The following is a 57,671-nucleotide window of genomic DNA, read 5'->3' on the forward strand; positions in this document are numbered from 1 at the left end:
TAACTTTTAATTTCTCATTTAAGGAGACCTAAATGGCCAATGTTGGTTTATATCGCTCTAAGCGCCAGAACATGATTGCCGGTGTAATGGGCGGTATTGCTGAACGTTTTGGTTGGAATGCGACTTTATTACGCATTATTTTCGTCCTTGTGTCTGTCATGAGCGCAGCATTCCCGGGGATTTTAGTTTATTTAATTTTATGGCTGGTGATCCCGAAACAGCAAAATAGTATGTTTGGTCAGGCACCGGCCTATAACCACCCAATTCGTACGGTAAATACGGATCAAAATCGCTAATATCTGATTAAATTTGATGAGTGCGTTTTATGCTACGACTTCTACCCCAATCAGTCGTAGCTTTTTTTACCTGTATTTTTGTCTTATGCAGCTGCATTTAACTGCTGATTTAAGGCCGCAATCATATCGGCACGGCTAATAATGCCCACCATTTTCTGTTTTTCCACCACGGGAATATAGTTAAATGAGCGCTCAACAAAATACGGCACCAGGTCCTGAATCGGTTGCTCCGGTTTTACCGTCACCACCTGTCGAACCATAATATCTTTCACCTGGCGCTGCCATGTGGTTCTTAAATCGGTTGCACGCTTAAACCATTCCACCACTTCGTATAAAGCCAGTGTACCGACCAGTTGCTGCTGGGCATTAATCACTGGCAGACTCATCAAATTCACATGTTTGAATTTATCCAAAGCCGAATGAATATCGTCATCTTCATTTAGGCTTAGAACATCTTTAGTCATGATGTCCTGACATTTAAACTGACTCACAGCCCGGGCATTGGCTTTCTCTTGAGCCGCTAGAATAATTTTTTGCAGGTCATATTCACTAATATCCAAAAGCTCGGTCTGCTGATCCAGCGTTGCCTGAATATCCTGCGGTTGAATGGTGACTTTTTGGGTTGGTGTCGGGTCTTTAGAACGCTGATTGATCTGGGCAACCTGCGGATATTGCTTTCCTAACAAGCGGTTAAACACGACCGCAATCACCAGTAGCAACATTGAATTTAATAAAACCGGATAAAAGATAAAGTGATATCCCAGTTCATGTACTGCCTCTCCCCCCAAAACCGCGGTAATGGCCACGGCTCCACTCGGTGGATGCAAGGAATCTGTGGTCATCATCAAGACAATAGACAGGCCAACCGCAACACTAAAAGCTTCAGTCAGATTGGGAATATACATGGCGCAGGTCACCCCAATAATTCCGGCGATGCTATTTCCCACCACCATATTCCACGGCTGGGCCAAGGGGCTGGCAGGCACGGCAAACAACAATACGGAAGATGCGCCCATCGGGGCGATATACCAGGCATTGATATCACCCAGCACCCACCAGCTAATTAAAGATGAAAGTGCCAGTCCAAGTAATGCACCCAGACCGCACAATAGACGGTCTTTAAGGGGAAGAACCTTGAAATTGGGTTTTAGGGTATTGAGCCAGTCGAGATGGGAGTGAAACACAGTGCGCCTGATCTTCTTGTTTGCAAATTTTGTGCATTATAGAACCAAGCCAGATGAAAGGCATCTGGGTTTTACATCTTTTCACCATTCGCGAATCTATGCTTTTTAAAACAATATTTCACTCAAGTTAAAAACATTCATTCTGTTTTTTATAGAATAATCGCTTCATCACCGGTAGCCATTTGCTTGGAAAAATCCTTTTACCCTTCTGCTCAAATAGTTGTTCAATTTTTTTAAGACAGCCTAATTGCTCATTCAGGTTGAATCAGTGGCTGGATTTTTAACAGCTCGACCTGACCATAATAGGTTGAAAATGCGACATCACTGGCATCGACGCCTGTACCGATCCGAATGAGATTTTCGACCGGAGCCAAACGGGTCGGATCAAACTGCACCCATCCACCGTCTAGATAGGCTTCAAAAATGGCATGAAAATCAGGTGAAAACTTTTCAATTTCTACATAGCCAACCACCATACGGGCCGGAATTCCCAAGGCACGGCACAATGCAATGCCCAAATGGGCGAAATCACGGCATACGCCTGCACGATGTATCAGGACATCTGTAGCGGTAGTAGACTGGTCAGAACTGCCAGAAGCATAAAAAATGTTGTTATAGATCCACTGCTCAATTGCCTTGACCCGCGTATAGCCCGGTGTCATCCAGCCAAAGGAGCGTTTCGCCATTTCCAGTAATAAATCCGAATTGCAATAACGGCTGGCCAGCAAATAAGGCAGTACTTCATCGGGTAGCTCAGGAATGGCCACTTCTTTCAGACCTTGCTGAAGCTCCAGAGAGATCCCCGGTTTCCGGGCTACTGTCGCAATATAATTCACTTCAAAAACCTCACAGGGTTCGACCTGTAGCCGAACATGACGGTTTTGATGTTGAGCATCCTGAAATTCATGCCATACCACTGGCAGACTAAAGCTGAGTTGTTCTTCGAGAATCTGCTGGTCGGGATGATGCGCCGCCTGAAGCATAAAAATAAATTCTGTCGGTTGCACGACCTTGTATTTTAAACGGCATTGAATTTGATAAGTGGTCATGAAGTTCCTTATTTTTAAGCATTATTATATTGCGTGAATATTAAATTAATTTTCGGGTCACAATCGTATGAGATCCGTTGAACTTTATGATTCTCCGGTTAACAGCAGGTCATCCATCTGATTTATGCCTGATTTTCAGATCAGCCTGTATCGACCAGCAAAGCCAAAATCGCAGTAAGCCTCTAAATGCTGCGTATGGTTTAAGCCTGTTTTATTTTTTTCAAAAAAGTATCCGTACATTAACCCTTTGCCACTCCCCTGCAAAGTCCTTATAATTGAGCACAATTTTTCTCTAATTTTAAGTGGATGACCATGAGTCGCGCCATATCGCATATTGATACCTTCCAAGGCTTAATTCTTGCCTTACAAACTTACTGGGCGGAGCAAGGCTGCGTCATTTTGCAACCTTATGATATGGAAATGGGTGCAGGGACATTCCACACTGCGACTTTCCTACGCGCACTAGGGCCTGAAGCCTGGAATGCCGCTTACGTTCAACCTTCACGCCGTCCTAAAGATGGCCGTTATGGTGAAAACCCGAACCGTTTGCAACATTACTACCAGTTCCAGGTGGTGCTGAAACCAAACCCGGACAATATCCAGCAGCTTTATCTCGATTCTTTAAAAGCCATTGGTATTGATACCCTGACTCACGACATCCGTTTCGTAGAAGACAACTGGGAATCGCCAACACTGGGCGCTTGGGGCTTGGGCTGGGAAGTTTGGCTCAATGGTATGGAAGTGACCCAGTTCACTTACTTCCAGCAAGTCGGTGGTGTTGAATGCTACCCGGTAACCGGTGAAATCACTTACGGTCTTGAACGTCTGGCAATGTACCTGCAAGGTGTGGATTCGGTTTACGACTTAGTGTGGACCAAAGGCCAGTTTGGTACCGTGACTTATGGCGATGTATTCCATCAAAATGAAGTGGAACAATCGACCTATAACTTTGAATATGCACCAGTAGACAAGATGTTCGAACTGTTCGACTTCTACGAAGCTGAAGCAACACGTTTAATTGAAGCTGAACTGCCACTGCCTGCATATGAACAGGTCATTAAAGCATCACACAGCTTTAACTTGCTGGATGCACGCGGCGCGATTTCGGTGACTGAACGTCAGCGTTATATTTTACGTGTCCGTACTTTGGCACGTTCAATCGCAACAAGTTATGTGGCAGCACGTGCGAAGCTTGGCTTCCCGATGGCTGAACCACACCTACGTGATGAAGTGCTTGCACAGTTAAAAGCACAAGTTGAAGCAGAAGCACAGCAAGGTTAACAATTTGATAAAACAATAATGAAAAGGAAGTGAAGCTATGCCAAGTGTGACCATTGAAGTAAGACGTGAATATACAGTCGAGCAAGAAATTGCCATTATTGAAGCGGTTCAATCTGCTTTAGTGACACACTTTAAGATTCCTGAAAAGGATAAGCACATTCGCTTCTTTTCTCATTTACCGCATCGTTTTGCCTGTCCGCCGCATCAAGAGCAACCTGAGTTTTACACTCAAATTATCATTGATGCCTTTGCGGGACGCTCTGTTGAAGCAAAACGCGCGCTTTATCAAGGTATTGTAGATAATCTTAAGCCGCTTGGTATTCCACCGACCTATGTCACCATTATTGTGCGTGACATTCCCCTGGAAAATTGGGGAATCCGTGGAGGACAGGCAGCCTGTGATGTTCCTTTAGGATTTAAAGTTGATGTTTAAATCAACTGAATTTGATACATCGACATTTAAAGAAGACATTTGAAAATGACACATACAGTTTTATTTGAACTTGGTTGTGAAGAACTTCCGCCAAAAAGCTTAAAAAAATTACGCGATGCACTTCATGCAGAAACTGAAAAAGGCTTAAAAGATGCCGGTCTTGCTTTTGACGCAATCGAAGCCTATGCAGCACCACGTCGTCTTGCACTGAAAATTGTTAATGTAGAAGGCGCACAAGCCGATACACAAAAACGTTTTGACGGCCCTGCTGTACAAGCGGCTTATGATGCTGAAGGCAAACCGACTAAAGCTCTAGAAGGCTTTATGCGTGGTCAAGGCATTACCGTTGATCAGGTTTCTACTTTCCAGGCCGGTAAAGTTGAAAAAGTGTGCTACTTAAAAGATGTTAAGGGTCAAAGCCTTGACGTTCTTTTACCACAAATTTTACAAGCTGCTTTAGACAACCTGCCGATTGCTAAACGTATGCGTTCAGCAGCGAGCCGTACCGAATTCGTTCGTCCAGTTAAATGGGTGGTGTTGTTAAAAGATAACGATGTGATTGATGCAACCATTCAAGATCACAAAGCAGGTAACGTGACTTACGGTCACCGTTTCCATGCACCTGAAGCCATCGTTCTTGCCAATGCTGATGAATATCTTGCGAAATTAAAAGCAGCCTACGTGGTTGCAAACTTTGAAGAGCGTCAAGCAATCATTGATGGTCAAGTGAAAGCCTTGGCTGATGAAGTGAATGCAATTGCCATTGTCCCTGCGGATCTTCGTGACGAAGTAACAGCCCTTGTTGAATGGCCTGTTGCACTTCGTGCTAGCTTTGAAGAACGCTTCCTGGCGGTTCCTCAAGAAGCATTGATCACGACGATGCAGGATAACCAGAAGTATTTCTGTTTGGTCAATAGCGATAACAAACTGCAACCATACTTCATTACTGTGTCGAATATTGAGTCGAAAGACCCGACACAAATTATTGAAGGTAACGAAAAAGTAGTTCGTCCACGTTTGTCGGATGCTGAATTCTTCTTCTTGCAAGATCAAAAACAACCGCTTGCATCGCGTAAAGAGAAACTTGCCAATATGGTATTTCAGGCAGAACTCGGTACGCTTTGGAACAAGTCTGAACGTATTGCGAAATTGGCTGTAGCGCTTGCGCCAATCACTGGTGCAAACCCTGCTGATGCTGAAAAAGCTGCCCTTCTTGCCAAATGCGACTTAACCTCTGAACTTGTGGGTGAATTCCCTGAACTTCAAGGTATTGCAGGTACTTACTACGCATGCATTGAAGGCGAAAATGACGAAGTAGCTGAATCTCTAGGTGAACAATACTTACCGAAGTTCGCAGGCGATGTTTTACCGAAAACCAAAACAGGTACAACGATTGCCCTTGCAGACCGTTTAGATACATTGACGGGTATTTTTGGTATTGGTCAAGCGCCTACAGGTTCTAAAGACCCGTTTGCACTACGTCGTTCTGCAATTGGTATTTTACGTTTAGTGACTGAAAACGAGCTTGATGTGTCAATTGAAGACCTGATCAAACTTGCTTTAGCGGCATATGGCGATGTACTGAAAGATCACGACAAGACTTTGGCAGATGCCGTTGCATTCCTTGAAGGTCGTTATCGTGCGAAATACGAAGACCAAGGTGTTGCTGTTGATGTGATTCAAGCTGTTCAAGCCTTGTCACCAAAATCTCCACTTGATTTTGACAAGCGTGTAAATGCGGTAAATCACTTCCGTGCATTGCCTGAAGCTGCTGCTCTTGCTGCTGCAAACAAGCGTGTTGCCAACATTCTTGCAAAAGAAGCTACACCTGAAGGAAGCGTCGTTGAAGCAAACCTGGTTGAAGATGCTGAAAAAGCTTTATTTGCTGAACTTGCGAAAATCACGCCTGTGGTTGAGCCATTATTTGCTGCCAAAGACTACACGGCTGCGTTGTCTGCACTTGCTGCCCTTCGTGCACCAGTGGATGCATTTTTTGATGGCGTGATGGTGATGGCAGACGATGCTGACCTAAAAGCTAACCGTTTACGTATGCTTGCACAGCTTCGCGACTTGTTTACCAAAGTAGCTGATATTTCGGTGCTCCAACATTAAGCTATAATTGCTTGAATTTTAAACAAAACCCCGTTATAAATTAGCGGGGTTTTGTTTATAAAAGAATAGTGATGATTATTGGAATCTTTTTACGTAATATAAAGACTTATAGAAAAATTACTTATATTCCGTTGAGTGATGGAGAAAAATTTTGCGCCTTATTAGGTGATAATGGTGCAGGAAAAAGCTCAATTTTAGAGGCTTTAGACTCGTTCTTTAATGGTAAAGCTATTAATCCCAATTTATCTTATAAACAAACACCTGATCCTGCCAACTTACCTAGTATCACACCTATTTTTCTATTAGATAAATCCTTATTTGATAAAAGTGAAGAGTTAGAACATATCGAAAAAATGCACAATTTTTTGCTACATGCTGATGAGAAAACTGATGTACCACCTGTGACGAAACAACAACTTAAAAAATTTTTAGAGCACAGAGATAACTTAATTAAATATACAGATATAACGAACAAATATTTATTTTGTCTTGGTATTGATTTTAAAGAAAACATTCATTTATCAATTTTTCACCATACCGAAATATTACTATCGAAAGAAGATGTTAATAGTGAGAATAAATTAGACATTTATAACAATCTATTAAAAAATACATTAGACACAGTCAAAAGTTATTATGAATACATTTATATCCCAAGAGAAATTGATACTGAGTCATTCACTAAGCTTGAAACTAATGAAATTCAAAAATTAATGGGAGAAAATCTTTATCAAGAACTAGAAGCATTAATAACTAAAAGTGATATTAGTGAAATTAATAGAAAGTTAAATGGCTACATTACAAATTTAAGTGAAGATTTAGTAGAATATACATATAGAACTTCCGGCTTAAAACAACAGCACTTAAAACCTAAACAAGTTTATGACCTTGTTATACAAGCTTTTTTTAATATTAGAAAATTATTTAAAAAAGAGTCTAAAGATTGGCTTGAAATTAATAGCTTAAGTTCAGGAGAAAAGCAGAAGGCTTTAATAGACATTGCACAAAAGTTACTCGAAAAAAGAAACAGAAAGAATCAGAATGTACTCTTGGCAATAGATGAACCTGAAGCATCTCTACACATGTCCTCATGTTATGATATTTTTGATCAACTTTATTTAATGAGCAATCATTGCCATCAATTGCTTATAACAACACATTGGTATGGCTTTCTTCCCATCATTGAAAATGGAAATACGACAGTTATCACAAGGTCAACAAACGATACACATACTGCTGATCTTGTTAACTTATACCACTATAAAGAACAAATAAAGCAATTAACAACTCTATCAAAAGGTAATTTTCCCTCTAATATTCGATTAAAGAGTACAAATGATTTAATTCAATCTATTATAACAAGCGCTACAAATAACCCACCTTATAACTGGCTTATTTGCGAAGGCTCCTCTGAAAAAATATATTTAAGCTATTATTTACAAGAATTAATTCGGGAAAAAAAATTAAGAATTGTTCCTGTTGGTGGCGCTAAGGCTATAAAACAACTTTACAACCATCTCTCAACAGCATATGAAGATTTCGAAGCTGAAATTAAAGGAAAAATATTTTTATTGTCCGACACAGATGCTTCACTTGTAAGATATACGGTTAAGAATGATGAACAGCATAATAATCTACGTTCAAAGCGCTTAGCTAATTGTAATAGTTCTTACATTACTAAATTGGTCAAAATTGATGATAATCAAATGACAGTACCAACCGAAATAGAAGATGTACTTGATGGATCAAACTTTTACACAACTCTTTTAACATTTAAAGATGAATACAAATTAGATTTTCTTGATACAGCCGTATTCGATCCTGACTATTGTTCTGCGTGGTGCTTAACTTTATCACCTAAAGATTCTCAACAATTAAGAGCTTTCTTTGATAAAGACGGTGTCAAATTTAAATTTGCACAAAAATATGTTGAATGGTCACCAAGTGCACCCGATACAAAACCTGGCTGGATTTCCGAAATTGAGGCTTGGTTTCAAGCTAAATAGTTTCAATATTTAATTGGTATATGAAATCTATAATTTTAGCTATACTCAAACCAACAACACTCAACAAGAAAGAATCACATGAAACTTAAAATGCTTATTATGACTGGTCTTGCGGGTATTGCTCTTACAGCGTGTACAACTGCGCCTAAAATCCCGCAACTGGAAACAGGTGTCTTACAAGAGGTTCGAAATCTGGAAGTCTATCCAGAAACCGCCAACAACAAAGCCACACTGACTAAATTTATTGATAAATGTGTAATTGAATTTACCGGCAACCTAGAAGCAGGCAAGTCGGTAGAACAATGGTCATTTAAAGGTCTAACCCTTATTTCAGGTGGTTCAGCAACCTTTGCCAAAGATGGTACAAGTACAGCAAATAAATTTGACCTGAATGCTCCAGAAGTACAAAAAAACTTCCTGGCACTACGTCATCATTTTCATAAAGATGCTTTAGCACAATGTGACTAATACCTGGCTCATATATCCAGAATCACTGATTCAATATAGATTCGGTGATTCTTTGCCTCCTTCAATAAAAGCCCTTCAGTCGTTTTATTTTCATTCAAATACCGCTCATCTGTATTTATTCTAAAATGTTACATATCAATACTTTGTATCTAGGCTCATTTCTATTTTTTGAAAAAAAATTTAAAATTCAAAAACTAAAAAAGAATAGCCAAAAATCATTTTCACATTTCCCACCAGATTGTTAATTCGCTGTTGCTAAAACGTGTGAATTTAATCAAAAATTCAAAATTGCTCAATTTAAGCCATTAAAATAATGATCTTATAACTCGGTTAACAACACGCGAGTTTTATCATACAAGGATAAATCGAGCTATGAAAACAATCAGAACAATGTTGATTAGCACTGCACTTTTAGCTTGTACTTCCCTTTTCGCCAACCCAAACATTAATGCCCCTTCAGAAGTAAAAGCAAAAAACAGTGACCGAAATACTGCAGAAAAAGTGGATAATGTTAAAAAAGGTATGAATAAAACTCGAACTGCGAGTGAAAACTCTCGAGAAAATACCGAAAATTTTGCTCCTAATAATGAACAATCAGTCAAGGATGGCCACGGTTCACATCCAAGCAATATGGATATTAACGGTAAAACTCATGCAGAGCTGGGCACTTATTCAGGACGAATAACTTCAGGATTGACTGTCGAAATACTCAATAAGGATGACGAGTAAATTCGTATCTCACATATCGTGAAAAAGCTCATCTCGATGGGCTTTTTTCTCGCCTAATGATTTACGGATTCATCTCAAGTGTTATGAATCTGTATGAATTTAGCCACATTTCACGTTTTCTTCTTAATTCGCTCTTAGAATAAAATCAAACAGATCATATTGAAATAAATTGAAGCCCGCGCTAAAACAAAACAGGAATAAAACTCACAATGAAAATGATGAAAACGGTATTAATAACCAGTGCAATCTTGATGTCTACTCCGCTTTGGGCTCAAACCAGCACAGCCATTCCTTCCAGTACTGCCAGCTTAAATCAATCGACAACTTACGGCGATAATCCAAATATCTTTACAGTGCTCGGTCATAAAGCCCAGCAAAAGGTTCAGAACACGGTAGAAAAGGTGGATACCGCTGCGCAAAAAGGCATTGCCAAAGTTAAACCGAAAGTCGAAAATGCCTGGGAAGGAACCAAAGATTTTGCCACTGAAAAATCTGCCATCGCCAAAGAAAAGTCGCAACACGCAGCAGCCACGGTCAATCAGAAATTAAATGAAACCAAAGATAATATTATTGGCAGTCCAAATGATCAACCCGCACCGATTATTTCTTATCCCTTAAGTGAGTCTTCAACCAATAATTAATTGGCAGTTACCTAGCCCTGTTACTTAAATACATGCGGCGCAGGCTACAACAGAACCCAAGTGATTAACCAATATAAGACCCGCTTAGAAAGCAGGCTAGTCCTAAACATGAAGCCTCTTGCAGAGAGGCTTCTTTACGTGAAGAAAGACTAATTGACTTGTCGAATCGGTTGTCCCGCTTGAAAGGCCAGCACATTCTGCTGCATTTGCTGCAAAATCCGTTGCCGTGCATCTACACTGCCCCATGCGCTATGCGGGGTAATAAGCAGGTTGGGAATATCCTCTGCCAGCAGTACATTGCCCGCTTTAGGTGGTTCAACACTCAGTACATCGGTTGCAGCGCCTGCAATTTTGCCCTGGCGTAAAGCATCAGCCAACGCTGCTTCATTGACGATTCCACCTCGTGCACAGTTAATTAAAAATGCGCTCGGCTTCATGGCATCGAAGGCTTGGGCATCAATTAAATCACGGGTATCTTCAATTAAGGGACAATGCAAAGTTAAAAAATCGACTTGCGGCAGTAGTTCGGCAAAAGCTATGCGACTTGCATCAGCAGGACGGTTCGGCAAGGATGCAACCAGAACCTCCATGCCAAAAGCTTCGGCCAGTTTTGCCACAGCCTGACCCAATTCACCATAACCGACTATACCCAGCGTTTTGCCTGACAGCTCAATAATGGGAAAATCCAGCAAACAGAATTGCGAAGCCTTATTCCACTCGCCTTGCTTCACAGCACGGTCGTATTTGAGTAAGGAGGTTGCTAAAGCCAGCATTAAACTTAAGGTATGCTGCGCTACCGCCGCAGTGCCATAACCCTGACAGTTACAGACTACAATGCCTTGTTTACGTGCCTGAACAAGGTCAATATTATTTGTACCGGTTGCGGAAATTAAAATCAGTTTTAAATGTGGACATTGCTGAAGCGTTTCAGCATCGACCAGCACCTTATTGCTGATAATGACCTCTGCCTCTCGTACACGCTCCAGTAGCTGCGCCTGGCTAGTCGCTGGGAAAAGTAACAGCTCATCAAACACGTCTTGCAGTGCACCAAAATCCAGATCATGTTGATCTAGCGATTCATAATCTAAAAATACCGCTTTCATGCTGCTTTCCCTGACTGTGTAATGATGAATTGAAAAATGATACCCAGCCATTAAAAGCCAGTTTTATATTCTTTTTCAATCAAATTTAGCCACTAAAAATGTAAAAACCCACTATTTAGTGGGTTTGTTGATATGCAGTTGAATAGACCTGCGAATTTCATAAAACACATAGATTGCCAGGACAAAAACCAGAAGCAATCCCCCGCCCATAATCATGTAAGTCGAATCCGGACTCTGGGCAAATGTTAAAGTAGATACTGTGCTAGACAGCAGGGTTAAAAGTACAGCCGGTAGAAAATCCAGTTTCATCCTTAGCACCTGTTATTTGTTTATTATGTGATTTTGGGCAAATTGAACTTGCCTTATATTTCTATCTTAGACCGATTTAAGGATAAAGCAAGTGAGCAAAATGAAAACACATCCCTGTGCATGCTCAACCCTGAGCAAGTCTGCTAAAGTACAGATACCTGTTCAGGTTGGGTCATAAACTGCGCCGTTTCCGGAGTATCTTCCACAAACTGATGGCTGCCATATTCGTTATTGCTCAAGTTTAAATGCTTATAACTGAGCAGATAAAAATTACTGTATTTTTTAATCACCAGTGGATGCATACCGACTGTTAAAGCGTCCTGTTCCTTGAACAGCTTCATCACTTGCCGGTCATTCATGGCCACCACAAAACGCTCATCATTCATTGAAATCTGTACCAATCCACTGCCTTTGGCAAAAATTGGAATCAGAAATTTATGATTCAGGGCAATGGCACTGGCCGCATAACTTTCAATCTTCTGGCTAATCACATTAAATACCAGTCCATGACCAAAACAGTCCAGTAACTGGCTACGGTTTTCCTGCGGTAAATTGACCTGTATGCCCAGTTTCAGTAAATCTTGATGACTGACCTGTTTGTTACGCAGCAATTCCCTGAGTAAATTGTGCTTTAACTTGGCATCAAAAAACTGGCTGTCCAGCTGCAAATCATTATTCACCAGAATCGAACCCAAGGCATTGCGATGTCGGGGCAGCAGGTTTTCAATGACTTTGCGATAATAAAACTTGCTGTTCTTTTTTACCTGACGGATTTTGCGATAAAAATAGCTGGCATCGAACTTATGCAGCAAGAAGTCATGCAGCAATTCTGAACTGGCCAGTACCGCAATGGCATCGTGCCCGGTAAAAGGCAGATTCAGGGTCTGAATTTCTGGCAGTACCTGTTCAAGTTTTAAATAATGCGCACGGTCTTCCGCACAATAAGGGTCATAGACCACAATATACTCGCGTTCAGCCGCAACATCCTGTGGCAGAATGCGCATATTGGCATTATGTTCAGGATGGAAGAACATGTTATAACGCAGGTCTTCGACATCTTCAGGATCGATGGAATACTGAGGCACTAATGCGACCACACGCTGTAAATCCAGCAGGTTGGAATATTTGATGACCGCATATCCGCCCATTGAACCGCCATAACCAATCCGGGTCTTGAACGGCGCAATCAGTTCCTGAATCTGGGCAAACATCTCGCGCATCGAACTTTCAGGGAACCAGGATTTCTGCTTGGGCATGATGCCAATCACATTAAAGTTATATTTATGCAGTGATTTTTCCGCATTAATCGACAGCCCTTTGGCCCGGGTAATTAAATCGCCAAAAGAAAAAATCAGTTCATCCGATGAGCCTTTGAGAAAGATTGCACGAATTTGTTCGTCTTCAAAAATAATGTGTTTATCCATTTCCACACCGAAGCAAATCGGCCCTATATCAGAATCAATACTACAAATAGACACCTTGCCTATTTACGAAAAGCGACTATGTTATTTTATAGATGCCAAGAAGATTAAAAAGCGCAAAATATGACACAATCACTTCATCCTGCTGCTCAAAAAGGCTTCAGCTCTGCTGCTGAACTTTATCAACAAGTTCGCCCGAGTTATCCACAAGACATCGTCAGTTGGCTACGTGATCAGCTCCAACTGGGTGAACAGTCGCAGGTGATTGATCTGGGTTCAGGTACTGGCAAATTCTTACCTTACTTAAAACAACTGACTTCACACATCATTGCCATTGAACCCATTCAGGCTATGCTGGCACAGTTACAACAGGCCTATCCTGACATTGAAACGTTACAGGCGTCCAGTGAATATCTTCCTTTACCCGCCCATAGTATAGATGCTGTGCTGTGTGCACAATCCTTTCACTGGTTTGCCAATCTTGAAACGCTCAAGCAAATTCATCAAGTCTTGAAACCCTCAGGGCATCTGGCCTTAATCTGGAATCAGCGTGATGTTCAGGTGGACTGGATCAAAGCGCTGGCTGACCGTATTCAGCCTTTGGAAGGCAATACCCCGCGTTATCATAGCGGTGAATGGAAAAAGGTCTTTGAACAGCAAGCGCTGTTTCAATTAGAACAGACCCAAACCTTTCAGCAGCAGCATGTTGGCACTGTGGAGCAGGTCGTCTCTAAACGCTTGCTCTCCACCAGTTTTATCGCTGCAATGTCAGAACAGGAACAGCAGCAGTTAAAAGCTGAATTTGAACAGATCGTTTTAAAGTACACAGGCAAGCATCCTCAAGATGAAATCGCATTTCCCTATGTAACCTATGCCTATGACTTTAAAAAAATTGATCAGAAATAGAGGAACCATCATGATACAACTTCAATTCAAACATTTTGGTTTACCCGTTTTACTGTGCTCAAGTGTACTGATGAGTGCCTGCGATCGTAAGCAAGATACGGTATCGCAAAGCGACAAGATTGAACTTGATGACAAGGTCATGCAAGAGCTGATTACCGAACCGGTAAAAAACTTCCCCCAAACCCCGGATGATCAGCATGATATTGCCTTACTGACCGACTTCGACAAGCGTTTCAACGAAATGAGTGACGAAATGGAAGATGAACTGGTCAAAATGGAGGATCAAGGTTCACTCACTGATGAATTTGCACATAACCGTAAACGCGACAACATTTACTCGGCCTTAACCATGCTCAAAGAACTGGATTTAAAAACCGAACAGGGACGCTATATTCAGGGTTTGATGGCAGAATACTGGCAGAATCAGGCCAAATTTTATGATGAAAATAAAGATGAAAAAGTAGAACCCATTAAAAATTCGGCGGACCAGGTTAAAGGTCTGGGCGAGTTTCTGCATGCCCAGGAACAGCTGGAACACTGGCAATCTCAATATCCGGACGGGAACAAAGCCGAAACAAAAAAAGCTGAAGCAGCTAAATCCGAAAGCACTCTATCTGGCTACTAAAATTTGGTAGATAAAAGGGATCATTTGATCACTACTGTCCCGTAGTTGAAATCTAGGTGTTAGATTCGCGAGTGTGGCATGGATGCCACACATTCCCCATCACGACAGGATGTTGTGTATGGGGAATAAAGACTTTTGCCTACTTTTGGTCTGTCAAAAGTAGGGTTCAGCCTACACAAAGTGACTTAAACACTTAAAGGAAAGACAAGGCTGTGAAAATATATCAAATACTTAAAAATAAAAGGTCATCCTGTTGATTAAGTACTGAAATAAAATTCAAATTATGAGACAGCACTGATCCTTTTATCTTTTAACCACAGGTTTCACCATGACTAAGGCCGCTCGTCATGCTGTGGCAGGCTATCACAAATGCTATCCCACTCTGCCTTGGAAGCTACAAAAATATGTTGAGTCGGCCTTTGCTGCAATGGTGTATCCAGCGTCCCGATTCTCAAGCGATACAGATCAGGGGTTTCGGTTTTAATACTGATGATGGGCGAGCCACACTCACTACAGAAACAACGCTGGGTGGTTTCGGTGGACTGGAACTTTTTCAGTAAATGTTCCCCTTGCACAATGTGAAAATCGGCTTTTCGAATTGGGGCGTTGGTGGCAAAAGCACTGCCATTGGCTTTACGGCAGCGCTGGCAATGGCACTGCACGATATCGCCAATTTCGCCCCGAATTTCATAGCGTAAACCGCCACACAAACAACTTCCTGTATATCGCTTTTGTTCAGACATAACTGCTGCATTTTTTATAAGGATTGAATCTGCAACTTAGCAGGTTTTAAATCGCAGTTCAAAACCTGCCTTATGACTCGCTATTATTTTTGCGCAGCCAGATAGGCATGCACCCCCTCGCCCGCAGCACGACCTGTAGCAAAACATGCCGTTAACAAATAGCCACCCGTTGGCGCATCCCAGTCCAGCATTTCTCCACAACAGAACACATGCGGGTTGGACTTTAATTGTAATTGTTCCGATAAAACGTCACGTTTTACGCCACCGGCACAGCTAATCGCTTCTTCTATAGGACGGAATCCGGTTAAAGTAACAGGCAGATGTTTGATCTGCTCGGCTAAAGCCAGTGCATCGTTCCATAAGTCTTTCGCAACCAGTTCACGTACCAGATTAGCTTTGGCTGCATCCAGCCCCGCCTTACGCCAGACATTACTTAGCGACTGCTTTTTACTGGGCTGTAATTTTTTCGCCAATTGCTCCATGCTTTGCTCAGGAAGCAAATCCAGATACAACTGCATGACCTGACCATTTTTTTGCTGCTGACGTAGTGCCCGTCCTTGCTTATAAACCAGACCACTTTCCAGACCGTAATGGGTAATCACAATATCACCCATGGTTTTGGCTTGGTCATCCACCCAGGCTTCCACACGTTTTAGAGGCTGGCCAAATACCGGTTGCATAAACCTGGACCAGGCACGTTCTACCCCGGCATTACTGGCTTGAAAGGCTTCAATGTCATGCGCAGGCAACCATTGCTGCCATGCACCATCGCTGCCCAGTTGCGACCAGGATACCGCGCCACAGGCCATAATAATCGCATCAAAAACCTGTTGCTGGTCTTGCTGTGTGGTTAAATCTCGAATACACAGTTGCTGACCTTTTAAATTCAATACCTGATGGCGATAATGAAAGATCACCCCATGTTCAGCCAAACGTTTCAGCCAGGCACGCAGTAAAGGTGCAGCTTTCATTTCGACCGGAAACACCCGTCCTGATGAACCAATATAGGACTCAATGCCCAAATCCTGCATCCATTGCTGAATCCAGTTGGCATCCCATTTTTTCACCCAAGGCGCCAGCCATTCTGCTTGATCGTAACGCTGAATAAACTGCTCGATTGGCTCGGCATGGGAAATATTCAGCCCGGTTTTACCCGCCATCAAAAACTTACGCGCAGCAGACGGTTTTTGTTCATAGACATGAATTTGGTAATCATATTGGCTTAATAGCTCCGCAGCCATTAACCCGGCAGGACCGGCGCCAATAATCGCAACACGCTTTTTCATAACCGGCTCATTCAGCGTTTTTCACATCAGCTTCTGATGCTACAGTCTGAACCGGATTTTGCCCTTGCAAAGGCATAAAGTCATCAAAACGTGTCGTATAGCCTTCAGGTTTAGAAATGATCAATTGCTGACACAATTCACCACGCTCCAGATACTTAATTTCAAAATGGGTCCGTGCCGATGCAGTTGGAATCACTTCTTTAATAAAAGGTAATTTCCAGACATTAATTAATTGTTGCTGGGCTTCTTCGATATATTCAGGAATATTGCTGGCCAACGTGACTGTACCACCGACCTGTAAACGTGACAGTAAAAATTCAAAAAATGGCATGTTTAACCAGCGCTGCGCCGGGTTATGCGGTTCAGGATTCGGATAGAGTATAAAAAATTGCTCGACTTGAGCAGGCAATAACGCATGCACAATCCAGGGCATGGCATCGGCATGAATCGCCTGTAAATTGCTTTGTCCTTCCAGGTCATGCTGTTTTTGCATGGCCAGATATTTTTCACGTGTGCGCTCAATAGCGATCAATTTTTTTTCAGGATTTTGAGCTGAAAATAGCAAGGCATGTTTACCTTTGCCGGCACCAATTTCCACACAAACTGGATCTGGGCTAATCATTTGAAAATCACGAGGCGCATGCATACGCTGTGCTTGAAATTGACGAATTGGCATAATCAGATCAAACTAATAAAAATCCGCTCAAGTCTAGCAAGAGCGACTGTATTTGCCTAATTGAATCCATATTTTTATTCGGAGAATAAGATGTCCCGTACTTTTCCGTGTCCACGCTGTGGCAAACCGACCACTTGGGAAGGCAATGAATTTCGTCCTTTTTGTTCAGAACGTTGCAAAATGATTGATCTGGGCGCTTGGGCCAATGATGAATATAAACTGCCGACTCAAGATTCACCACAGGCAGAAAATAGTGGCGAACAAGATGATTTTTAATCTTTTGCTTGATCAGCCGTAAAAACTCATCCAAAGGTGGAGAAAATGCTTTAATCCACCTTAACCAAAAGGATTGGAAAGCATGTTTTTATACTCCAAGCCCAAAAGAACAATACAGAAAAACAAAAGAATACCAATCGATTCAATTAAAACATCGTGGCCATAAAAACCTATACCTAAACATGCCAGCATGAAAAAAGTGAATATAAACAGCACTATTTTTATTAATATGAGCTTCACCAGCTACCCCAAAAAGAATAAATTATAAATCACGTGACTTACATCAACTTTTTTATAATGGAAAAGTTAATTTGTCTATAACTCTGTATTAAATTTGTTTTTATTTTTTTCAATACGTAATAAAAATTTATCTAAAAAAACGATTAAAAAATATCTCTTCTAAATGTTAAATTTTTCTCCTTTATACATAAAAAGCATAACCGGCGCTCACTATTTAAACTATAATGAGTCTATAAAAATACCAATAAAATTTGTTTTACTTACTCAACAGTTTAAAAGTGATGCATCTCAGCCCTAAAGTGTAATAAAGATAAAAATTAACAACTATAAATCTTAAAAATTATAAAAAAAGGAGAGCTCCATGGGTCTCTGGTGTTTAAGAGTTTTATTTTTTCTGTTTCTCAGCCTCAGTATTATTGGCTTGATTTTCGGCATTTATACTTATGATGTCATTATTATCGCGATTGGCATTTTATTTATTTTTGCCGCCATTATCATTGCTCTGGAATTAAAACAGCTGCGCAGTGGGCCCTTTCGTGAAGATTGATGAAATGAACTCATCAATCTTTTACAGAAAGACTTCAACCCGCTTTACCTGCAACGAAAGGATTATGCTGTTTTTCAAAACCAATGGTACTTAAGGGACCATGACCGGAAATAAATTGCGTTTCATCCGGCAAACTAAAACATTCACGTTGAATGGAATCCAGCAACTGTTGATGATTGCCACGTGGAAAATCAGTGCGTCCAATCGATCTTTTGAACAACACATCTCCTGTCCATAACAGACCATAGTTTTTATTATAAAACATCACATGACCCGGCGTATGGCCCGGAGCAAAACGCACCTCAAATTCTTCCTCTCCCAGCTTCAAGATTTCGCCCCCTTCCAACCACTGGCTGACGGAAACTTTTTCTGGAATAGGAAAGCCATAACGTTGCGACACCTCTTGAATCATGTCGAGCCAAAAAGCATCTTCCTTATGCGGACCAATCACCGGCACATCCCACACTTTACTTAAAGCACCCACCGCTCCGGCATGATCCAGATGCCCATGGGTTAACCATAAAGCTTTCACATTTAGCCCTAAAGCTTCCACTTGGGCTTTTAATTTTTCAGGCTCACCACCCGCATCAATCAAAATGGCTTCTTTACTATCGGCATCCCACACAATCGAACAGTTTTGCTGAAATGCCGTAACAGGCACAATTTTGACTTGTAACATGGGGAGAACCTCGCTGAAATTAGTGGGCTAATGTATGGGTTAATGCATCAAGATTAGCGTGAAGCAAAGTTGTGAGCAATGCGATATGATCATCACGGGCATTTAATGCCGGAATATAACTATATTGCTCCCCACCTGCCGACTTAAATAATTCAGCATTTTGAATCGCAAGCTCTTCCAGGGTTTCCAGACAGTCTGCTGAAAAGGCAGGACTCATCACCTGAACCGATTTTACCCCTTGCTTGCCCCACTCTTCCAGCAAAACATCGGTATAAGGTTTAATCCATTCCTGTTTTCCAAAACGGGACTGGAAACTGATCGCCCATTGATCATCAGATAAACCTAACGCATCTGCCAATAATTGTGCCGTAATACGACAGCGCTCTGCATAAGGATCGCCTTTATCGGCATACGGCTGTGGAATTCCATGAAATGACATCAACAGTTTTTCGGGTTGGCCATGTGTGGCCTGATAGTCACGTACGCTTTGCGCTAAGGCCTGAATGAATGCGGGATGCTGATAATAATCACGAATAATTGACAAACCCGGCAAGTTGCGCTGTGTCAAAATCCATTTTGCAACGGCATCATACAAAGGTGCGGTGGAGGTAGCTGAATACTGAGGGAATAAAGGCAATAAAATAATCTGGTCTTGCGGATCTTGTGACAAGCTATTCAATGCAGCCTGAATGCCCGGGTTGCCATACGTCATGGCTGGAATCACGTTTAATTCAAATTCAGGATACTGCTTAGTCAGGGCAGTTTTGACCGCAGCCACTTGCTGCAACAATATTTCACGCATGGGTGAATCTTGCTGCCAGACCATTTCATAGGCATGCGCCACACGCTTGGGACGAAAAGGTAAAATAAAAAGTCTTAAAATGATTTGCCAGATTGGTTTCGGGATTTCAATGACACGCTGATCGGACAGAAACTGCTTCAGAAACCGCCGAACTGCAGCAACCGTTGGTTGGTCCGGCGTACCCAAATTGGCCAAAATAATAGTGACTTTCGTTTTAGGTGCAGAAGACATCAAACCCTTCCAAAATAAATAAACTGCTTTACTTTAACAGCTTTCTGCACTTTCTCTATATGGATTAAAACGCAGATTTAAATTGAAAAACGCGATCATTATCCAGCAAATTACTTTCAAGTAGCTTCTGTCCTTTAGGGGTCAATTGCCAGAGCATCCGTTGACGGTCATCTCGGCCTGACTGGACAATCCAGTCATTTTGACGCATTTGCATTTTAATACTGTGTAAGGCACGAATATTAATTTGTGCACGGGCAACGGCATGTGCACGTGGCATTTCCGCCCGAGCATCGTCCAGACCTGTATCATTTAAATAATCGTTGATACATTTGGAAAAATATTCTTCTGGAGTTGGATTTTTAAACATGGTGCCCAAAATAGACAACAGCTGAGCCCAAGTGAGTTTTTTCTGAATTTTCAATTCTTTAAAATTACCGTCTTGGTAGGCATGCATACGATATTCAAAAGAAAACAGTTCATGCATGGACACTTTCGGCAAAGACAGGAACGGGTCTACTTCCCGTTTCCCCACTTCGGTTTCAAGCTGTTCAATTTTGGCTTTCAGTTGATCAATCTCATCGTGTAAAGCCTGAGTATTTTGCGGCCGAACCCATCCCGTTACCGGATAGCGTTCCAGCATTTGTGGCATGTTAAAGCGTACTGCCATTTCCAAATCACGGATGCTGCGGTAAGTAAAAATCTGATCAACTTCTTGCTGTAATAATTTACGGAATTCTAGAAATTTTTCACGTAATTCAGGTTTTTGATCATGTAAAGACTCATCGCGTGATGCGGGGTCGTCATGCATAAACACAATAATGGGTTTTTGTTTAGTAACGGCATAAATATATTCCAGATGCATATAACCTACACCTGAGACAGATTGTTCACCATACTGACTGCCCACCAGCAATACCACGTAGTCACAATCATCAATCTGACGACGGGCAAATGCGGTACTTAATGGCGTTCGTTGTTCTAATCCCCAAGAAAAGAAACCCATGCCCACTAAAGTTTGAGCTAAAACGATACGTTCTGGCTGCATTTCACTGCCAGAAGTAGAAATAAAAACCTGATAACGCTTATCGAGCATTGGTTATCCTCTTCCAATTGCTTATTACATCCCGACTGATACATTTCTGAGCAATCACAATATAACTCAGCAACCCCGAATAAATATTTTTTTAATATATTTCAAAAGACTAGCTGCATTTCTTTATTTATTCAACACCAATATTGCGAATATCCCAAGTCAAATCATCTTGAATCAGGTATTGCAGCACAGTTTTTAACTTTTCTGCATTATTGCCACTGACATGGCACTCGATACGTAAGCCATTATTTTGATCTTGCTCAAATAATAATTGATTTTTGATCAAAATACGGGCTGTTTGTCTCGCAACTGCCAGTCCAGAGTCAATTAATGTCAGTTTCTGACCAAATATAGACTGAATTGCAGGTTTTAGGAAGGGATAATGTGTGCAACCCAAAACTAAATAATCGGCACCCTGATTTACCGCAGGCTGTAAAACTTCCTGTAAAGTCGTTAAACACGCCTTACTCATCTGTGCGCCACTTTCTACAAAAGGCACCAAATCCAGACAGGTCACCGGAATGACTTTTACATTGGCAGGTAATGCAAAACGCTGGATCACGTCTTTAATCAGCTGACCACGAAAGGTTGCAGGCGTGGCAAGCACCGCCACAGTTTTGGATTTACTTTGCAATACCGCCGGTTTCAGTGCAGGCACCAGACCAATAATAGGAAAATTTTCTCCATAATAATCTCGTAAATAATCCAGACTAAATGCAGAAGCGGTATTGCATGCAACGACTGCGACTTTACAGCCCTGACGATACAGCCATTCGATGGCTTGCGCGGTAAGTTCACGAATCTCCTGATCCTTACGCGGCCCATAAGGCACATGCGCAGTATCGGCGTAGTAAACAATACGTTCTTTGGGTAAATGTCGGGCAATTTCTTGCGCGATAGACAAACCACCTATTCCAGAATCAAAAATCCCGATGGGCGCATCAGCTTGTGCCTGAGGCATAGGGTCGATTAAAGGATAAATAGGATGAATGGCTGTCATAGTTTCACTTTCAGCAGTTCAAGGAATTGGAACATCAAAGCTTAAACCTCAGGTGCCTAATTGCAAGTAAAAATCGCCACTTTGTAAGCTTAAAATGGTTTCATTTTTATCATTTTCAAGCAGCTGTCCCATTTCAATTAAGTGAAAAAAAGCAGACCGTTGAATTAAGGCATTAATACCAAAACGCACATGTACATAAGGACGCAATTCACTTGCATATTCACGCATAAAAACAGGATGTTCCTGGTCCACAATTACAATGTCTTGGGTGGTTGTAGTGAGCTGGATATAGCGTTTACCTTCAATCTCGACCTGATCTACCTGATTGACAAATAAAGGTTCATCTTCAACTTCAATTTCAATCTGCTCAACAGGAGTCTTTAAATAGAACTTACCTTCCTCTTTCCAGAGTACACTAGAGAACAGGTCAATCATGGCCTGACGCTTGATCAATTGACCTTCGTGCCACCATTCTCCATTGGCTTTTACCTTTAAATCCATTGCCCCACATAGCTTTGGATGCCATTGCTCTAAAGGGGGAATTGACCTTTTGTGACCCGGCTGTGCATCTTTTAAGTATTGTGCAATGTCTATTAAATTTTTATCATCGGAAGTAGATACTTTTTTCGTCGAGTTTGGTGAATTGTTTTGGTTAATCATAACTAAAGACCCTGTTGACGGAAAAATAATATGATTCAGCCAATTGGCTAGATCGAGGTTTAAAACTATACTAGCCCACAATATAAAAGACACGATATTAAAATTGTGTCGGGGTATACAGAACGCTCATGGCAGCACCGGATTAAACAATCGCGGTTGCCACCGTCTAATAATATGAGGAGTCCTACATGGAACACATCGAACGTGAATCGATGGAGTTTGACGTCGTAATCGTAGGCGCAGGCCCGGCGGGTCTGTCTGCGGCGATTAAAATCCGTCAGCTTGCAATTGAAAACAACCTGAATGATCTGTCCGTTTGTGTGGTGGAAAAAGGCTCTGAAGTCGGTGCGCATATCCTCTCTGGTGCGGTGCTTGAACCGCGTGCCATGAATGAATTGTTCCCGGACTGGAAAGAACAAGGCGCACCTTTAAATGTCCCAGTAACTGAAGACAAAACCTATTTCTTGCTGTCGGATGAAAAATCACAGGAAGCTCCGCACTGGATGGTGCCAAAAACCATGCATAACGATGGCAACTATGTCATTTCCTTAGGCAACGTAGTGCGCTGGTTGGGCCAAAAAGCCGAAGAGCTGGAAGTGTCGATCTTCCCGGGCTTTGCGGCTTCTGAAATTCTGTACCATGCTGATGGTTCAGTCAAAGGCATTCAAACCGGTGACATGGGTATCGGTAAGGATGGCGAACCGACGCATAACTTTACCCCGGGTTATGAACTGCATGCCAAATACACGATTTTTGCTGAAGGCTGTCGTGGTCATTTAGGCAAGCGCCTGATTGCCAAATACAACCTGGACAAAGATGCCGATCCGCAGCATTACGGGATCGGGATTAAAGAGCTGTGGGAAATCGATCCGGCTAAACATAAACCAGGTCTGGTGATGCATGGGGCTGGCTGGCCTTTATCTGAAACAGGTTCTTCAGGTGGCTGGTGGCTCTACCATGCAGAAAATAACCAGGTCACTTTGGGCATGATCGTCGATCTGTCCTACACCAACCCGCATATGTATCCATTCATGGAAATGCAGCGCTGGAAAACCCATCCTTTAATCAAGCAGTATCTAGAAGGCGGCAAGCGGATTTCTTATGGCGCGCGTGCCGTGACCAAAGGTGGTTTTAACTCGCTACCAAAATTCACCTTCCCGGGTGGCTCACTGATTGGGGATGATGCCGGCTTCCTGAACTTTGCCAAAATCAAAGGCTCACATACCGCGATGAAATCCGGCATGCTCTGCGGTGAAGCGGTATTTGAGGCGATTGCTGCCGGTGTCGCAAAAGGTGGTGACTTGGCGGTTGCGCGTGTGGTAGAAGGCGAAGACTTCTTTGCCAAAGAATTGACCGCTTACACTGACAAATTCAACAACAGCTGGCTAAAAGAAGAGCTGTATAACTCACGTAATTTTGGTCCGGCCATGCACAAATTCGGTCAATGGATCGGCGGTGCGTTTAACTTCATCGACCAGAACGTGTTTAAAGTGCCATTCACTTTACATGACCTGGTGACGGATTTTGGTGCCTTGAAAACCGTGGATGCGGTGAACTTCAAGCCGAACTATCCAAAACCGGATGGCAAGCTGACCTTTGACCGTCTGTCTTCGGTGTTTGTATCGAATACCGTGCATGAAGAAAACCAGCCGGCACATTTGAAACTGACCGATGCTTCGATTCCAGTGAATGTGAACCTGCCGAAATGGGATGAGCCTGCACAGCGTTACTGCCCGGCCGGAGTGTATGAAATCATGGAAAATAATGACGGTTCTAAGCGTTTCCAGATCAATGCAGCCAACTGTGTGCACTGCAAGACCTGTGACATCAAGGATCCGTCTCAAAACATCACCTGGGTAACGCCGGAAGGCGGTGGTGGTCCAAACTATCCGAACATGTAATTAGCATCCGAATATGCAATAAAAAATCCCCTCACTAGAGGGGATTTTTTATTGGGTTTTAGAAAGAAAGTTAGTTTAAATCTTGCTAGCCCTTTTTCACCAAATAATGAAATTCTTTATTACCATTTTCATCCAGTCGTTCTTCCTGCAACAACAACTCATGCCCCAAATGCATACAAAATTTTGGAATATCCCAAGAGGTTGAATTATCTGTGGCAAAGACTTCAACGACATCTCCAGACTTAGATTTACGAATCGCCTGATGTAACATCATTACCGGTTCAGGGCAACGTAATCCACGGGTATTTAATTGAATGCTGGGAGTGACAGAGGGTTCAGACATCAGAAAACTCAGGTTTAAAATCTGCAATTATTTTAGCATAAACATAAAGACCCGGTGATATGTAACAAAATTAAGGAGATAGCCTTTTTTTTTGACTCAATTACCCATAATTTAGACCAATATTAGCGATAGACAACTGTATTTTCTACGGTATGATGAAAATTATGTTTTTTAGATATTAAGAGTCTTTAGGAAAGATCATGCACGAGGAATCAGGCCCGTCGTGGGGCATGCGCGGCTTACGCAAATGGTTGGGTACAGCACCCGAAACTCGCGACGAACTGCTAAAATTAGTACAAGATTCACGTCGTTTTTTAGAACCCGATACCGTGGCCATGCTTGAAGGTGTACTTGACCTGCCTGCCACTAAAATTCGTGAGGTCATGACCCCGCGAACGGCCATGATCAGCTTGCAAGAAGACGATCAGCTACTCGATATTCTGCATGTACTGGTTGAATCGGCACATTCACGCTTCCCTGTGTTTTCATCTGACCAGCCGGATAATGTGGTCGGGATTTTATTGGCCAAAGACCTCTTACCATTCCTGACTGAGCCGACAACCAAAGTGGACATTCGTGCCTTAATGCGCCAACCACTGTTTGTGCCAGAAAGTGCACGTTCTGACCAAGTGATGCGGATGCTGAAAAATACTCAAACCCACATTGCAGTGGTGATTGATGAATACGGCACCACTTCGGGTCTAGTGACACTGGAAGACATTCTAGAAGAGATTGTCGGTGAAATTGAAGATGAGCATGACAAGGTCGATGAAGAAGCCCAGTATATTATTCCGGACAATGATCCGCATACGCCGAATACCTGGCTAGTTCAAGCACTTACACCAATTGAACATTTTAACAATGTTTTAGATGCTGAATTTTCTGATGATGAAGTAGAAACTGTCGGCGGTTTATTGCTTCAAGAAATTGGTTTAGTCAGCGATTTACAAGGTCAAGTCATTGAACTTGAGAATTGGGAATTCACCATTTTAGAAGCAGATGCCCGTACTATTCATCTGATTCGAGCTGTCCGTAAATGAGAACTTACTTTGATAAGCTGTTAAATTCATCTCAACAACACAAGCAGCTCCCTTTTATTTATCCCTTTTTAATTTCGCTTTTTTCAGGTGCTGTGTTCAGTTTTGCACTGGCGCCTTATTATTACTGGTGGCTGGCCCTGCTGTCTCCAGCCTTACTCTACGCGTCATTGCGTAAACGCTCTGCGCCACAAGCCTTTTTCATTGGCTGGGCTTATGGTTTTGGCTTGTGGTTTGTCGGTGCCTTCTGGTTATATACCTCAATCCATGTCTATGGTGATACCAGTGCTTTCTTAAGTGTACTGATGATTGCCTTTATGGCCTTGGTCATGGGTTTATTTACCGCATTGCAAACCTGGATCTACCGTCGCTTTTTCTCGGAAACACCGCTAACTTTTGCCCCATTATGGGTATTTTTTGAATGGGCAAAGACCTGGGTATTTACCGGTTTTCCATGGTTATTTGTCGGTTATGCCTTTACCGAGCGTTTTCTGGATGGCTATGCGCCCTTATTCGGAATTTTCGGTGTTTCGTTTGTGGTCATTATACTGGCCTGCGCACTGGTCGAAATTCTAAATAAACGCCTGTTCTGGGTCATTCCTTCAGCCATTTTACTGCTGGGTGCCTGGGGAGCTTCTTATCTTCAATTTGTTGAAGAAAAAGATGAGAAACCACTTTCCGTTTCCCTGATTCAAGGCAATATTCCGCAAGACCTGAAATGGCTGACTGAATATCAGGTCAAGACCTTGATGATCTATGCCAACTTAAGCCGGACTGAATGGGGACGTGATCTGATCGTTTGGCCGGAATCTTCCATTCCCATGTTCCAGACTGATATAGAACCCTTTTTAGATGCCATGAAAGTTCAGGCCAATAAAACGGGAACTGCCTGGGTCTCCGGTATTCCTTATTGGGATTTGAAAGAATCAAAAACTGAACAACGCCCGATGTACTACAACAGTATTATGGCTTCGGGTGATGAATCTGAAGGCTTGTATAAAAAGCAGCGTTTAGTGCCGTTTGGTGAATACGTTCCTTTATCGGGCTGGCTGAGCTGGGTACTGCCTGCTTTACAGAATGACCCTTCTATGAGCGGTTTTTCTCGTGGAGCACGTGACCAGAAACCACTCGATATTAAAAACCATGCGCTGGGTGCTGCGATCTGTTATGAAGTGGCTTATCCCAACCTGACCCGTCGCAACGCCAGCCAAAGCGATTACCTGGTCACCGTTTCCAATGATGCCTGGTTTACCGGAACGGCAGGACCTTGGCAACATTTACAAATGGTGCAAATGCGCGCTAAAGAAAATGGACGCTGGTTTATTCGTGCTACCAATACTGGTGTAACAGCCTTTATTGATCACAACGGGCATATTGTGAAACAGGCACCGACTGATCAAACAGCGATTCTTCGTGGTGAATTGCCTGCGATGCAGGGCGAAACCTTGTATATGCGTCTGAGTGACTGGCCTATTCTGGGTTTCTCATTGTTATTGTTAATTCTAGGTTGGATTTACCGTCCACGTCAGGTGGATATCTCGTTTAAATCACGGCGTTAGCTTTAAGTGTTCCCTCTCCTCTTAGGAGAGGGCTAGGGAGAGGTAAATTATTTATGATTAATCGCCCTCATCCTCTTGCGGAATATATTCTTTATCCCAGAGAGAGAAAGAATAAAAAGGCACTAAAAACCGAGGTCAATGCCTCGGTTTTTTATCGAACTTAATTTATAGCTGAGTCACCAAATACGACATCATGCCAGTTAAAAATAGCATGGGAATATAACGATAAATTTTTACAACACTGTGCTCTAAGGCTGAAGCATGTTCTTGTTTTAAGTTTAATACAGTGGCTTTTAATGCAGACCAGAAACACAAAACGAATAATGCGCTCAATACACTAATTGCAAAAAAGCCTACCATGATCTGGCTGCTTCCTTCCGTTGCATTCCATAAAGTGAAAATGCCCTGACTGATCGGAAGCAAACTTAAAATTAAAAGAACAGACTTGAGCATTGCCCAGTGAAATTGATTAATTTCATCCGATATGATTAATGCTTTCATTCCATTCTCCCCGGCAAAATTGTTGCCATTTAGAACATTATGCAAGCTTTTGAATAAATAGAAAGTCTAATTCAATCCCCATTTAAGTATTATTGTAACTATCAAATATGGGAATAATTCTTATTATAACTCTCAAACAACGACTATTATACTAAATTATTAAAATTCAATAACTTAAAATATATTTTATAATTAAGATTTATTATCACTTCACTTAGTATTGATCCATTAGATTAAGTGAAGTGATATATTCTATTAACTCAAAATAAATAATGATTTTGAATTAAGGTTGATAATAAATATCGGCATCTGTTCCTTCACCGCCTTCTTTGCCATCAGCACCAAAAGAATATAAATCGAATGCACGGCCTTCCGCACCGGGAATCACATATTGAATATCATTATCCCAACTGTCTTTTGGATAGCCACCTTTGACATAACCACCCGGCATCCAGTTTTTAGCCGAAGCCGGCTGATTCACAAGTGCATCTAAACCGCCATCCTGCATAGAAGGATATTTACCATTATCCAGTTTATATTGGTCTAAAGCACCTGCTACCCCTTTTAAGGTAATGGCAGAAGTATCCACCTTGGCTTTTTCACCACGCCCCATCACATTAGGAACAATCAGCGCCGCCAATACGCCTAAAATTACAATCACCACCATCACTTCAATGAGGGTAAAGCCAGACTGCTTCACTTGATATCGTTTCCCTTGCATCTCACTCTCTCGCACAATCATTATCTTTATAAAATGTAAAATCAGTTAAATCATATTGTTCATATTCACAATCGGCAACATCACCGCGATCACAATCACTAAAACGATACTTGCCATTAACACCAACATTAACGGTTCAAGTAGTGCAAGAAGTGTTGAAATCAGGGTTGTGACTTCCCGATCCTGCATGGTCGAGGCACGCTCCAGCATTCGATCCAGCTCACCTGAGGTTTCACCACTTTTGATCATTTGTACCATCATCGGTGGGAAATAACCACTGCGCTCCAGTTGCGTTGCCAGATTGCCACCTTCGGTGACTTTCTCCGCTGCCAGATTGACCGAATCACGGATCACCCAGTTATTGCTCACTGCAGCGCCAATTTTAAGGGCATCCACCAAAGGCACACCGGATTGGGTCAAAATCGACAAGGTACTGGCAAAACGTGCTGCATTTATACCACGCGATAATTTACCAAATAATGGCAATTTGAGGGTTAAACGGTCAAAAGCATAATGCCCGGCAGATGTTCTTAAAAAACGCGCCAAAGCAATAAAACCAAGCACACTTGCCACCAGCAAAAATGGCCAGGCCACCCGGATAAAATCGCTGGCTTTCATTAGTGCCACCGTAATCCATGGTAAGGCACCCTTACTTTGATCAAACGTCTTTACAATATCGGGAACCACATAGGTCATCAGCCCCATCACAATCGCAAAGGACATCAGCATGAGAATAATCGGATAAATCATCGCACCCTGCACTTTTTTCTGCATGGCAAAGCGGTTTTCAGTGTAATCTGCCAACTGATCCAGAATTAAATCCAGATGTCCCGAACGTTCACCTGCGGCAATGGTGGCAATATATAAGTCAGGTAAACGTCCGGCTTGCTGCAAGGCATTGGCCAGAGAATGTCCTTCCATGACTTTGGAGCGCACCGACATCAGCAAATTCTGTACATGAGCTTTTTCACTTTGCTTGCCTACAGCACGCAGCGCCTCCTCTAAAGGAATGGCAGCTGCCACCAGCACTGAAAGTTGACGAGTAAATAGTGCCAAATCATAGGCGGTGATTTTTTTCTGAAACCAGCCTGCTGAGTGATGTTTATCTTTTTGCTCAACCGGATCAACCGTCACTGGAATCAGCTCTTTGTCTCTGAGCTGTTGACGGATTTGACGTGCAGAATCACCCTCTAGCACGCCTTTTTGCTGCTTCCCTGAAGCATCAATGGCAGTAAATTGGTATGCAGGCATTGTGATGCTCTAATTTTCTAAAATTTCCTTCAGCGCTGTTGCGTCTGACCACCAAAATCATTCATATTCTGAGATATAAATGATTTGTTCACTCTAACATAACTCGATCTTGAGCACGACGAAATTTGATCAGGACCTTTTGACCCTTATTTATGCCAAATACACCATCGACGCCAACTGACATTTATCGTATTCGTGTTGCTGTACCTGTACATATCTATGACTGTTTCGATTACACCGTAACAGCTGAACAATATCAGCAAGCTGAAGTCGGAGCACGTGTTGCCGTGTCATTCGGACGGCAAAATCTGGTCGGGATTATTGTTGAAAAATTACCAGCAGATACTCCGATTGATCCACATTTTAAGCTCAAAGCCATTACCGAGTTGCTGGACGACCAAGCGCTTTTAGATCAAAAAACCTTAAACTTGCTCACCTGGTCAGCACAATATTATCAATTTCCGATTGGAGAAGTTTTTCAAAGTGCCTTGCCCACCTTTCTACGCCAGGGTAAACCGTATAATTTATTGGCCCGCATGTGGAAAGTTTTGGATTTAGCTGCTGAAGCCAAAGTGACACGTTCCGAAAAACAGCAACAAGCCTATAAAATTCTGAAATTACATCCTCAGGGAACCACAGAAAATATTTTAAATCTGGCCGGCATTGAAACGGCGACACTCAGAGCTCTGGAAAAAAAAGCCATTGTGGAGTGTGTGCTGGAAAATCAGGATTTTAGTCCGCAACCGGTCACACTGGCGCAAATGCCACTCACGGCCAATGAAGATCAAAAGCATGCCATTCAACAGGTATTGAAAGCACAGAAAAAATATCAGGCCTTTTTACTCGATGGCCTTACCGGTAGCGGCAAAACTGAAGTCTATTTACAGATCATGCAAGAGGTGCTGAAACAAGGTAAACAGGTCTTGGTTTTAGTGCCTGAAATTGGTTTAACACCACAAACCATTAGCCGTTTCCAGTCGCGCTTTCACGGCCATATTGTGCTGCTGCATTCTGGGCTGAATGACTCTAAACGCTTACAAGCCTGGCAAGCGGCGCAAACCGGTAAAGCCTCGATTATTTTAGGTACCCGTTCTGCCATTTACACCCCGCTGCCTAATCTAGGCTTGATTATTCTCGATGAAGAACACGATCTTTCATTTAAACAGCAGGAAGGTTTTCGCTATCACGCCCGTGATGTCGCGATGTATCGGGCTCATTTACAAAGCTGTCCGATTATTTTGGGTTCAGCTACCCCGAGTATCGAAAGTTATGCACTGGCAGAATCGGGGAAAATGACCCGTTTAGAGCTGAATCAGCGGGCTGGTGTAGCACTGATGCCCAAGATTCATCTGATTGATCTGAAAATTGCACAAAAACAGAATGGCATCAGTCAAAGCCTGATTGATGAAATTCAAAAACGGCTGGATAAAAAAGAACAAGTATTGGTGTTTTTAAACCGCCGTGGTTATGCTCCGGTGTTGATTTGTGAAAGCTGTGCCTGGCAAGCGAAGTGTCCGCATTGTGATGCCAATTTTACCGTGCATCGCCAGCCTTATCAGCATTTGCATTGTCACCATTGTGGCAGTATTCATCGTATGCCCGATCATTGTCCGCAGTGCAAGCATACGGAACTGAAATCCATTGGCCTGGGCACAGCTAAAGTGGAAGAACACTTGCAACAATTATTCCCCAATTTCGATGTGATTCGGGTCGATCGCGATTCCACCAGCCGGGTCGGGAGCTGGCAAAAAATTTATGACAAAATCCAGAAAAGTGAACCGATTATTTTACTCGGCACGCAAATGCTGGCCAAAGGACACCATTTTCCTTATGTCACTTTAGTGGCTATTTTGGATATTGATTCAGGTTTGCTCAGCGTGGATTTTCGTGCTACCGAACGCACGGCGCAACTGATTATCCAAGTCGCTGGCCGTGCCGGACGGGGTGAACGCAAAGGTGAAGTGTATTTACAAACCCTGAGACCCGATCATCCCCTACTCAATACCTTAATTGAAAAAGATTACCGGCATTTTGCTAAGCAAACCTTAACAGAACGTCAATCAGCACTGTTACCGCCTTTTCGCTATGCAGCACTGATTCGCTGTGAATCGAAAAGTCAGGAACAAAACCAGGAATTTTTACAGCAGCATGCCCAAGCGCTCAGACAGATTTCTGAAAACCTGATTGATATCTGGGGACCGATTCCCGCCCCAATGGAACGTAAAGCCGGGCGTTATCAGGCGCATATGGTACTGTTATCGCAAGATCGTGCCCGATTACATTTTTATATTCGTGCCTGGTGGCAAAACATGTTGCATCAAAAGCCCTCAACCATGAAACTTACACTGGATATAGACCCTCAGGAATTAAGCTAAGCCAAAGTTCATGCTTTGCTCAATTTTTTTGAAATGAGAATAAATTCTAGGACGGATCGATGTCGTTACTGTTACAAATTACGATTTTCCTTGGTGCTTCGCTACTCTTGGTTCCCTTAGCCAAGCGCTTTGGCATTGCCACCGTACTCGGCTATTTGTTTACCGGTATTTTGCTCGGTCCCAGCGTATTCAATCTGGCCAGTGACCCGGAAGCGATTCAGGAACTGGCTGAATTTGGCGTTATTTTGTTGATGTTCATTATTGGTCTGGAGCTACGTCCACAACGACTGTGGGAAATGCGTAAATCGATCTTTTTGATGGGTAGCTTGCAGGTCGGTATCAGCGGCATTATTCTGGCCCTACTGATCTTTTTTGCCTTAAACCAGAGTCTTTCTGCCAGCTTTGTGATTGGCATGGCACTGGCCCTTTCCTCTACAGCTTTTGTCCTACAATTGCTTTCAGAAAAGCAGCAACTGAATACCACCTTCGGGCAGCAATCGTTTTCTATTTTACTATTCCAAGATATCGCCGCTATTCCGCTCTTAGCGATTATTCCATTACTGGCCGGTACTGAATCAACCCATCATGGCGTTGCCTATTTCGCTGCAATCATTGCGACCTTTAGCGGTTTGTTCCTGTTTAGCCGCTATATGATGCGTCCTTTCTTCCGCTTTGTGGCCAAAAGTGGCGCACATGAACTGATTACAGCGGTCGGTTTGTTTATTGTCTTGGGCGTGGTTGCACTGATGGATGTGCTCGGCATCAGTACCACTTTGGGGGCTTTCTTAACTGGGGTACTATTGGCAGATTCCGAATTTCGTCACGAACTTGAAGCCAGCATTGCGCCCTTTAAAGGACTGTTACTGGGTCTGTTCTTTATGACGGTTGGCATGACCACCCAATTATCCCTGCTGGTTGATATGCCGTGGCTGATTATTGGCGGTGCATTCATTTTAATGCTGGTGAAAAGCGTCACCCTGACTGCCATTGCCCGTTATTTAAAATATTCATGGCGCAACAGCTTGCTGCTGGCGACCTGTTTATCTCAAGGTGGTGAATTTGCCTTTGTGGTGCTGAAAGTTGCCAGTAGTGAAAAAGTCATCACCCAGGCGATGCTTGAGCCTATCACATTGATTGTGACCCTTTCCATGGTGCTCACCCCAATGCTGTACTGGCTGATTAGCCGCTGGATTATTCCATTCATTGATAAAGAAAAAACTCCTGTTTATGATGAAATTCCCGATACGCATAACCCGATGATCATTGCCGGTTTTGGCCGTTTCGGACAGATCATAGCCCGTATTGCCCATTTACAGCACCAGTCGTTTACCGCTATCGACAGTAATCTGGAAAAAGTCGATTTCGTGCGAAATTATGGCGGTACGGTATACTATGGGGATGCCACACAACCCGATATCTTACGTTCCGCCGGCATTGAACACGCCAAAGTCTTTGTACTTGCGATTGATGATATTGAAGACTCGATGAATGTGGCACGTCATATTCGCTTGAACTATCCCCAGCTAAAACTTTTAGTGCGTGCCCGAGACCGTCATCATGTGCATTTACTGCGGGATTTAGGTGTCGAACATATCTGGCGTGAAACGTATTTATCCTCCCTCGGGATGGCTTATTGCGCTTTACGTGAGTTAGATGTGAACGAAGAAGATGCGTATAAGAGTATCGAACTGTTCCGTGATTACGATGAGAAATTATTGCTTCAACAACAACGGGTTTATACTGATGAGCAGAAGATTTATGAAACCCATCGTAATGCGCTAGCAGAACTGGAACATTTATTTGAAAGCGATGCCCAGATTCGTCAAGAACCGATTGGCGTCAATTTGCAACGCGGCTTAGCACATCAGCGTATTGATGTCACAAGAGATGATAGTAACTAGCTTGTGTTTTACAATATAGACACCATTAACACGGGCTATTGGAGAAATTTATGTCTGAATTACGTCAACGCTTTTATATTGAAAATTGCCCGATTCGTGGTGAAGTGGTCCATCTTGAAAGCGTTTTGCAAACGATTCTTGCGCAACGTGATTATCCGCAAGCCATTCAAATTCTTTTGGGGGAAATGCTCAGTGCCACTGCTTTATTAGCCAGCACCCTGAAAATCAAAGGCCGCATCAGCCTGCAAATTCAGGCAGCTGGTACATTCAAATGGGCTATGGCGGAATGTAACCATCGCGGTGAAATCCGAGCTTCAGCCGATTACGAAGAAGATCCGCGTTTTTTCCAGGCAGAAAACAGCAGCAAGGTGTTGAATGCGCTAGTCAATCCAGTGCTGTTTATTAATATCGAGCCTGAATTTGGGGAACGCTATCAAGGCATTATTGCGCTCGAGCACGATACCTTGGCCGGTTGTTTAATGCAGTATTATGATTTGTCTGCACAAATTCCAACGAAAATTGTTTTGGCCAGCACCGCTGAACGCTCAGGTGGTCTGTTGATTCAACTCTTGCCACGTAATAGCGAAGAAGAACAGCAACGTGTGGATGAAGACCTTTGGCCACGCCTCACCATGCTGACCGAAACTTTAAAAGCGGAAGAACTCACAGATCTTGAACCGACTGAAATTCTGTACCGTCTGTACAATGAGGAAGATGTACGCTTGCCTGAAGCGGAACCATTAAGCTTTGGCTGTACCTGTTCTAAAGAACGCTGTGCCAATGCCTTAATTCAAATTGGTGTAGAGGCAGTGCGTGAAACTTTAGAGTTCCAGAACCCGATTACCATGGATTGCCAGTTCTGTAGCACCCGCTACACTTTTACTGCTGAAGAAGCCTTTGGTTTATTTGGCAAACACCTCAGTTGATTTTATGCAAGTCAATAAAATAGGGCGGCTATAATAGCTGCTCTTTTTTTTATTTTAAAAAATAAAATACCTTATTTTTTATATTGTTTTTTTACACTTGTATTTAAAATATTTTAGCGTAAAATTTCATTTCAAAATAAAGCAAAATAAACTCAAATAATGCTTTATTTTTAGTGCATAAAAATAAATTAATAATTGGGAATATCGACTATATGAACACAAAAATAATGCTCAGTATATTATTACTTCTGGCCTGTCCCTTTATTCATGCAAAAACACTCGATTTAGTGGGAATATGGAAAGCCATTGATGACAAAACAGGCTATGCTCGGGCTGACGTTCTTATTACCAAAAAAGAAAATGGCGGCTATCTGGGAACAATTATTAAAGTCCATGCCATTCCGAACCGTACTGCCCTTGATCATTGTGAAAAATGTAAAGGTGCGCTTAAAAATGCCCCACTGATTGGCTTACCTATTTTGTCAGGTTTTAAGCAAAATCCTAAAAAAGCAGATGAATTTATTGAAGGTAAGGTACTTGACCCTCTTTCAGGTCATGTCTATCAAGGCAAAGGACGTCTGAATACACGAGGCAATGTCCTGACCTTACGTGGCTATATTGGCACCAGTTTGCTTGGCCGAACCGTGTCCTGGATTAGAGTGGATTAACCATGCTTCACCTTCAGCACAAGTTTTTACCTCAGCCCGGTTAGGAACTTGTGCAGCCTCTATTTATAATCTTAAATATCTATTCAATTCCGCTCTTATATTCAAGCAATAAATTATCTTTTATTACCTGTTTATTTATATCAAACGATAAATTTTATTATTAATACCTATAAAAATAATAATATTTCATGCAGTAAATAAAAATGTATTTTACCTTCAGTTAAAATATCAATTGGTTAAAAACTTAAAGTTTTAATATTCAAATCGGGTACTTTTTAATCAAAAAAAATTCAAAGAATAACCCACATAACACAATCAATTATTTATGTGACTTATTTAGCAATTTAACCATTTGATTTTATAGATACTTATCGTTATAAATTAGGCGTTTTACTCTAAAAATATAAAACTTTCAGTTCAAAGGGGGAATTAATGAAGAATTTATATAAAGGCGTTGTGGCGGGGATACTATTAGCAACCCTATCTTCATTGAGTTTTGCAGAAAACGATAACGATCCCTTGGTGGGCAAATGGAAAACCATTGATGACCGAACCGGTTACTCTCGTGCCGATGTAGAAATTAGCAAAAAGCCGGATGGTACCTATGAAGGAATTATCGTGGCGACCCGTAACATTCCTGGTACAGAAAAGATGGGGGTTTGTTCAAACTGCCCAGGCAACTTAAAAAATAAACCGTTTATTGGCTTGCCTTTTATTTGGGGATTTAAAAAGAATCCAGATAACCCACGCGAATTTAATCATGGTCGTGTACTTGACCCGATTGGCGGCAAAGTCTACAAGGGCAAAGCACGCCTCAGTGCCAGTGGCAAGCACTTAAACCTGCGTGGTTATGTTGGTGTATCGGTGATTGGCCGCAGCGTGACCTGGATTAAATATTGATCTTACTCATGATTTACCAAGGCTCCTGTTAAGGGGCCTTTTTTTGTCATGAATTGAAACAATAAGGTACAGTTCTATACTGTTTCAGATTTATGAAAAGCATAATAATGATTAAAACATAATCAATTTTAGCTTCTCATTTTATGCCTAAAAGTCATTACGAAGTTCTTGGCATTAGCCGAAATGCCACCCAGGATCAAATAAAGAAAGCCTACCGGAAACTGGCTCGAAAATATCATCCTGATGTGAGTAAAGAGAGTGATGCTGAAGCAAAGATGCAAAGTATTAATGTGGCTTATGACACCTTAAGCAACGAAGAAAAAAAAGCTGAATATGATTTTCAGCTCGATCATCCAGAGGCTTTTTATCAATCCGGGGCACAGACAGGAACCGGTGGTTTTGATAATGCCCATTTTTATAATCAGGGATTTAATCAGCAGCATTCCAATTTTAGTGGTTTTGAAGATCTGTTTGGACGCTTTGGTTCAGGTTTTGGCGGCGGTAATTATCAATATCAACAGCAGCAAAGACAGCAACAGCGCAGTTATCAGGGCGAAGATCAACATGCCAGTATAGAAATTGATCCCGAAATTGCTTATCACGGTTCAACCCAACAGATTACCTTGCAGATTCCGACTTTAAACGCCTATGGCGAACCTGAAGTTCAGCGTAAGACTTTACAGGTCAAAATTCCTAAAGGCATGAAAGAAGGTCAACACATCCGTCTGAGTGGTCAAGGTCAGACTGGCATCAATGGCGGCAAAAATGGTGATTTGTATATTGAAATTCACTATAAGGACACAGCACGAATGCGGGTAGAAGGCGCCGATATTTATTACAACGTGAATATCACCCCTTGGGAAGCAGCCTTAGGGCAAAGCATTGAAATATCCACGCCCGCAGGACAAAAAATTCAGGTGAATGTGCCTAAAAATGCCAAAACGGGTCAACAACTCAGGCTCAAGGACAAAGGGATTCCGAGCAAAGTACCCGGTCATCTGTATCTGGTTTTAAATATCGTGTATCCAACTGCACACACTGAACATGAACAGCAGGCTTACCAAGCTTTTTCTGAAACTTTTGCAACGTTTAAGCCTCGCAATGTTTAAGGAGAACATCATGACCACTATTCATTATCGTGAAATTATATCTGATGAAATTAATCCTCCAGATGTCATTGATGATTATTACAGTTTTGATTTAAAGCATTTTGCCGATGCGTGTGGACAAAGTCCGGAATGGGTTTTACAACTGCTTGAATACGATATTTTAGACACCCGTCCAGAAGAAAGAATTCATCAATTTTTTGGTGATGATGTTTCACGTGCACGTCGGGCCTACCGTTTGCAGCGTGACTTCGATGCCAGCTTCTCTGCGGTGGCAATGATGCTCGATTTAATAGATGAAGTGCAACAATTACGTAAACAGGTCAAACACTTGAATATCAAAGATGCTTAAAGCAACTTTTCTGCCTCCTGGCTACCGTCTATAGATCAGGTACGGGTGGCTATTTTGTTCTGAAATTCAACGCTGGAGAATAATCTAGGCTTATGAAAACCAAAGAATGCAATAAGAAAGTGAAGAAAATGTTTCCTGAACATCAGGAACTGATCCATAAATTACGGCATGAAGATCCTCATTTCGCTAAAATATTTGAGAGCCATCAGGAATTAGATAAGGAGATCACTCAGCTTGAACTCAATCCGGTTAATCTGATTAATGAAGATATTGATTCATTAAAACGCAAGAAGCTCAAAATGAAAGATGAAATTTACAAAATTCTGGCCCAGAATGCTCAAGTAAGTTGAGCTTTAAGCCTGCAAAAAATGGGACAAACCATGTTGAGCTTTGATTGAACTGCGCTGGATTGTGCATAGGCCCAGTGAGGATAGATAAAAACTGACCTTTTATTTTAACTTGGTCAGTTTTTCAACCTCTTTCATGGTGTCTTTGACCGATTGCTTGATCGGCTCATAATTTAAAAACCAGAACAGGTTTACGTGTTGATCTTGATGCTGCTGGGCCAATAAATCGATGACGCTTTTTTCCCCGCGGCCTACCAGATGGCGACGATAAAAATAATACACCAGCAGTGCCGTCGTGATCAGCATCACCATCAGCATGCTCCAAAACCCGGTGGGAGATTTTAAGCCTGGAATAAACTCAAAGTTCATTCCATAAATCCCGGTTAATAAGGTTAGAGGGGCAAAAATTGCGGTAATAATGGCCAAAATTCGCATATTTTCATTGGTCTGATTGGCAATGGCAGAAAAATGCAAATCGATGGCTGCCTGAATAGAGGTACGCAAACGAATGGTATGTTTTTGAATTCGGCCTACATGGCTGACCAGGTCATCCATCCGCACCAGCATAATATCTTGCCGTTCAGATTTTTTCTTGCCTTTTAAATGTGGATAATTGTCGACAATTTCATCCCGCAGTTCCTGTAAGGCATCAATTTGTTCTTCACAGAGATTCTCTACTTGCTGAAAAGACATGCTTTCCTGGAATAACTGATCCCATTTGGTAAATCTGCGGTGACCTTGGAGTAATTCTTGCTGCCAAAATTCTACACGTCGGGTTAAAGGTACTCGTAAATCCAAATAACCATCGATAATACTATTCAGCAAACGTAAAGCTAAATCTAAAGGCGTGGAGGAAACTTTACGTGATTTATTTTGATCTTGTACAGTACGGGTGAAATTCATTTCTATCCGTGAAATATAATTCTCAACTGCCCTATTGCCCTGTTCACGCACAGTAACCAGCACTTGCGGCGTGATGATAAAACTCACCGGTGTCGTGGCCAAACCAAACATCTTTTCATGCTGTTCCAGCGCTTGTGCTCCGGTCTTGATGTCATCATCAGGTGTAATCAGTTTACGAAAAATCAGCAGGTCATAATCTTCCATGCTATCGAAAGTACACGGATGTTCCAGATTCAAAACATCTTTTAGATGAAACTCGTTTAACATCAGCTGACTATATTGGTAGATTTCTTTTTGCCATTCATCTGCACGGTTCACTACATCTTCTCGGGTACAATCAATCCATACAAAAACTGGTTCAGCTTGGGCATTTTGGTTTTTTTGTACAAAAATATGCTGCTCAATAGGATGTTGGTAAAAATAATAAACCTGCATATCAACAATTCTCTAGGGTACTTTCTTATATTGTCTAACTGATGGAAATTGCAATAATTTAATCCCACTAGCTGCGATAAAATTATGAGCGGCGAGAAAGTATTAAGCAATAACATACAACTGGAAGTGCATCTTTTAAATCGAATTTTCTTTCTGCCCATAAAAAAGCCCTGAGCCAGCCAAAGTGATTGCTTTGGCAAAGCTCAAGGCTTTTTCATATCTTTTCATTCACATGAGCTAACCCATGTGAAATTCAAACACTTATGCTTGTTCGATGTCTTTCATGGTTAATTTGATACGACCACGGTTGTCGACATCAGCAACTTGTACTTTAATCTCTTGACCTTCAGTCAATACATCTGCAACGTTGGCAATACGTTCGTTCGAGATTTGAGAGATGTGAAGCAAGCCATCAGTACCTGGAAGGATGTTTACAAACGCACCGAATTCAACGATACGAATAACCTTACCGGTATAGATTGTACCTGGTTCGATTTCAGCAGTAAGCGCCTGGATTTTCGCAACAGCAGCCATCGCAGCAGCTTTGGTTTCACCAAATACGCGAACTGTACCGTTGTCTTCAATATCAATCGCTGCTTTAGTTTCTTCAGTAATTGCACGGATGGTCGCACCACCTTTACCAATTACGTCACGAATCTTGTCAGGGTTGATGTTGATCACTTGGAATGTAGGCGCATGCATAGAAATTTCAGGACGAGCGCGTGAAATCACTTGGTTCATTGCGTTCAGGATGTGCATACGACCCGCATAAGCCTGGTTCAATGCAGCTTCCATAATTTCTTCAGTGATACCTTCGATCTTGATATCCATTTGAAGCGCAGTAATACCGTTTGCAGAACCGGCTACTTTAAAGTCCATGTCACCTAAGTGATCTTCATCACCCAAGATGTCAGAAAGAACTGCGAAACGCTCGCCTTCTTTCACTAGACCCATTGCAATACCCGCAACTGGTGCTTTAAGTGGAACACCTGCATCCATAAGTGATAATGAAGCACCACATACAGACGCCATTGAAGATGAACCGTTAGATTCAGTGATATCAGATACGATACGGATGACGTACGGGAAGCGGTCAGCTGGTGGAAGCACGGCTTGAACACCACGGCGCGCCAAACGACCATGACCGATTTCACGACGTTTAGGACCAGATTCACGACCCGTTTCACCTACAGAGTATGCAGGGAAGTTGTAGTGCAACATGAAGTTGTCAGTTTTGGTACCTGCAAGGGTATCCACCATCAACGCATCACGTGTATTACCCAAAGTCGTTGTTACCAAGGCCTGAGTTTCACCACGTGTGAATAATGCTGAACCGTGTGCACGGTCAAGAACGCCTACTTGTACATCAAGGGCACGAACTGTTTTGGTGTCACGGCCATCGATACGCGGTTTACCAGACAGGATGTTGTCACGAACAGTACGGTATTTTAAGTCTTCGAATAATTCGTTAACTTCGTCCGCAATACCCGTTTCGTCATTTTCTGGAACAAACTGTGCAACTGCTTCTGCATAAAGCGCATCAAGTGCCGCATAACGGTCTTGCTTAACTGCAATTGTGTAAGCTTCAGAGATTTTCGCTTCGAATGCTTCTTTCAATTTACCAAGAAGTTCTTCGTTTTTAACTGGAGCAACCCAAGTTGACTCAACCGCGCCTGCAGCTGCAGCAAATTCTTTGATCGCTTGGATCGCAATTTGCATTTCGTCATGACCGAAAAGTACAGCACCCAGCATTTGATCTTCTGAAAGTTCTTTCGCTTCAGATTCAACCATAAGCACTGCAGATTCAGTACCTGCAACTACCAGATCAAGGTCAGATTCTTTCAATTGTTCATAGTTCGGGTTAAGAACATATTCGCCGTTGATTAAACCAACACGCGCACCCGCGATCGGACCACGGAAAGGCGTACCAGCAATAGACAATGCAGCAGATGTACCTAACATTGCAGCAATGTCAGCATCCATGGTTTTATCAGAAGAAATAACAGTGGCTGTTACTTGAATTTCGTTGAAGTAACCTTCTGGGAACAACGGACGAATTGGACGGTCGATTAAGCGTGAAATTAAAGTTTCAGCTTCAGACGCACGGCCTTCACGTTTACCATAGCCACCTGGGATACGACCGGCAGCATATTGTTTTTCCTGATAGTTAACAGTCAGTGGGAAGAAGTCTTGACCTGCTTTTGCTTTTGGTTGAGCAACAACAGCAACAAGTACAGTTACACCGCCCATAGTGATTACAACTGTGTTTGCTTGACGTGCAACACGACCAGTTTCTAGTACAACCTGGTGTTGACCGAACTGGAATTCTTTACGAATAATATTAAACATTGACATGTATTTTTCTTTCCTGATTTTATTCTAGTGGAGACCCCTAAGGTTTGGCATTCACATCTGCTGTATAAATGACAAAGCTTAGAAGCCGACCTCACTAGACTATAAAAATGTATGAATACACTATTTTTAAACACAAAGAAGGAGCGAAACAATCGCCCCTTCCCCATTACCTAACCAAGGCCAGATATACTTTAATTTTCAGTAATATGGCATTTAACATGCAATAGTCCGAAAAAATAAGTTTAATCGAATTAACGACGTAAACCTAAAGCAGCGATCAAAGCGCTGTAACGAGTAGCATCTTTACCTTTAAGGTAGTCAAGAAGCTTACGACGTTGGTTAACCATACGGATAAGACCGCGACGGCTATGGTGGTCGTGTTTGTGTTCTTTAAAGTGACCTTGCAAATCATTGATTTGGGCAGTTAAAAGAGCTACTTGAACTTCAGGTGAACCAGTGTCGTTTTCAGCGCGAGCAAATTTAGCAACGATCTCTGCGCGATCTGCGTTTGTTAAAGCCATTCGATTTCTCCGAGATGCTTAAAAATTACATTTGATAGAAATCAATTGATTTCTCAATTGACTGCCGTGCATCACTACAGCAAGTGCGTTATTTTAAGGGAAAATTCAGGGGATTGCAAAAAGAGAAACCGCTTTTCATCTTTTTATGTCAATGCATTGAAAAACCTTCTTTTTTTATTTTCTCTCTTTAACTCTGAATTTATACATTAACCCAACCATTTCATTCTGAAAAAGCTGGAGACAAAATTGTTTTTCCAGATGAAAAAATGCGTATTTCTATTTTTCTCTCATGTATTTAAGATAAAAAAAAGCCCAAGCTGGGCTTGGGCTTTTTTGCGCTGTAGTTTCTTATGTTTTAATTATTATTCTTTTATTTATAGTCGTAATTTGCGCTTTTCGCGCTTATTGTTATAAACATTCCGTGTGTGAAGTTTTACTTCCCTATGTGGTAGATTTTGCCACAAAACATTGTGTAAAAAAGTCGACTTTATCGTATCTCTTTGTAAGTGTTTTCGTACATTGATTTAGATTTGTTATGCTTCACGTAATGCTCTATTTTATTAATAACAATAAATATCAAATACTTAAACTAAAATACAATATTGAACTGATACAAAAGCATTCAGGTTCAGCATTTTTAATTTTTACTTCTCCTGAGCAGATTAAATAGTGGCTGTTTCCGCCAATCATTTTTGTAATAAATCCCCTATTTTTGCATATAAAAAAGCCCTGTAGTCTCTCCCAAAACTACAAGGCTTAGCGGCTGTAAGTTTCCTCTTTATCCTTACTTCATTGTAAGTTCGCTGTCTTTCGACATTATTATTATATTATGGCGATTTTACCCAACTTTCCGTGTTGAGCTTTTTATGTGCAGCCATCATCTCAAAAACATTACTAAAGCTCTATGCGCCAATTTCTCGAATTAATGTAAGCAATTTCGTACAAAAAACCAGAATTATGTATTTATGGTTAACAATTTAAAAAATTATTAACTTTATCTAATACCCCGCTTTTTCTTATGGTTTTAATGGTTAAAGCTTGTACAAAAGTCTCAGAATCGGCCAGTACACTTACCACTTTTTTGGCCCGGGTAATGGCGGTATACAGTAATTCTTTACTGAGTAAATTTTTCGCCGCTTCATCCAGCACCACTGCGGTATGGGTAAATTCCGAACCTTGTGATTTATGAATGGTCAGTACAAATGCCGTTTCAATGCTTTTCGGCAAGCGGGTTGCAGGTACCCATTTTTCCAGACTCGGGAAATAAACCTCAAACTGCGACTGTCCATCGCGGTTACGCTTAAAGCAGATTCCGATATCCCCGTTCGAAAAGCCCAGTTGATAATCGTTATAAGTCATCATGACCGGACGGCCGACATACCAATCGCCCTGTTTGCTCATCTGTAGCGATAAAGCCTCCAGCAAGCGTTGTTCAATTTGCTGGTTTAGCTGGTTTAAACCGAAAGCACCATGGCGAATAGCCGCCAAAATCCGGTAATCATCAAAAATCTTGACCACCTGTGTTACCCAAAGTTCAGGTTCATCGGCCGTGAGATAACTTTTCAAAGCGTCAATATATGCCCGATAACCTAACATCAGCTTGTCGTAATAAGCTGTTCGGTCAAATTGCCTGGACAGCTGAGCAGGAAGATATTCCAGCTGAATCTGATCCTGCATTTCAGCTTGCAATGCCACTGCATGGATTTCACTGGGCGCAACCACTTGCTGTTTAAACTGTTCCAGCAATGCTGCGCTGGTTTGGACAGCTTGCTGGGTCTGAATAAATTGTGCCATTTTCCCAATTAAGGCGCCTGCTTCAAAACGGCGACTATTCACTAAATGAACGCGATTCTCAGCCAGATCCGGAACTTGCTGCAAATCAGCCAGTACGGCTCCCACGTCCACCGCAGCCAACTGGTCAGCATCGCCCAGTAAAATCAGGCGGGCCTGATCTGGCACCGCAGACAGCAACATATTGGCCAAGCTTAAGTCGAGCATGGAGGCTTCATCGACCACAATCACATCATAGGGCAAAGGCTGCTTGGCATGAAAACGCGGCTGAGAGCCGGTTCCCAGTCCTAATAAACGGTGAATGGTGATGGGATTGAGCTGCTTTAACTCATCCGTTACCAAATCTTGCAATTTTTTATCATTGAGTGAGTTTTGCAGTGCTTCTTTCATGCGCTGTGCAGCTTTACCAGTCGGGGCCGCCATCGCAATGCGGATATTCGGCATCGCCTGATTCAGCACGGCAATAATCCGGGCCAAGGTATAGGTTTTTCCGGTTCCCGGTCCGCCGGTAATAATATTCAGTGCCTGCTTCGCCACCATCTTCAAAGCCTGAACCTGATATTCATCCGTCAGTAAATCTGGATAAGCGGAAAGATCAACCGCTGGAATGGTTTGCTGTTTTAATCGTGCCACTTGCTGAGCCAGTGAATTTTCCAAAGCCCAGTAACGGTATAGATACAAATGCTGCCGATCGAAAACAAAAGGCGCGACCTGATCTTGCCTATTGTCTTGAATATTCTCAGCTGGAACCACTAAATCATGCAGTGTATCCGCCTGTTGCCGAGTTGCAGAAATACAACTGTCACCTTGTTGAATTGACTCTAGAATTTGCTGAATAATATCGCTGGTATTTTCGTCCTGTGCGGTATGACTAAACGGCTGCTGGCGAATAAACCGACTCCAAGTGCTGATCCATGCAGCGCTTTGATCATCTTTATATTGTTTATTTTCCACACAGTTATCCTCAAAGTTATCCACAACCTAATCTATTGTTTAAAAGCCATTAATTTTGACAAATCAGGCTATCTTGCTGCTTTTATCTTCAGCAAAATAGCCCAAAATAGCATCAAGCCGCAGTATAAATTCGGCCTCCGGCTTCCAGTGATAAAAGCCCTGTTCCGCCTGCCCATTCATGCCACGCAAATACAGATAACTTGCGCCGCCCAGATGCTTTTCAATCTCATAATCCTGCATTTGTACCGTTAAATAGCGATGCAGCGCCACCAGATATAAACCGGCCTGTAGCCAGTAGCTGGCTTGCGACATACTCTGCCGGATTTCCCCCTCCCGATAATGGGTTTGATCAGCACCGAGAAAGTTACTTTTATAATCGGCAATATGATAGTGCTGGCCATCAAAATACACCAAATCGATGGAGCCGGTGAGATAGCGTGCCGAATTGGCGGGGTTAAAATCCAGCATTTCAATGCCATGTTCAGCATAGAGCTGATGAATCCGTTGAATCGCCAGAACATGATCGGACAAGGACAGATAAAATGGAAATTCGGCCAGATATTCATGTTCAGCCAGCTGATTCAGCTGAAAATCCTGATGTAAAGGCGTGCTTAAAACTTGGGCCAACCATTCACTCATCCAGCCAATCAATTGTTCTTCATCGACCTGCTGAAACTCCTGTTCATATTTTGCCGAAAGTTCTAGCCACAAAGCAGGATAATCATTTTTAAAACGGCGACGGATTTCTAAAGGCCAATCCTGCTGGTCGTTGAAATCGATATGTTCAAAAATTTCATGCAGGAATGTTCCAGCCACGGTGCCCATTGGGAAATTACGTTTGATCCACGACAGCGGTTGATTCGTCACAGTTTCAATCGGCTCAACTATATGCATTTCATCTGCCGCACTCGGTATTTGCTCGGTATTCACCGCCAAGGCATCCATGGCCTGTTTACGGCTTAAATGCTGGGCCAAAGCACTGAAACTGGTTTTGGAGCGTGGATAAAAACGCTGTGCTGGAAATTCCAATGCCTGTAAAGGCAAGAGTTCCTGCTGCTTGGCTTGCAGCTTGGCCGGTCTTTCCATGAGTAATGCTTCATGAGCACTGGCAGGATGCGCAAAGTCTTGCCCGCGCCAGAAAGCCAAGCCATGATTGGACTTGCCTTCTTGATCCTGTAACAGGGCATAAACCCGATGGCTGGCTCGGGTCAGGGCCACATACCAGAGCCGATGCTGCTCTGCCACGGCACGGGCATTGTGCTGATCAATTGCGTTTTGATCGAGTAGATGCTTGTCATTCACCGCAACCACACGCTGAATATCCACTTTCCCAGTCACCGGATGCACATGCTCAACGGTGGAAAAATTCAGGGTTTTGTTCATTTCCCTAAAGTCTTTATCCGCTCCGAGCAGGAACACAATTTTAAACTCCAGCCCTTTGGACTGGTGAATGGTCATCAGTTGTACCCCTGCCTCATTCGACAGTTTGCGTTCCAGTTCCCACTCACGTTCCGCCGGAGATTGCAGCTGTTTCAGATACCAATGATAGAGCTTTTGCGCACCCTGATACTGTTCACTATGCTGACACAACAATTCTGTCAGATGACGCAGATTGACCACGCTACGTTCATTATCGCGGCTCTGGGTGGCGACCAGATTTTTCCACACCTGAAATAAATTCAGACAGTATTGCCATGCGGTTAAAAAGCCTTTTTGCAGCCACATTTCACGAATGCAGTCGAAGTCGCAAATAAACTGGCTTAAACCATCAGCCTGGGTTTCCAGCTGAATCAGTTGCTGTAAATTAAAGCCCAATAAACGGCTGAGTAAAGCCCGCTTGATTTTGCCTTCATCATAGGGATGCATGATTGCGCTGAGTACAGCACCGACATCTTTGGCAACAGCATGATCAAACACACTGCGTTTCGATGGACGATTGACCCGAATGCCTAGGCGCTCCAGTTCATACTGGGCTTTATCCAGACCGTCGTGGTTTTTCGATAAAATCGCGATGTCATTTTCAACCAGATATCTGGGACCAGTTTTTTCCGACAGATAGAGTTTTTCTTCAATGCCCTGATTGAGTAAATCACGGATTTTCCAGGCGACCTGAATCGGCTCGTCCTTTTTATCATTCAGTAATAACCAGCGCAGTGGTTGATGATTTTCACCCTCTGCATCGATGAGTGGCGGATGGGAACGCGAGCCGGCTTCCACCGGGCTATAAATCACCTCTTCACCAAAATCCATTTGCCGCTGAAACAGGGCATCGACCGCTTGTACCAAAACTTTGACCGAACGGTGATTATGGCGCAGGCTGTATTGTTGCCCCTGCTTGGACAGTACATCGGCACGGGCTTTATTATAAGTCAGCATGTCGCCCCCACGGAAACCATAAATCGCCTGTTTTGGGTCTCCGACCATGATCATGCAGCCTTGCATATAGCGCTTCTGGTCCCGCCAGATCCGCGCCAGCATATTGTCCTGATCCTGGTTGGTATCCTGAAATTCATCCACCAGAATTAAGGGATAGCGTGCCTGTACAAACTTGGCAAAACGTAGTCCCTGCTCGCCTTGCAAGGCTTCTGATAGCGTGCGAATTTGCTGGGCAAAAGTGGTTTCACTTTTCTGCTGCAGGACTTGCGGCAAGCGCTTTTTGACTTCGCGACTTAAATAAAACTTTAAATAGGCATCCAGCAGGTCCAGATCCAGGCTGAGTTTGGATAAAGCTTCACAGAAGCATTTCAGCTGCTGCATGACTGCATGCTGTTCAAACTGATGCAACACCTCTTCTGCACATTTATTCAGGACTTTTTTCGTCGCCAGATCGGTCAGATTTTTCAGAGTCTTGTCAAAATGCGGGGCAAATAAGGCATAGCAACGCTGTTCAGCCAGAGCATCAATAAAGGCCGGTAGATCATCACACAAGGTGCGTTGCATCAGGCCATCGATACGCCATTTTTTACCAATAATGGAGTGATATTGTCCATCTGCAGAGTAATAATCGCTCAAGCTCGCAATCAGGCCTAAATCCAACTGGATAAACTCATCGACCAGCTGTTCAAACTGGTTTAAATCCAGCTCGGGGGCTTGTACTTCCTGAAACTGAGCCGAGGCAAAGTTCAGACTATTTTCCACCACCGGAACATAAGCGTCCTGCGACTTCAGCTTCTGATTCAGCAGCAGATAATCCACCACATTTTGTGGCTGCAACTGAATCCATTCACGCAGCACATCATGAATCAGTTGATAGGTATAACTTTTGGCATCATCAGTGATATCGGCCCGTTCAATCTTGCCACTTTCAAAGGAAAATTCGCGTAACAGCTTCTGGCTAAAACTGTCCAGCGTACCGACAAACAGTTCATCCAGCTGGTCAATCACCAATTTTAAACGTTCACGGGCAAAATCGACGCGCGTGGCATAATCGCTTAAAACTTTCTGGAATAAAGGATCGGATTCAGCCGCGATTTTGTGCTGAATTTCAGCCTGAGTTAGCGTTTGACAGCTGTCGAAATAACGTAAAGTTTCCACCAGGCGCAGCCGAATGCGATTTTTCAACTCAGCAGCTGCTGCACGGGTAAAGGTGGTGGCAATCACCTGATTCGGCAAATACGGACCGAGAAAAATCCGCACCATCAGACTGGACAAGGTAAAAGTCTTGCCGGTACCGGCCGAAGCTTCAATCCAGTGCAACCCTTTGAACTGCATGTCGACAATCGGGTTAAAGGACATTTGAGTTAATGTTTGGGGAGAATTCATATTATTTTTTATTCTTCAATCACTTGTTGATGCAAAAATACCGGTTGATAGAGCTGATAGGAAAATTGTGCGCAGGCATCTTCCAGCAACGCCGTCGCATCCTGTTCCTGCAAAATAAACTGCCAGTCCCGATGCATTTTGGTGGCTTCATTATCGACCACAGAAAAGCCGCTAAACTTGCCATCTTCATGCCAGTCTTTATAAATCACATCCATATCATCAATACACATCTGGTTCTGCTCATTCGGCTGCCAGTCATGCTCTTTATCTTTTTCCGCAATTTTCAGTAATAATGCCGCAGGCAATACCAACGGCTGGCTTTGCCCATATTTCCAGGCCGCCAGCCAGTGATCCAGCCATTCACGTGCTTTATTCGACGTCACGCCATGACATAAAATGGTTCGGTCACTGAACACCACAATCCGCGCCAGTTTTTCGCCACCATTCCCTAGATTTAAGTAAGCCAGCCAGAGCAGATATTCCAGCCAGACTTTGGCACGGCGCTTGGCACGCGCACTTGAAGCCTCCAGACTGACCCATTTTTCTGCACTGTTTTTCGGCAATTGAATGTTCATATACACATGATCATTCACTTTCCACACCTGCTGCGTGGTTGCCGTCACTTCAGGGGCATATTTCAGCAATCGCGCTTTTAAACGTTCTTGCTCCACCACACTCATTTTCCAGCTGCTTTGTTGCAGTTTGCCAATTGGCAGCTGATCCATTAACAATTCAGCTTGCGTGGCACCGTCCTGCTTTTGCAGGAACTGGCGCACGGCATAACGTCCCAAACCATCCAACAACAAGGGTTCCTGCACCGCAGGCAGATCTTCAGGACGCAGATTTTCCACCCCTAAAGTTTTTAAATAAAGCCGCGCCGGGAAAGTGACATCCTGAATCCACTGATGACTGTCCAGTACCTGAATATCTTGCTGCAGATTTTGATACGGGGTATTGACCCAGGTTGAACGCTGTCCGGTGGCATGGCGAATCTGTCCGGCCACACAAAACCATTGATCCTGATAACGCACCGGTCGAGCCGATTCAAAGCCCAGCGGATCAAAAGGCAATAGAGGATGTACATGATACAGCGACCGAAGTTGTTCAGGTACTTCCACACCATTGATCTCTACAGTGGCAGCGGCTTGACTGTCCGCTTGTTTGCCCTGCACGATAAAGGCCAGATGTTGTACCAGTTCCTGCAACACAGTGGATGGATCTCGGACTTCGCCATCACTGATATCGAAGCCATTATAAAACAGCCACAAATTGTCCTGTGCCAACAGCAGATGATCCAAAAATGCGCCCTGATCATCTTCCAGACGCGAGCGATCACCCAATTGAGGTTTCAGTAAATCCATCAAATCAAAAGGTAAATGCTGGCTACGATTCGGGAACTTGCCGCTGTCCAGTCCCAACATCACAATCAGCTTATACGGCACAGGGCGAATCTGCCCGATCTGGCTAAAGGTAATCTGCCCGGTCGGTTCGGCATGGTCGAGCTGGGTTTCCAGCGTTTTGTTAATCTCTGCCAGCAAATAAGGCAAAGGCAAACTCAAACTGCGTAAAGCATGATGATCCTGTTCATCATAGAAACTGGCCAGGGTCAGCATTCGTTCTTGCTTTTTAATGATTTTATAAACGGTTGCCAGAGACTCGATGCCAGTTTCTTCAAACTCGGCAATATCCTGCATCAGGCGCTTGAGCCACTGCTCTACAGGGACATTTTGGCCTTGCTCATGTGCAATCATCCAGTCACGGCGTGCATCAAAATCCTGATAAATCTGAATCAGCTTGCCAATCAGTTCAAAATCGCTGGGCAGGACTTTAGCAAAACTCAGGGTACCTTGAAACAGAGTATGTTCTGGAATTGCAATCCCCAAAGCCAGACGATCCAGCGCAAATTTAAAGCTAAACCGATAGTCTTCGTCGCCTTCACACAGGCTACGCTTTAAATGCTGCGCATCCAGTCCACGCTTAAAGCCCGCATCAATCAGCAATTCCGTGATGCGTTCAATGGCATTCACATCTAGACCGTAACACTGCTGAGTCGCGCTTAAACTCAGCCAGTCGGCAAAATCCTCAATGCTGAAACGTCCCTGAATCAGTTCAATCCGGCCCAATACCGCTCGCCAGGCATTCAGCGCATCCAGCTGGGCCACACCGGCAATTTGAATGGGCAAATAGACACTATCTCGGGACAGTTGATGATGACTGCCCGCTTTTTGCTGGATCAGGTCGCGTTCACTCGGCGGCGGTGCAAATACACTGCGAATTAAAGGTTCCAATTCAGTTAAACTTGGACTAAGGACCAAAATATCACTCGGTTTGCGTGGCGCTTCTTTTGTGCCCTGTGCCAGCCAGTGAATCAGCTGTTCTTTTAAAACTTCCAGTTGGCGCAAACTGGAATGACAGACATGAATCTGAATCGAATCATCCTGTTCATCCAGCATATACTGATGCTGCTGCGGTTCAACCAGATAGAGAATATCGGACTGGATTTTCCCCAGTAAATTCTGTTTATACTCATCAATAAAGGCATCTGCCCAGACCCCATCTTCTCCGGAAGACAAGTTGGAGAGCAATGAGAAATGATCACGCGCCTGCTTACCAAATCGGGTCAATAAGGGATGACGTGACTCACGCTGCTCCGCATTGAAATTTAAAGTAAATTCTTGAAAAAACTGTTCAATATCGGCATCACCGGCTTTGGGGTTTTTGGCAATAAACCGCTCTTTTACTCTGAGGTCGTAACGTGCTTTCCAGTTCGGATCGACACTGTCGGCCCAATATTCCTGTGACGGGTTGTAGTGCAGAATATAAATATCAATGTACTGCCCCAAACGGCGTAAAAACGCCAGTTGCATCGGAGGCAAATCCAGCAAGGTAAAAATCACCAGCTGTTGCGGCAATTTTTTTAATGCCGCTTTACGAGTTTCCGGATTGTCCAAAATTTCCCAGAACATAGCATCAATACTTTGCATTTGCTCAAAGTCCTGATGAAATACTTCCTGCCATAACCAGCGCTGCCAAGCTTCCAGTTCACGTGCCTGATTCAGGGTAAATTCAGAAATGTCAGTATTGGTTTTAAAGAACATATCTTCAATTGGGAGTTCTTTATTTTGCCCCCAGGCCTGTAACCAGTTGCTTGGGCAACTGCACATCTGCAGTGGACAGTTCTTCTGACAATGTCCGCGATATTCCATGTAATGGCTAAACAGGCGCGATACCTGCTCTGCCACCCAATACAGCATGCCCTGCTTTTTCAGCTGCTTTTCGATGCCCTGTTCCAAACGGTCGGCACTGTCATAAATGCGCTGTACGATAGAATGTAAAGGATGATCCAGCTCTAAATGGTTTTGTTCACTCTGGATAAAGGCTTTCAGTGCCTGAAACACGCGCCACTTGATAATAATTCGCGGAATATTGGCTTTACGGACCTGTTCTTTTTGCTCGACCAGCACCCACTGATAAGCTGACCACTGGAAACCGCGAATCCGGTGATGAAACTGGGTATTGGCACTGATGCCTTTTTGTTCCGCCAGTTTCTGGGTCAGCCAGGCTTCTACCGCATGCGAAGGTACAATAAAATGTTGGGTTTGCAGCACCTGAAAAGGAGTGGCAGCAGGCTTATTCACGGTCGTCAGCATGGCGTGCACAAGCACATCAATACGCTGACTTTGAATCACATGAATGGCCATGACTTAGTTACCCCAATATTTTTCAAAAATGAAATGCCTACAAAAGCATAAAGATTATTTACTATACATCTGCATCTGTCTATGTCACTTTTAGGTGGATACTGAACTTAAAAATGCTTTGAAATTCACACCTTAATGATGGTTGAATGCAACAAATAACACGAAATTTAAGGTATTTACATGATGAAAATAGATAAAATTCCAGACTCAATCGATCCCAAATTAAATTTGGAAAGCATTCGAGAAGAATGCTTAGAACTTGTCAAAAAACGTGCTTACTGTTCTGCAGGAGCAGCCGTCATTCCCGTTCCATTTCTGGATGTGGTCATCGATGTCGGAATTTTGTCACAACTGATTCCGGAAGTGAATGCACGTTTTGGTTTGGCTCCAGAACAAATCAGTGTTTATGATCCAAAAACCAAACAAGTGCACTGGCAAGAACTGCGTAAACGCGGGGTAGAATTTTCCGGCTTGGTGGTGGCGCGTACTGCAGTGAAAAAATCGCTCAACAATGTGGTAGCCAAGGTCATTACCAAACAGGTGACTAAATTTATTCCCTTAGGCGGTCAGATTATTGCTGCCAGTTTAGGCTACATTGTGATGAAAAAAGTAGCAGAAGCTCACGTAGAAGAATGTTACAAAATTGCCAAAGGTATTCAACAAAAATAGAAGAACAGCTGGTGAATTCATCAGCTGCTTATCTGTTTACAGTCTATTTAATAACAATGTTGATCCTGCCGCTGAGAGTTTAATCAACTCTCAGCTGTTTTAAGATTGCTCTTAATATTTCCAGACGAGCGGTATTTTTGTCATCAGTAGCGATAATATGCCACGGTGCATAAGCGGTACTGGTTCGTTCGAACATATCCGCGGCTGCCTCTAAATAAGCATCCCATTTTTCCCGATTGCGCCAGTCCTCTTCAGTAATTTTAAAGCGCTTGTTTGGCGTCTCTTCACGGGCTTTAAAACGGGCGGCCTGTTCATCCTTGCTTATTGCCAGCCATAATTTGATCACCACGGTTTGACTATTGACCAAATCCTTTTCAAAGCGGTTAATTTCCTCATAAGCCCGCTGCCACTCGACTTCACTGGCAAAGCCTTCTACCCGTTCCACCAGCACTCGCCCATACCAGGAACGGTCAAAAATCCTGATGTCTTCATCACTTTGTAACTTGGTCCAGAAACGCCACAAGTAAGGACGCCGTAATTCAAATTGTTCCGGGGCCGCGATGGTATGAATATCATATTCTCTTGGATCCAGATTTTTAACGATGCGTTTAATCGCGCCGCCTTTCCCTGCTGCGTCCATGCCCTCAAAAACGATAATCGCTTTACGGTCGTCAAAACGTAATGCATTTGCCACTTTAACAGACAGTTCTTTCAGCTCTTTTTTATAGTCTTCATTGGTCGTGGGCTGATTTTCAGGATGCAGTAGCAACTCTGGAACAGCCGCCTGTTTCCATTCGGCTTTTGCTTCGCTCAAATGTTTTGGACAATTTTGCATAGCCGCCAAAATAATCTGTGCAAATTGCTGATCACGGGATTTTTCATCTTCACAATTAATCACTTGCCAGTCTTTAAGAAAGCGCTGACTCATTTTTTGCAAATTGTCATATTGTTTTTTATTGCGCCAGTCCAGACCATGTAATTTATGCCAGTGCACTTCACTAGGGTCCATATTGTCCAGCCGCTTTTGCAAAGATTTCCAGGACAAGTCAAACCAGACCTTCACTACATCGACATGATTGTTTTTCAAGTCCTGTTCAAAAGCCTGCATATCTTCAATATAGGCATCAAACTGGGTTTCATCGAGAGGTTTGGACACATGCAAGGCCGTGGCCAGCAAGTCGCTGTACCAGTTACCAAACCATACCATGATCTGACCTTCGGCAGGAATAAAATGCGCATAAGGCTGCCAAAAAGTCTGCTTTTGATTAAACATGTTGGGAGCATCGGCCTTAACCAGCAAATAACGCGGATCAACCCATTCACGCAGCTGCTTCACTGCCTCGCCCTTTCCGGCCAGCTCAATCCCATTGACCAGCACTAGCACGCTTTTAGCATTCTTTTGATCGCGGGTATTTTTTAAAAAGTACTGTGCTTCAATCAGATTCAGGGAAAGCTCATCTTCATCAAGTAATGAATTTTTTGTTTTTTTAAGGGTCATATTTTCCCCGTCCTCTATTCTAAATTTCAGTCAATTCAAGCATAGTACAAGGCTGAATTTGAACCCATAGTGTTTGTGTTGCTTATAATTGCTTTGTTTTCCAGCAAACTGACTTAATTTAAATCATTTTTCGCACAGTTTGTCATAGCGACTTTTCTCATCTGGCTCTAAGATTTAGCCATCTAAAAAATAATAGAGACACAGCATGTCTAAACTGGCTGCATTGGATGATCTTTTAGAGTTGTACTATCAACTGAATTATCATCAAAATCCTGAAATTTTTCGCCGTCTGCAAGATGTGCAGGCCTGGCAAAAACAGCGTATGCAATCTACCCATCACAAGCAGTTTGCAGAAAAACAAAATGTATTGATGTCGGAGTATTTCCTGAACCGCCTGTATGGCGGCCCGGATTTTGATGCCCTGGCCGAGCAAATCGCACGCTTGATGAAATATGCACACAAGGCAGAAAAACTGATTCCTGAAAATGCCGTGAAAACAGGTACATCAGGTGTATCTTTGGCGATTCTGGCGGTCCAACTGGACGAGCAGGTCGCCATGCAGCTACTGGAAGATTATCATCCGCATGAAGGCTTAACCGACGAGATGATGCGTTTGACCTATCTGAAACTGGATCAGGGGCAACACCGTTTAAATCAGCTGGATTTGCTCGACCAGCTCGGTTTTAGCCTGGATAAATACATGCGCTCATTTGTGGTCTATACCGCCTTTAAAATGTGTAGAGGCGCAGCCAGCAAATATAACTTCGATGTCATGTATGAATTTATGCAGGATGGCTTTTTGGCCATGAAACCGCTAAAGTCGGCAGAGAAGTTCGTGAAGGATTTTACTGCAGTTGAACGTCAAATTATCCATAAAGTTCACACCGGCGATCCGCACCCATTTCAGTAACTTGATGTTGTGATGGAACTAACAAATTAAGCAGTGAATAAAAACATAGAGCAGATTTCTGTATATTATTCATAACAATTGCATGCAGATTGCTGTACAACGTCTTAGAATCTGTCATCATGCAAGCACTGCAACATTAACCCTATTTTTATGTTAGGAGTGACTCTAATGTCTAACGAAAATCAAACGCCTACCTCTCCCCCTGAGCCGGCCCAAAATACAGACAAAGTGAGTCCTTTCTTAACTGAGCCTCTTCCGCAAGGCACTGCTCAAGGTCAGCAACAATCTTTACAACAACAGTTGACCGACACCCTAGTGACCGGTTCAGTACCGAAATATAACCTGCCACGTGGTGCCAATACCGGTAATGTCGGGGCAACCACCCACTTCGGTTACCAGACTGTGAGCAGTGAAGATAAAGCCCAGAAAGTGGCTGAAGTTTTCCATTCAGTCGCCAGCAAATACGACATCATGAATGATCTAATGTCATTCGGTATTCACCGCCTCTGGAAACGTTTTGCCATTAATATGTCAGGCGTACGCCGTGGTCAGCATGTACTCGATATTGCAGGTGGTACGGGTGATCTGGCTAAAGTCTTTAGCCGTGAAGTCGGTCCTACAGGACATGTGGTGCTTTCAGATATCAACGAATCGATGCTGAATGTGGGTCGTGACCGTTTGATCGATGCCGGTTGTACCAATGTCGATTTCGTTTTGGCCAATGCTGAAACTTTAGAGCCATTTGCAGACAACAGTTTTGACTTGCTGACCATCAGCTTTGGCCTACGTAACGTCACCGACAAAGATGCAGCACTCGCGGCAATGTACCGTGTTCTTAAGCCAGGCGGCCGTTTATTGGTGCTTGAATTCTCTAAACCGGTATTCGAGCCATTCTCTAAATTGTATGATCTGTATTCATTCACCGCTTTACCAATCATGGGTAAAATTATTGCCAATGACTCGGAAAGTTATAAATATTTAGCCGAATCGATCCGTATGCATCCGGACCAACGTACCTTGAAAGGCATGATGGAAAATGCAGGATTCCAGAACTGTGATTACCACAACTTGACTGGTGGTATTGTGGCGGTTCACCGCGGCTTTAAACTTTAAGGTTTTATGCTATGTGGTCGATTCTGGCACTCGGTGCAGTTGAACGATTAATTCATCATATGATTGATCTGGATGCGATTACCCGCATTCAGCTCAATGAATTGCAAGGTAAAATGTTGCGTGTGGTGATTGACTCACCACAGCTTTCTGTCGATGTGTTCTTTGACGACAATAAAGTGCGTCTGGAACCAACCGTCACCGGTCAAAGCGCGACCCCATCCATTTTCGAACAACGTCCGTTTGATCAAAACCAGCAGATTTCGGAAGCGACCGCGACCCTGCAGGTTAAAAATGTGGTTGAGCTTTTGAAGCTGTTACTGGCGGATGATGTCGGCAATATTCCGCTGCAAGGTGACTATCACCTGTTGCAGGATA

At 42.9% G+C, this 57,671-nt stretch carries 51 protein-coding genes (1 of these 51 only partly in view); 27 read left to right on the forward strand and 24 right to left on the reverse strand.

Annotated features, from left to right (window positions below; translation table 11 throughout):
• The first annotated feature begins 32 nt into the window (after window positions 1–32).
• A complete protein-coding gene (locus B4C48_RS08790) occupies window positions 33–296 on the forward strand; it encodes a PspC domain-containing protein (RefSeq protein ID WP_291355611.1) in 264 nt (87 codons plus the stop codon).
• Window positions 297–379: 83 nt separating this feature from the next.
• On the opposite strand, the gene B4C48_RS08795 is transcribed toward B4C48_RS08790, so the two are convergent.
• Complete coding sequence (locus B4C48_RS08795; protein WP_291355613.1) at window positions 380–1,480, reverse strand: HPP family protein; 1,101 nt, start codon at window positions 1,478–1,480, stop codon at window positions 380–382.
• 251 nt (window positions 1,481–1,731) lie between these two features.
• Window positions 1,732–2,529 (reverse strand): transglutaminase-like domain-containing protein, encoded by a 798-nt coding sequence (locus tag B4C48_RS08800; protein WP_291355615.1) that lies wholly within the window; start codon window positions 2,527–2,529, stop codon window positions 1,732–1,734.
• 312 nt (window positions 2,530–2,841) lie between these two features.
• On the opposite strand from B4C48_RS08800, the gene glyQ reads away from it, so the two are divergent.
• From glyQ to B4C48_RS08835, 7 genes are all read left to right on the forward strand, one after another.
• The gene (glyQ, locus tag B4C48_RS08805; protein WP_291355617.1) at window positions 2,842–3,810 is read left to right on the forward strand and encodes a glycine--tRNA ligase subunit alpha; all 969 of its coding nucleotides are present in this window, start codon (window positions 2,842–2,844) and stop codon (window positions 3,808–3,810) included.
• A 37-nt stretch (window positions 3,811–3,847) separates the two neighbouring features.
• A complete protein-coding gene (locus B4C48_RS08810; RefSeq protein ID WP_291355619.1) occupies window positions 3,848–4,243 on the forward strand; it encodes a tautomerase family protein in 396 nt (131 codons plus the stop codon).
• Between the two features lie 45 nt (window positions 4,244–4,288).
• Entirely contained in the window at window positions 4,289–6,355 is a 2,067-nt protein-coding gene (gene glyS / locus B4C48_RS08815; protein WP_291355621.1) for a glycine--tRNA ligase subunit beta, read from the forward strand.
• Between the two features lie 71 nt (window positions 6,356–6,426).
• The gene (locus B4C48_RS08820) at window positions 6,427–8,361 is read left to right on the forward strand and encodes an AAA family ATPase (protein WP_291355623.1); all 1,935 of its coding nucleotides are present in this window, start codon (window positions 6,427–6,429) and stop codon (window positions 8,359–8,361) included.
• A gap of 78 nt (window positions 8,362–8,439) precedes the next feature.
• Entirely contained in the window at window positions 8,440–8,829 is a 390-nt protein-coding gene (locus B4C48_RS08825) for a hypothetical protein (RefSeq protein ID WP_291355625.1), read from the forward strand.
• A 372-nt stretch (window positions 8,830–9,201) separates the two neighbouring features.
• Window positions 9,202–9,558, forward strand: a complete 357-nt coding sequence (locus B4C48_RS08830; protein ID WP_291355627.1) for a hypothetical protein — start codon at window positions 9,202–9,204, stop codon at window positions 9,556–9,558.
• Window positions 9,559–9,767: 209 nt separating this feature from the next.
• A complete protein-coding gene (locus tag B4C48_RS08835) occupies window positions 9,768–10,199 on the forward strand; it encodes a hypothetical protein (protein WP_291355629.1) in 432 nt (143 codons plus the stop codon).
• Window positions 10,200–10,348: 149 nt separating this feature from the next.
• Here the strand turns inward: B4C48_RS08835 and B4C48_RS08840 are convergent, their stop codons facing one another.
• From B4C48_RS08840 to B4C48_RS08850, 3 genes are all read right to left on the reverse strand, one after another.
• Window positions 10,349–11,302, reverse strand: a complete 954-nt coding sequence (locus tag B4C48_RS08840; RefSeq protein ID WP_291355631.1) for a 2-hydroxyacid dehydrogenase — start codon at window positions 11,300–11,302, stop codon at window positions 10,349–10,351.
• 111 nt (window positions 11,303–11,413) lie between these two features.
• Window positions 11,414–11,611, reverse strand: coding sequence for a hypothetical protein (locus B4C48_RS08845; RefSeq protein WP_086198476.1), 198 nt, complete (start codon window positions 11,609–11,611; stop codon window positions 11,414–11,416).
• A 143-nt stretch (window positions 11,612–11,754) separates the two neighbouring features.
• On the reverse strand, window positions 11,755–13,035 hold the full coding sequence (locus B4C48_RS08850) for a hypothetical protein (protein WP_291355634.1): 1,281 nt from the start codon (window positions 13,033–13,035) through the stop codon (window positions 11,755–11,757).
• Window positions 13,036–13,155: 120 nt separating this feature from the next.
• Between B4C48_RS08850 and B4C48_RS08855 the strand changes: the two genes are divergently transcribed.
• Together B4C48_RS08855 and B4C48_RS08860 are read left to right on the forward strand one after the other, a co-directional pair.
• Window positions 13,156–13,938, forward strand: coding sequence for a class I SAM-dependent methyltransferase (locus B4C48_RS08855; protein WP_291355636.1), 783 nt, complete (start codon window positions 13,156–13,158; stop codon window positions 13,936–13,938).
• 10 nt (window positions 13,939–13,948) lie between these two features.
• Window positions 13,949–14,563 (forward strand): hypothetical protein, encoded by a 615-nt coding sequence (locus B4C48_RS08860; RefSeq protein WP_291355638.1) that lies wholly within the window; start codon window positions 13,949–13,951, stop codon window positions 14,561–14,563.
• Window positions 14,564–14,895: 332 nt separating this feature from the next.
• On the opposite strand, the gene B4C48_RS08865 is transcribed toward B4C48_RS08860, so the two are convergent.
• The 3 genes from B4C48_RS08865 to B4C48_RS08875 form a co-directional block, all read right to left on the reverse strand.
• A complete protein-coding gene (locus B4C48_RS08865; RefSeq protein ID WP_291355639.1) occupies window positions 14,896–15,306 on the reverse strand; it encodes a GFA family protein in 411 nt (136 codons plus the stop codon).
• A gap of 83 nt (window positions 15,307–15,389) precedes the next feature.
• On the reverse strand, window positions 15,390–16,592 hold the full coding sequence (locus tag B4C48_RS08870; protein ID WP_291355640.1) for a TIGR03862 family flavoprotein: 1,203 nt from the start codon (window positions 16,590–16,592) through the stop codon (window positions 15,390–15,392).
• Between the two features lie 7 nt (window positions 16,593–16,599).
• Window positions 16,600–17,274 (reverse strand): SAM-dependent methyltransferase, encoded by a 675-nt coding sequence (locus tag B4C48_RS08875; protein ID WP_291355891.1) that lies wholly within the window; start codon window positions 17,272–17,274, stop codon window positions 16,600–16,602.
• A gap of 84 nt (window positions 17,275–17,358) precedes the next feature.
• Between B4C48_RS08875 and B4C48_RS08880 the strand changes: the two genes are divergently transcribed.
• Together B4C48_RS08880 and B4C48_RS08885 are read left to right on the forward strand one after the other, a co-directional pair.
• Complete coding sequence (locus B4C48_RS08880) at window positions 17,359–17,544, forward strand: DNA gyrase inhibitor YacG (RefSeq protein ID WP_291355642.1); 186 nt, start codon at window positions 17,359–17,361, stop codon at window positions 17,542–17,544.
• 601 nt (window positions 17,545–18,145) lie between these two features.
• Window positions 18,146–18,331, forward strand: a complete 186-nt coding sequence (locus B4C48_RS08885) for a hypothetical protein (protein ID WP_291355643.1) — start codon at window positions 18,146–18,148, stop codon at window positions 18,329–18,331.
• A 34-nt stretch (window positions 18,332–18,365) separates the two neighbouring features.
• Here the strand turns inward: B4C48_RS08885 and B4C48_RS08890 are convergent, their stop codons facing one another.
• The 5 genes from B4C48_RS08890 to B4C48_RS08910 form a co-directional block, all read right to left on the reverse strand.
• Window positions 18,366–19,010 (reverse strand): MBL fold metallo-hydrolase, encoded by a 645-nt coding sequence (locus B4C48_RS08890; RefSeq protein WP_291355645.1) that lies wholly within the window; start codon window positions 19,008–19,010, stop codon window positions 18,366–18,368.
• Window positions 19,011–19,029: 19 nt separating this feature from the next.
• The gene (gene hemH / locus B4C48_RS08895) at window positions 19,030–20,043 is read right to left on the reverse strand and encodes a ferrochelatase (protein WP_291355648.1); all 1,014 of its coding nucleotides are present in this window, start codon (window positions 20,041–20,043) and stop codon (window positions 19,030–19,032) included.
• 64 nt (window positions 20,044–20,107) lie between these two features.
• Complete coding sequence (locus tag B4C48_RS08900; protein ID WP_291355650.1) at window positions 20,108–21,136, reverse strand: DUF4062 domain-containing protein; 1,029 nt, start codon at window positions 21,134–21,136, stop codon at window positions 20,108–20,110.
• Window positions 21,137–21,263: 127 nt separating this feature from the next.
• Window positions 21,264–22,136, reverse strand: coding sequence for a glutamate racemase (gene murI, locus B4C48_RS08905; RefSeq protein ID WP_291355651.1), 873 nt, complete (start codon window positions 22,134–22,136; stop codon window positions 21,264–21,266).
• Between the two features lie 48 nt (window positions 22,137–22,184).
• Window positions 22,185–22,796 carry a DUF1285 domain-containing protein gene (locus B4C48_RS08910; protein ID WP_291355653.1) on the reverse strand — a complete coding sequence of 204 codons (612 nt, stop codon included), beginning with the start codon at window positions 22,794–22,796 and terminating at the stop codon, window positions 22,185–22,187.
• 188 nt (window positions 22,797–22,984) lie between these two features.
• Here B4C48_RS08910 and B4C48_RS08915 point away from each other — a divergent pair, with 188 nt between their 5' ends.
• Window positions 22,985–24,697 carry an electron transfer flavoprotein-ubiquinone oxidoreductase gene (locus B4C48_RS08915; RefSeq protein ID WP_291355655.1) on the forward strand — a complete coding sequence of 571 codons (1,713 nt, stop codon included), beginning with the start codon at window positions 22,985–22,987 and terminating at the stop codon, window positions 24,695–24,697.
• A gap of 85 nt (window positions 24,698–24,782) precedes the next feature.
• On the opposite strand, the gene tusA is transcribed toward B4C48_RS08915, so the two are convergent.
• Window positions 24,783–25,040: a sulfurtransferase TusA gene (tusA, locus tag B4C48_RS08920; RefSeq protein ID WP_291355657.1), complete on the reverse strand. Its 258-nt coding sequence runs from the start codon at window positions 25,038–25,040 to the stop codon at window positions 24,783–24,785.
• A 200-nt stretch (window positions 25,041–25,240) separates the two neighbouring features.
• On the opposite strand from tusA, the gene B4C48_RS08925 reads away from it, so the two are divergent.
• A complete protein-coding gene (locus B4C48_RS08925) occupies window positions 25,241–26,080 on the forward strand; it encodes an HlyC/CorC family transporter (RefSeq protein WP_291355659.1) in 840 nt (279 codons plus the stop codon).
• Complete coding sequence (gene lnt / locus B4C48_RS08930) at window positions 26,077–27,636, forward strand: apolipoprotein N-acyltransferase (RefSeq protein WP_291355661.1); 1,560 nt, start codon at window positions 26,077–26,079, stop codon at window positions 27,634–27,636. The genes B4C48_RS08925 and lnt overlap by 4 nt, the downstream gene beginning before the upstream one ends.
• Before the next feature lie 165 nt (window positions 27,637–27,801).
• Here lnt and B4C48_RS08935 read toward each other — a convergent pair whose 3' ends face one another.
• The 3 genes from B4C48_RS08935 to gspF form a co-directional block, all read right to left on the reverse strand.
• Window positions 27,802–28,137, reverse strand: a complete 336-nt coding sequence (locus tag B4C48_RS08935) for a hypothetical protein (protein ID WP_291355663.1) — start codon at window positions 28,135–28,137, stop codon at window positions 27,802–27,804.
• Window positions 28,138–28,420: 283 nt separating this feature from the next.
• Window positions 28,421–28,858, reverse strand: a complete 438-nt coding sequence (gspG, locus tag B4C48_RS08940) for a type II secretion system major pseudopilin GspG (RefSeq protein ID WP_291355665.1) — start codon at window positions 28,856–28,858, stop codon at window positions 28,421–28,423.
• Window positions 28,859–28,903: 45 nt separating this feature from the next.
• The gene (gene gspF / locus B4C48_RS08945) at window positions 28,904–30,109 is read right to left on the reverse strand and encodes a type II secretion system inner membrane protein GspF (RefSeq protein ID WP_291355667.1); all 1,206 of its coding nucleotides are present in this window, start codon (window positions 30,107–30,109) and stop codon (window positions 28,904–28,906) included.
• A gap of 152 nt (window positions 30,110–30,261) precedes the next feature.
• Between gspF and B4C48_RS08950 the strand changes: the two genes are divergently transcribed.
• The 8 genes from B4C48_RS08950 (at window position 30,262) to B4C48_RS08985 (ending at window position 38,687) form a co-directional block, all read left to right on the forward strand.
• A complete protein-coding gene (locus tag B4C48_RS08950) occupies window positions 30,262–32,484 on the forward strand; it encodes a primosomal protein N' (protein ID WP_291355669.1) in 2,223 nt (740 codons plus the stop codon).
• Between the two features lie 59 nt (window positions 32,485–32,543).
• Window positions 32,544–34,385: a monovalent cation:proton antiporter-2 (CPA2) family protein gene (locus tag B4C48_RS08955; RefSeq protein WP_291355671.1), complete on the forward strand. Its 1,842-nt coding sequence runs from the start codon at window positions 32,544–32,546 to the stop codon at window positions 34,383–34,385.
• Window positions 34,386–34,435: 50 nt separating this feature from the next.
• A complete protein-coding gene (locus B4C48_RS08960) occupies window positions 34,436–35,311 on the forward strand; it encodes an Hsp33 family molecular chaperone HslO (RefSeq protein ID WP_291355673.1) in 876 nt (291 codons plus the stop codon).
• A gap of 212 nt (window positions 35,312–35,523) precedes the next feature.
• Window positions 35,524–35,979, forward strand: coding sequence for a DUF2147 domain-containing protein (locus B4C48_RS08965; protein ID WP_291355675.1), 456 nt, complete (start codon window positions 35,524–35,526; stop codon window positions 35,977–35,979).
• Window positions 35,980–36,411: 432 nt separating this feature from the next.
• Entirely contained in the window at window positions 36,412–36,879 is a 468-nt protein-coding gene (locus B4C48_RS08970) for a DUF2147 domain-containing protein (RefSeq protein WP_291355677.1), read from the forward strand.
• A 143-nt stretch (window positions 36,880–37,022) separates the two neighbouring features.
• Complete coding sequence (locus tag B4C48_RS08975; RefSeq protein WP_291355678.1) at window positions 37,023–37,988, forward strand: DnaJ C-terminal domain-containing protein; 966 nt, start codon at window positions 37,023–37,025, stop codon at window positions 37,986–37,988.
• Window positions 37,989–37,998: 10 nt separating this feature from the next.
• The gene (locus tag B4C48_RS08980; protein WP_291355679.1) at window positions 37,999–38,337 is read left to right on the forward strand and encodes a chaperone modulator CbpM; all 339 of its coding nucleotides are present in this window, start codon (window positions 37,999–38,001) and stop codon (window positions 38,335–38,337) included.
• Window positions 38,338–38,429: 92 nt separating this feature from the next.
• Complete coding sequence (locus B4C48_RS08985) at window positions 38,430–38,687, forward strand: YdcH family protein (protein WP_291355681.1); 258 nt, start codon at window positions 38,430–38,432, stop codon at window positions 38,685–38,687.
• A 99-nt stretch (window positions 38,688–38,786) separates the two neighbouring features.
• Here B4C48_RS08985 and B4C48_RS08990 read toward each other — a convergent pair whose 3' ends face one another.
• From B4C48_RS08990 to B4C48_RS09015, 6 genes are all read right to left on the reverse strand, one after another.
• The gene (locus tag B4C48_RS08990; protein WP_291355683.1) at window positions 38,787–40,022 is read right to left on the reverse strand and encodes a magnesium transporter CorA family protein; all 1,236 of its coding nucleotides are present in this window, start codon (window positions 40,020–40,022) and stop codon (window positions 38,787–38,789) included.
• 261 nt (window positions 40,023–40,283) lie between these two features.
• The gene (gene pnp, locus B4C48_RS08995) at window positions 40,284–42,371 is read right to left on the reverse strand and encodes a polyribonucleotide nucleotidyltransferase (RefSeq protein WP_291355893.1); all 2,088 of its coding nucleotides are present in this window, start codon (window positions 42,369–42,371) and stop codon (window positions 40,284–40,286) included.
• 257 nt (window positions 42,372–42,628) lie between these two features.
• Window positions 42,629–42,898 (reverse strand): 30S ribosomal protein S15, encoded by a 270-nt coding sequence (rpsO, locus tag B4C48_RS09000; protein ID WP_005007057.1) that lies wholly within the window; start codon window positions 42,896–42,898, stop codon window positions 42,629–42,631.
• A gap of 969 nt (window positions 42,899–43,867) precedes the next feature.
• Entirely contained in the window at window positions 43,868–45,643 is a 1,776-nt protein-coding gene (recD, locus tag B4C48_RS09005) for an exodeoxyribonuclease V subunit alpha (protein ID WP_291355689.1), read from the reverse strand.
• A 63-nt stretch (window positions 45,644–45,706) separates the two neighbouring features.
• The gene (locus tag B4C48_RS09010) at window positions 45,707–49,405 is read right to left on the reverse strand and encodes a UvrD-helicase domain-containing protein (protein ID WP_291355691.1); all 3,699 of its coding nucleotides are present in this window, start codon (window positions 49,403–49,405) and stop codon (window positions 45,707–45,709) included.
• 8 nt (window positions 49,406–49,413) lie between these two features.
• Complete coding sequence (locus tag B4C48_RS09015) at window positions 49,414–53,106, reverse strand: exodeoxyribonuclease V subunit gamma (protein WP_291355693.1); 3,693 nt, start codon at window positions 53,104–53,106, stop codon at window positions 49,414–49,416.
• Window positions 53,107–53,289: 183 nt separating this feature from the next.
• On the opposite strand from B4C48_RS09015, the gene B4C48_RS09020 reads away from it, so the two are divergent.
• Window positions 53,290–53,775, forward strand: coding sequence for a hypothetical protein (locus B4C48_RS09020; RefSeq protein WP_291355895.1), 486 nt, complete (start codon window positions 53,290–53,292; stop codon window positions 53,773–53,775).
• 79 nt (window positions 53,776–53,854) lie between these two features.
• On the opposite strand, the gene B4C48_RS09025 is transcribed toward B4C48_RS09020, so the two are convergent.
• The gene (locus tag B4C48_RS09025) at window positions 53,855–55,273 is read right to left on the reverse strand and encodes a polyphosphate:AMP phosphotransferase (protein WP_291355695.1); all 1,419 of its coding nucleotides are present in this window, start codon (window positions 55,271–55,273) and stop codon (window positions 53,855–53,857) included.
• A 205-nt stretch (window positions 55,274–55,478) separates the two neighbouring features.
• Here B4C48_RS09025 and B4C48_RS09030 point away from each other — a divergent pair, with 205 nt between their 5' ends.
• The 3 genes from B4C48_RS09030 to B4C48_RS09040 all read left to right on the forward strand — a co-directional run.
• Entirely contained in the window at window positions 55,479–56,183 is a 705-nt protein-coding gene (locus B4C48_RS09030; RefSeq protein WP_291355697.1) for an FFLEELY motif protein, read from the forward strand.
• A gap of 168 nt (window positions 56,184–56,351) precedes the next feature.
• Window positions 56,352–57,296, forward strand: coding sequence for a bifunctional demethylmenaquinone methyltransferase/2-methoxy-6-polyprenyl-1,4-benzoquinol methylase UbiE (ubiE, locus tag B4C48_RS09035; RefSeq protein ID WP_291355699.1), 945 nt, complete (start codon window positions 56,352–56,354; stop codon window positions 57,294–57,296).
• A gap of 11 nt (window positions 57,297–57,307) precedes the next feature.
• A protein-coding gene (locus tag B4C48_RS09040) for a ubiquinone biosynthesis accessory factor UbiJ (RefSeq protein WP_291355701.1) crosses the window boundary here: on the forward strand, window positions 57,308–57,671 show its 5' portion. It continues 320 nt past the right edge of the window; the window shows 364 of its 684 coding nt (coding positions 1–364); it begins with the start codon at window positions 57,308–57,310; its stop codon lies off the right edge, out of view.

Source organism: Acinetobacter sp. UBA3106, assembly GCA_002365595.1.
GTDB lineage: Bacteria > Pseudomonadota > Gammaproteobacteria > Pseudomonadales > Moraxellaceae > Acinetobacter.

Bases quoted from the DNA above. Each gene is read 5' to 3' on its own strand.
- murI (WP_291355651.1), bottom strand. From the start codon at position 22,136: ATGACAGCCATTCATCCTATTTATCCTTTAATCGACCCTATGCCTCAG.
- B4C48_RS08855 (WP_291355636.1), top strand. From the start codon at position 13,156: ATGACACAATCACTTCATCCTGCTGCTCAAAAAGGCTTCAGCTCTGCT.
- gspF (WP_291355667.1), bottom strand. From the start codon at position 30,109: ATGCCTGCATACCAATTTACTGCCATTGATGCTTCAGGGAAGCAGCAA.
- lnt (WP_291355661.1), top strand. From the start codon at position 26,077: ATGAGAACTTACTTTGATAAGCTGTTAAATTCATCTCAACAACACAAG.
- B4C48_RS08980 (WP_291355679.1), top strand. From the start codon at position 37,999: ATGACCACTATTCATTATCGTGAAATTATATCTGATGAAATTAATCCT.
- ubiE (WP_291355699.1), top strand. From the start codon at position 56,352: ATGTCTAACGAAAATCAAACGCCTACCTCTCCCCCTGAGCCGGCCCAA.
- glyS (WP_291355621.1), top strand. From the start codon at position 4,289: ATGACACATACAGTTTTATTTGAACTTGGTTGTGAAGAACTTCCGCCA.
- B4C48_RS09030 (WP_291355697.1), top strand. From the start codon at position 55,479: ATGTCTAAACTGGCTGCATTGGATGATCTTTTAGAGTTGTACTATCAA.
- gspG (WP_291355665.1), bottom strand. From the start codon at position 28,858: ATGCAAGGGAAACGATATCAAGTGAAGCAGTCTGGCTTTACCCTCATT.
- B4C48_RS08820 (WP_291355623.1), top strand. From the start codon at position 6,427: ATGATTATTGGAATCTTTTTACGTAATATAAAGACTTATAGAAAAATT.
- B4C48_RS08960 (WP_291355673.1), top strand. From the start codon at position 34,436: ATGTCTGAATTACGTCAACGCTTTTATATTGAAAATTGCCCGATTCGT.
- B4C48_RS08985 (WP_291355681.1), top strand. From the start codon at position 38,430: ATGAAAACCAAAGAATGCAATAAGAAAGTGAAGAAAATGTTTCCTGAA.
- B4C48_RS09010 (WP_291355691.1), bottom strand. From the start codon at position 49,405: ATGAATTCTCCCCAAACATTAACTCAAATGTCCTTTAACCCGATTGTC.
- B4C48_RS08970 (WP_291355677.1), top strand. From the start codon at position 36,412: ATGAAGAATTTATATAAAGGCGTTGTGGCGGGGATACTATTAGCAACC.
- B4C48_RS08925 (WP_291355659.1), top strand. From the start codon at position 25,241: ATGCACGAGGAATCAGGCCCGTCGTGGGGCATGCGCGGCTTACGCAAA.
- tusA (WP_291355657.1), bottom strand. From the start codon at position 25,040: ATGTCTGAACCCTCTGTCACTCCCAGCATTCAATTAAATACCCGTGGA.
- B4C48_RS08810 (WP_291355619.1), top strand. From the start codon at position 3,848: ATGCCAAGTGTGACCATTGAAGTAAGACGTGAATATACAGTCGAGCAA.
- B4C48_RS09020 (WP_291355895.1), top strand. From the start codon at position 53,290: ATGAAAATAGATAAAATTCCAGACTCAATCGATCCCAAATTAAATTTG.
- hemH (WP_291355648.1), bottom strand. From the start codon at position 20,043: ATGTCTTCTGCACCTAAAACGAAAGTCACTATTATTTTGGCCAATTTG.
- glyQ (WP_291355617.1), top strand. From the start codon at position 2,842: ATGAGTCGCGCCATATCGCATATTGATACCTTCCAAGGCTTAATTCTT.
- rpsO (WP_005007057.1), bottom strand. From the start codon at position 42,898: ATGGCTTTAACAAACGCAGATCGCGCAGAGATCGTTGCTAAATTTGCT.
- B4C48_RS08990 (WP_291355683.1), bottom strand. From the start codon at position 40,022: ATGCAGGTTTATTATTTTTACCAACATCCTATTGAGCAGCATATTTTT.
- B4C48_RS09015 (WP_291355693.1), bottom strand. From the start codon at position 53,106: ATGGCCATTCATGTGATTCAAAGTCAGCGTATTGATGTGCTTGTGCAC.
- B4C48_RS08950 (WP_291355669.1), top strand. From the start codon at position 30,262: ATGCCAAATACACCATCGACGCCAACTGACATTTATCGTATTCGTGTT.
- B4C48_RS08900 (WP_291355650.1), bottom strand. From the start codon at position 21,136: ATGCTCGATAAGCGTTATCAGGTTTTTATTTCTACTTCTGGCAGTGAA.
- B4C48_RS08965 (WP_291355675.1), top strand. From the start codon at position 35,524: ATGAACACAAAAATAATGCTCAGTATATTATTACTTCTGGCCTGTCCC.
- B4C48_RS08885 (WP_291355643.1), top strand. From the start codon at position 18,146: ATGGGTCTCTGGTGTTTAAGAGTTTTATTTTTTCTGTTTCTCAGCCTC.
- B4C48_RS08800 (WP_291355615.1), bottom strand. From the start codon at position 2,529: ATGACCACTTATCAAATTCAATGCCGTTTAAAATACAAGGTCGTGCAA.
- B4C48_RS08850 (WP_291355634.1), bottom strand. From the start codon at position 13,035: ATGGATAAACACATTATTTTTGAAGACGAACAAATTCGTGCAATCTTT.
- B4C48_RS08880 (WP_291355642.1), top strand. From the start codon at position 17,359: ATGTCCCGTACTTTTCCGTGTCCACGCTGTGGCAAACCGACCACTTGG.
- B4C48_RS08830 (WP_291355627.1), top strand. From the start codon at position 9,202: ATGAAAACAATCAGAACAATGTTGATTAGCACTGCACTTTTAGCTTGT.
- B4C48_RS08955 (WP_291355671.1), top strand. From the start codon at position 32,544: ATGTCGTTACTGTTACAAATTACGATTTTCCTTGGTGCTTCGCTACTC.
- pnp (WP_291355893.1), bottom strand. From the start codon at position 42,371: ATGTTTAATATTATTCGTAAAGAATTCCAGTTCGGTCAACACCAGGTT.
- B4C48_RS08860 (WP_291355638.1), top strand. From the start codon at position 13,949: ATGATACAACTTCAATTCAAACATTTTGGTTTACCCGTTTTACTGTGC.
- B4C48_RS09025 (WP_291355695.1), bottom strand. From the start codon at position 55,273: ATGACCCTTAAAAAAACAAAAAATTCATTACTTGATGAAGATGAGCTT.
- B4C48_RS08975 (WP_291355678.1), top strand. From the start codon at position 37,023: ATGCCTAAAAGTCATTACGAAGTTCTTGGCATTAGCCGAAATGCCACC.
- B4C48_RS08890 (WP_291355645.1), bottom strand. From the start codon at position 19,010: ATGTTACAAGTCAAAATTGTGCCTGTTACGGCATTTCAGCAAAACTGT.
- B4C48_RS08935 (WP_291355663.1), bottom strand. From the start codon at position 28,137: ATGAAAGCATTAATCATATCGGATGAAATTAATCAATTTCACTGGGCA.
- B4C48_RS08870 (WP_291355640.1), bottom strand. From the start codon at position 16,592: ATGAAAAAGCGTGTTGCGATTATTGGCGCCGGTCCTGCCGGGTTAATG.
- B4C48_RS08825 (WP_291355625.1), top strand. From the start codon at position 8,440: ATGAAACTTAAAATGCTTATTATGACTGGTCTTGCGGGTATTGCTCTT.
- B4C48_RS08835 (WP_291355629.1), top strand. From the start codon at position 9,768: ATGAAAATGATGAAAACGGTATTAATAACCAGTGCAATCTTGATGTCT.
- B4C48_RS08790 (WP_291355611.1), top strand. From the start codon at position 33: ATGGCCAATGTTGGTTTATATCGCTCTAAGCGCCAGAACATGATTGCC.
- B4C48_RS08845 (WP_086198476.1), bottom strand. From the start codon at position 11,611: ATGAAACTGGATTTTCTACCGGCTGTACTTTTAACCCTGCTGTCTAGC.
- B4C48_RS08865 (WP_291355639.1), bottom strand. From the start codon at position 15,306: ATGTCTGAACAAAAGCGATATACAGGAAGTTGTTTGTGTGGCGGTTTA.
- B4C48_RS08915 (WP_291355655.1), top strand. From the start codon at position 22,985: ATGGAACACATCGAACGTGAATCGATGGAGTTTGACGTCGTAATCGTA.
- B4C48_RS08840 (WP_291355631.1), bottom strand. From the start codon at position 11,302: ATGAAAGCGGTATTTTTAGATTATGAATCGCTAGATCAACATGATCTG.
- B4C48_RS08910 (WP_291355653.1), bottom strand. From the start codon at position 22,796: ATGATTAACCAAAACAATTCACCAAACTCGACGAAAAAAGTATCTACT.